Origin of the sequence: Pseudomonas sp. SJZ079, assembly GCF_007993865.1 — a bacterium.
Lineage (GTDB): Bacteria > Pseudomonadota > Gammaproteobacteria > Pseudomonadales > Pseudomonadaceae > Aquipseudomonas.
Genome location: NZ_VIUH01000027.1, coordinates 1 through 57,671, shown reverse-complemented (window position 1 = coordinate 57,671; position 57,671 = coordinate 1). Strand labels below are relative to the sequence as shown.

Genomic DNA, 57,671 nt, shown 5'->3' with positions numbered 1-57,671 from the left:
GCGGCCGCCCCCTGAAGCGCTGGCGCCGCATGGGTCAACCCGCCAATCCGGGGCGGCTCAACGAGCTCAGCCATGTGGTTTACAAGGACGCGGAAACCTCCTGGCGCCGCGCCCGGCCGAACATCGCCGCGCTGCTCAAATCCGACCTGTTCCGTGAGGGCATCGACGGCGAGGCGCTGCTCTGGGCGCGTCAGCGCCTGCTGCAACGCGACGCGCGGCGGCGCATCCTGATCATCGTCTCCGATGGCTGCCCGATGGACAGCGCCACCCACCAGGCCAACCAGCAGGACATCCTCGACCTGCACCTCAAGCAGGTGGCGCGGCAGATCGAGCAGGAAGGCCACATCGAACTCTACGCCCTCGGCGTCGGCCTGGACCTGAGCCCCTATTACCGCCACAGCCTGGAGCTGGATCTGTCGCGCAGCCTGGACAATGCGGTGTTCGACGAAGTGCTGCAGCTGTTGGCGCGGCGCCGCTGAGCGGGCATGGGCAACGCACTGCGCTGGCGTGCCGTCTCGAAATGAAGACTCTGCACAGATCAGGGTGAAACGAGTCAGTCGTTAGTAGGCACTCGCGCAGCCAATGCTGGGTTACGCCGCGCCAGACTCGCTGTTTCATCGGTCAACCACACAGGCGTCTAAACCAGCCTACGGAATTGGCCCGGCAGCGCTGGGTCAGCGCCACCAGGCAATACTCCCGCCATCCTGCAAAGCATGTTTCCAGCCTGCGCACTGGCCCACCGAGGCCTAGCGCTAATGGCCGTGCCAGAGCGCTTCACGTATATTTTTTGACCTCCGCCACGCTGGCCCCAGAAACGCCGCGAATGTGGTCCTAAACAGCGCCGTACCCTGGGAGGACTATTGAACCCGGTCGAAGGGAAACGACGGGGATGTTTTCAGTGAGGCTGACGTCGCGCAGAGTACAGCCTCACTGTCGTCGCCCTGAGACACTCACCCCAAGCGTCCCGCCGAGTTCCTGCAGACCCGGCGGCTCGTCGCAACAGATCCACCCTGCACTTTCGTAGCCAACAACAACTACAACGGAGTACGCAGTTATGACACCCAGCAAGAACTTTACCCGCCCCCTGGCCCTGGCCCTGTGCCTGGTTGCCGCCGCCATCAGCAGCGGTCTTCAGGCCAAGACCTTCCGCGTCGCCGTGGGCGATGGCGCCGGTGGCACTCAGCATGAACTCGGCCTCAAGTTCGCCGAGGAGTTCAAAGCCAGAACCGGCGGTAAACACGATGCCAAGCTGTTCCTCAACGGCCAACTGGGTAGCGAAGAGGACACCGTCAGCAACGCCGCCATGGGCACCCTGGACTTCTCCATCCTGGCGATCAACAACGTCACCCCCTTCTCCCCCTCGGTCGGCGTGCTCACCCTGCCCTACATGATCCAGAGCCTGGATGATGCGGTGGCCCTGACCCAGAGCGAGGTTGGCCAGACCATGATCGACAACACCGTGCGCGACGCCGGTGTGCGCATCATTGGCTGGGCCTACTCGGGCTTTCGCGTGTTGACCAACTCCAAGCGCCCGGTGACCACGGTCGAAGACCTCAAGGGCCTGCAGATCCGTGTACCGAAGAACGAGATCATGATCGACACCTACCGCGCCTGGGGTATCAACCCGACGCCAATGGCCTGGTCGGAAACCTTCACCGGCCTGCAACTGAAAGTGGTCGATGGCCAGGACAACCCCTACATCACCGTGTCGGCGATGAAGTTCGACGAGGTGCAGAAGTACGTCACCAACCTGCGCTACCTGTTTTCCATCGAGCCGTTGATCGTCAGCGAGTCGATGTTCCAGGAGCAGTCGCCTGAAATACAGCAAGCCATCCTCGAAGCCGGCAAAGCCGCTACCCAGCACAGCGCCCAGTGGCTGGTGGAGCAAGAGGGCAAGATCAAGCAGGAGCTGACCGCCAAGGGCATGGTCATCGCCGACCCGGCCGATGGCGAGAAAGAGTGGATCGATCGCGCCGTGTCCCAGGTGTGGCCGAAATACTATGAGCAGCTGGGGGGCAAGGATAAGCTGAACAATGCTCTCAAGGCGCTGGGTCGCGACGCGATCTAAGCCTCTGCGCGAGGGCTTAGTGCCCTACAGTGCAAGCGTCGGTCGGCTGAGCCGCCCGACGCCCTCGACTCAGAACCGCCAGCCCGCCAACCGGCCCAGCCTGGCTATTCGTTCCACGCGGTGAAGCGCTGCGCCCTGGCCCGGGTGCAACGCTTCGGGAGGCGCACCATGAAACCGGCCAGTACCCTGTTCAAGATCATCGACAACCTGGAAAACTACATCTGCCGCACGCTGCTGGCACTGTTTGTGGTCATCCTGTTTGCCCAGATCCTCAGCCGTAACCTGTTCAACCATTCGATCTCCTGGACCGAAGAACTGGTCACTTACATGTTCGTCTGGTTCGCCTTCTTCGGCGCCAGCTACGCCGCCAAGCTGGCAGCCCACAACCGCGTCACCTTCCAGTTCAAGTTCATGCCACGCAAAGTGGCGGTGGGCCTGGAAGCGCTCTCCGACCTGATCTGGGTCGGCTTCAACAGCTACTTCGTCTACCTCAGCGTGATCTTCTTCATGAAGGCCAATGTGTTCTGGAAATCCCAGACCCTGGGCATCCCGATGAAGTACCTGTACCTGATCCTGCCCATCGCCTTCAGCCTGATGACCCTGCGCGTGCTCCAGGTCAATTATTACAAGCTGGTCAAGGGCATCGACATCCGCGACCCGGAAACCGCGGAACTCGACAAGATCATTCACGAGTCCGCACAGCACGACGACAGCCAACTCCGGGAGCGGGTCCATGGTTGATACCAATATTGTCTATATCCTCTTCGGCTCCTTCCTCCTGCTGCTGCTGATCGGCACGCCGATCAGCATCTCCCTGGCGGTCTCGGCCCTGGCCTCGTTCGTCTACCTGGGCGAGAACCCGATCAAGTTCGTGCAGATCGCCTTCACCTCGGTGGGCTCCTTCCCGCTGATGGCGCTGCCGGCCTTTATTCTCGCCGGTGCGCTGATGGAGGCGGCGGGCATCTCGAAACGCCTGGTGACCCTGGCGGAAAGTTTTGCCGGGCCGATCACCGGCGGCATGTCCGCCGCCGCCGTGATGGCCTGTCTGTTCTTCGGCGCCATCTCCGGTTCCGGCCCGGCCACCACCGCCGCGGTCGGCATGCTGATGATCCCGGCCATGGTCAAGCGCGGCTACGGTAAGGGTTATGCCTCGGCGATCACCGCCTCCTCCGGTGGCCTGGGCATCATCATCCCGCCATCGATCCCGATGGTGATCTTCGGCATCTCGGCCATGGGCATGCTGCCGTCTTCCGATGCGATAGCGAAGTACGGCGAATTCGGCTCGGTGTCGATTCCCAAGCTGTTCATCGCCGGGGTCGTGCCCGGGTTGATGCTGGCCGGCGGGCTACTGCTGATGAACTACTTCCGCTGCAAAAAGCTCGGCTACACCGGCAGTGGCGAAGGCTGGTCCACGACGAAGATCCGCAAGGCCTTGCGTGATGGCTTCTGGTCGATTCTCGCGCCCTTCGTGATTCTCGGCGGCATCTACACCGGGCTGTTCACCCCGACCGAATCGGCCATCGTGGCGATCTTCTACACCCTGTTCGTCGGTCTGTTCATCCATAAGGAACTGCACATCAAGGAGCTGTTCAAGTCGCTGGAGACCACCACCTGGATCACCGGGCGGGTGCTGGTGATCCTGTTCACCGCCACGGTGTTCGGCCGCCTGCTGGTGGAGAACCAGATTCCGGCCATAGTCGCCGATTCGATGCTCAGCCTGACCGACAACCTCTACCTGATCTGGATATTGATCATCGGTTTCCTGCTGTTCGTTGGCATGTTCATGGAAACCCTGGCGGCGATCATGATCCTCACCCCGGTGATTCTGCCGATCGCCTACAGCCTGGGCATCGACCCGGTGCACTTTGGCATCGTGCTGATCTGCTGCCTGAGCATCGGCTTCATGACCCCGCCGATGGGCGAGAACCTGTTCATCGCCTCCGGCATCTCCGGTACGGCGATCGAGGACATCTCGCACAAGGCGCTGCCCTTCGTGGCGATCCTGACCATCGCCACCCTGATCATCGCCTACGTGCCGGCGATCAGCCTGACCCTGCCCGCTCTATTGGGTTATTGACGACCCTCACCTAGCAAGTAATCGGGGTCGCCAGCGCAGTGCACGCTGGCGACCCCGACTTGCGTTGCGGAGCATGCGGCGGCCAGCAATCAGCCGTCCGGTTGCTCCAACGCCTGCACCAGCGCCTTGAGAAAACGCGCCGCCTCGCCGCCGGTCACCGCGCGATGATCGAAGGTCAGCGACAACGGCAGGATCGGGTGCACCACGACCTGGCCCGCCACCGCCACCGGCTCGTCGCGAATGCCGCCGGCACCGAGGATGGCCACCTGCGGCGGCACTATGATGGGGTTGGCGTAGCGGCCGAACAGGGTGCCGAAGTTGGACAGGGTAATGGTCGCGCCCATCATTTCCTGCGGTGGGATCGAGCGCGCCTTGACGTCGGCGCGCAGGCGCGCGGCGCCCTCCTTCAAATCCTCGGCGCTGCGCGCACCGACATTACGCAGCACCGGGACGAACAGGCCCTCGGCGCTGTCCACGGCGATGCCCAGGTCGAGTTGCTCATGCTGTTTGATCGACAGCGATTTGCCGTCGAACCAGCTGTTGAGTATCGGCTCGACCGCACAGGCCGCGGCGATGGCCTGGGCGATGCGTATCAGCGGGTCACGCGCCTGGACCCAGCGGTGCAGGTCGGCATCGCCGACGATCATCACCGGCACCACCTCGGCATGCGAGCGCGCCATGTTGATCGCCATGCTGCGCCGCACACCGCGCAGCTTCTCGCCGCCGAACTTGTCGCGCGCACTCTGGGTAGCGGCCTCGACATCGGCCCGGGTGATCAGGCCATCCGTGCCGCTGCCACTCAGGCCACTCAGGTCGACGCCCAACTGGCGCGCCAGCTGACGCACCGCCGGGGTCGCGCGCGGCGCCAAGTGTTCGCGGGTCGAGGGTGCGGCGCCGACGCAGAAACTGTCGTCCTGGGCTTCGCCACCGCCCTCCAGACGCCCGACCACGGTGCCGGCATCGGCCTCGCCCTCGTAGGCCAACAGCGGTTCGCCGACATGCAGGATGTCGCCCTCGGCGCCGAAGGTCTTCAGCACCACGCCGTCATAGGGCGCCGGAATATCGACGATGGCCTTGGCGGTTTCCACCGAGACCAGCAACTGATCGGCCTTGACCTCGTCGCCGGCCTTGACGTGCCACTCGACGATCTCGGCTTCCTGCAAGCCTTCGCCCAGGTCGGGCAACTTGAAATATTTCATGATGGTCTCCCGATTTCACCGCTCTCGGTGGGAGCGGCCTTGGCCGCGAATGGCTGCAGAGGTGATGACCTGATCGCGGACAAGTCCGCTCCCACAAGAAGCCGACTCGCATCTACACCGCTCATGCGTAATTCAGTACCGTCTCGCTGGCCGCGAGGATGTCCTCGACGCTGGGGATATACAGCTGTTCCAGGCGGTACAGCGGCGGCGGAATATCCGGCGCGGTGACCCGCTGGATCGGCGCCTGCAGATCCAGCAGCGCACGCTCGTAGAGGCTGGCGGCGATCTCCGCGCCGACCCCGCAGCTCTTCGGCGCCTCGTGCACGATCACGCAACGCCCGGTCTTGCGCACCGAGGCTTCCAGGGTATCGAGGTCCAGCGGCTTGACACAGGCGACATCGATCACCTCGGCGGACACGCCCTGCTCGCTCAGCCGCGCGGCCGCCTGCAGGGTTTCATGCACACTGGCGCCCCAGCTGATCAGGGTCAGGTCGCTGCCCTCGCGCAGGGTGAAACAGCTGTCCAGCGGCAGGCGCTGGCCGTCGTCGGCCAGCGCCTGGGGGTTCATCCGGTAGAGCCGGGTCGGTTCGAGGAAGATCACCGGATCGGGGTCGTCGATCGCCGCCAGCAACAGGCCGTAGGCGCGCGCCGGCGAAGACGGGATGACCACGCGCAGGCCGGGAATATGGGCGAACAGCGCCTCGGTGCTCTCGCTGTGGTGCTCCGGCGCACGAATTCCGGCGCCCATCGGTGTACGCAGCACCAGCGGGCAACTCAGGCGCCCACGGGTGCGGTTGCGCAGGCGGCTGGCATGCGACACCAACTGGTCCAGGGCCGGGTAGATGAAACCCATGAACTGGATTTCCATCACCGGTTTCAGCCCTTGCGCCGCCATGCCCACCGCCAGGCCGGCGATCATGGTCTCGGCCAGCGGCGTATCGATCACCCGCTTGAAGCCGAAGGCCTCGCGCAGGCCGGCGGTGGCGCGGAACACCCCACCGTTGACGCCGATGTCCTCCCCCAGCACCACCACATTGTCGTCCTCGCGCATGGCCCGGTGCAGGGCCAGGTTGACCGCTTCCAGCAGGCTGATTCTTTCACTGGCCATCTTCATTCCCTCCCTGGCTGCGGGCGGCGCGTTCCAGAAATAACTCGCGCTGCTCGGCCAGCACCGCCGGCCACTGCGCATAGACATAGTCGAAGACAGTCTCCGGCGCCTGGTTGCCGGCCGCCTCGAAGGCGTCGACCGCTTGCTGCACCAGCGCCTGGCACTCGGCGATCAGCGCCTGTTCGCGGCGCTCGTCCCATACACCCTGGGCGGCGAGATAGGCTTGCAGGCGCTTGATCGGTTCCTCCTGCCAGGCCTGCTTGACCTCCTCCGCGCTGCGGTAGCGGGTGGCGTCGTCGGCGGTGGTGTGATCGCCGAGGCGGTAGCTCAGGCACTCCAGCAGCACCGGCCCCTTGCCCTGGCGCGCGCGCTCCAGGGCCCGCTGCATCCGTTCGTAGACCGCCAGCACATCGTTGCCATCGACCTGCTCGCCGTGGAAACCCGCACCTATGGCCTTCTGCGCCAGGGTCGGCGCGCCGCACTGGATGCGCCGCGGCACCGAGATCGCCCATTGGTTGTTGTTGACCACGAAGACCACCGGCAGCTGCCAGGCGCCGGCGACGTTCAGCGCCTCGAGAAAATCGCCCTTGCTGGTCGCGCCATCGCCGCAGGTGGTGACGGTGACCCGGTGCTCGCCGCGAATCTTCATCGCCGTGGCCACGCCGCAGGCATGCAGGGCCTGGGTGGCAATCGGCACACTGAGCGGAAAATCCTGCGCCACCGCCGGGTCGACATAGGCACTGCCGCGTTCGTCGCCGCCCCAGTAGAGAAGAATTTCCTCCATCTTCACCCCGCGCATCAGCTGCACGGCGGTGTCACGGTAGTACGGCACCAGCACATCCTCGGGGCGCATCAGGCTGCCGATGGCTACGCCCATGGCCTCCTGGCCGAGGGTCGGCGCGTAGGTGCCGATGCGCCCGGTGCGCTGCATGGCCACCGCTTTCTGATCGAACAATCGGGTCAGCACCATCTGCCGGTACAGACGACCGAGCAGCTGGAAATCGTCGGCCCAGGCGGGCAGCGTGCCGAGCAGGCGGCCCTCCGGATCGAGGTAGCGGGTATAGGGCAGTTTCAGACTGTCGGGCATGGTTGGGCTCCTCGACACCTTGTGAATGTCTGATCGCGACCCGCGGCTTGTGGCGGCGGGGTTGTCACGTTCTCGCAACGGTTTAGTAGCCATTCCGCGCGGCGCTGCAACGCCGGCTCGGCACTCTCAGCTGGGGTACAGCAAACGCTCGGCCAAGGCATCGGCGACGCGCGCGGGTGAGCGCTTGTCAGCCTGGGCATGGGCGTACACCTCGGTCAGGCGCAGGCTGATCTTCGCCAGGTGCGCGGTGATCGCCGTCAGGCTTTCGCCGCGGTGCTTGAGTGCGACGTAGATCAGGCCGCCGGAATTGATCACGTAATCCGGCGCATAGAGAATCCCGCGGGCTTGCAGCGTGTCGGCGATATCGCCGCTGGCCAGCTGATTGTTGGCCGCCCCGGCCACCGCCGAACAACGCAGTTGACTCACGGTTTCGGCATTCAACACGCCGCCCAGACCACAGGGCGCGAGGATGTCGCAGGGCGTGCCGAGCAAGGCCGCACTCGCCACCGGATGCGCGCCGAGTTGCTCGACCGCCAGCTGCACCCGCCCGGCATCCAGATCGCTGACCAGCAGTTCGGCACCCGCGGCGTGCAACTGTTCGGCCAGGGCGAAACCGACATGCCCGAGGCCCTGAATGCCGACGCGCAAACCTTCCAGGTCGTCGCTGCCCAAGCGCGCCAGGGCGGTCGCGCGAATCCCGGCGAACACGCCCATGGCGGTGTGCGGCGACGGGTCGCCCTCACTGGTGGTACTGGTGACATGGTTGGTGTGCTGGGCGATGCAGTCCATGTCGGCGCTGGAGGTGCCGCTGTCCATCGCGGTGATATAGCGGCCATTGAGGGTTTCGATAAAGCGACCAAAGGCCTCGAACAGCGCGCCGCGATTCGCCACGTGCGCCGGGCGGATGATCACCGCCTTGCCGCCGCCTTGCTCGAGACCGGCCAGTGCAGCCTTGTAACTCATGCCCTGGGCCAGTCGCGCGGCATCGCGAATCGCACTCTGCTCGTCGGGATACGCCAGGTAGCGGCAACCGCCCAGCGCCGGGCCGAGGCGGGTGTTGTGGATCGCGATAATCGCCTTGAGGCCCGTGGCCGGGTCCTGCGCCAAGTGCAGCGCCTCAAGCCGCGCGGTTTCCATGATGGCGAACATGCTACGGCTCCCTTAGTGATGATTACAGCCAGTATAGGCAGCGTCCCTGAAGGTGCCCGCTCGACCACGCATAAGCCTGCCGACGAGCAACGCCAACCTGCATAAGCGGCAGGGCGACTGAGAAACTATCTGCTGAAGCGCCATAGACGCGACGCAGGCAGCCGGTTACAACAGAGCTATCACAGGAGGTGTCCATGAACCCGCGCCAGACTTGCCTTGCTTGCCTCGACCGCGAGCCGCCTGCACTGTTCGAGGCGGCGCTGTGGATAGCCGCCGAACATGATCCGGCGCTACAGCCGGCGCAGGTACTCGGCGACTTCGCCGGTTTGCAGCACCAGGTCGGCGCCGGCCTGCCCCTGTTACCCGCCAAGGAGCTGGCGCAACCCCTGCTGCGGCGCCTCAGCGAACTGGGTTTTCACGAAGACAGCGGCAGCCCGCTGCGCCCTCAAGCGGCCTTGCTGCACCAGGTCCTGCAGCGTCGCCGCGGGCAACCCTTGTCGCTGGCATTGATTGCCCTGGAGCTGGCACGACGCCTGGAGATTCCCCTGCAGGGGGTGAATTTTCCCGGTTATTTTCTGCTGCGCGTGCCCGGCGCCGACCACCTGCTCGACCCCTGCGGCGGTCGCCGCCTGTACCCCCGCGACTGCCGCGAACTGCTCAGCCAGCAGCTCGGCGCCAACACCGAACTAGCGGCCAGCCACCTGCTCGGCTGCACGGCCGCCGACATGCTGCAACGGCTGTCGCGCAACCTGCGCCAGCTGCACCTGTTGGCCGAGGACTATCTGGCGGCCCTGAAAGATGCCGAGCGCGTGCTGCAACTGGGCGCCCCGACGGTCGCCGATCACCTGGCCCGCGCCGAGTTGTACCAGCGCCTGGAGTGCCCGCATGCCGAACGCTTCGACCTGGAACACGCGCTGCTGCTGTGCGATGACCCGGCGCAGCGCATGCTGCTCGGCGAGCGCTTGCGCCAGTTGGGCGCCACACCGGCACTGCACTAGGCGCACATCCTCGCTGGGTTAGCGGCCTGCGCTCTGATCGGGGAAGCACAGCGTTTAACGCCGCCAGTCAGCATCGGTACTCGCTCCGCTGCTAGGTTACGTCGCTCCGGAGAGGTTGTTTGAGCCAAGCACCGCGTAGGCGTCTAACCCAGGCGATGGGACTGATGATGATTGATGCCGCATGCTTGCGCCCAGCGGGCCTTACAACAACCCCAGCGCCTTGGCCCGCGCCACCGCCTGGGTGCGGCGCGCCACGCCGAGCTTACCGTTGATGCGCCGGGCGTGGGTTTTCACTGTGTGCAGGGAGATGAACAGTTGCTCGGCGACCTCCTGATTGGAGCAGCCCTGGGCAATCAGCCCCAGCACCGTCAGTTCGCGGCAGCTCAACAACGTGCCAGGCGCCTCTGCAACGCTGTCGTCCAGCGGCAGATCAGGACTTGTCTGCGCCTCGAACCAGCCACAGTGGTAATTCAGCTGTTGACGCAGGGCCTGCCCCGTCTGCCGCGCATACAGCGCCGCAGCATTGTCCGCATACGCGGTGCAGGCCGCGGCATAACTCAGCCACAGCTCGCTGGCGAGCGCCTGGCGACCCTGGGCCAGAGCCTGATCGAGCAATTCCCGTAGTGCTTGGCGAACGTCGTTGCCCTGTTCCAGGTCGAGGCGTAACAGCAGATGTTGCAAACGCGGTACCAGCTCAGGGAACAACGGTGGAGGCAGCATCGCCTGAAGCCGCTGCCGATGCTTGAGGACCCGGCTCACCGCCTCGCGAGCGCGCTCATGATGCCCCTGCCACACCCATAAATGGCTGCTGGCCAGCAGCAGGACACCGCGGTAGAGGCTGTCCGCCACCCGGTGACGCTGCATCAGGCGCTCGGCTTCGGCCAACAGGGCAAAAGCCGCGGGAATATCCTGCTGGCGAGCCGCCAGCTCCGCCAGCCCAAGGTAGCCGTGGAAAGCGCCAGGATCGCCATAGTGCAAGGCTTCATCGAGACCGGCCTGCAGTCGCTTGGCGGCCTCCTCCAAGTGACCTTGGCGCAGAGCCAGGCGGCCCAAGCGTAGGGAAATACGCCCCCACACCGGGGTCTGTCGCAGCAACGGCGCCTCCAATTGGTCGCGCACCCTGAGCATCAGCGCCTGGGCACGTACGAATTCGCCCCGCGACTCCAACAGCAAGGCGTGATCGAGCTCCAGTAAGGCTTCGAACACCGCACTGCCCTGGCGTCGAGCCTGCTTTAACGCCTCGTAACCGAGATGCTGCGCTTCCTCCAGATGCCCCTCGCCGATGGCCATCTGGGTCAACACCGAACGGCACAACAAGGCCTGCGCCCAGGCACCTTCGGGGAGCACGTCCAGGGCCTCGAGCAGATGAGTGCGAGCCTCGGCCGCACAGCCTCGGCCATAAGCGGCAATACCGCGCAAGGCCTGCCACTGGGCGAACAGCTCGCGCATGCGTTCGGCATCGCCGCGTGGTTGAAAGCGTTCCAGCTGGTCGGCGCAGGCTTCAGCCTCGTCCAGGCGCCCAACCAATAGCAATGCCCAGGTATTCAACAGAATCAGCCGCGGAGTGCTGGCCAGTAGGCTCTCAGGCAGTTCGCCACGCCAGCGCAGGATCAGCGCCAGATCCTGGCCCTGCAGCAGCTGCTCTTCGGTAAAGCGCTCGAGAAAGCTGGCCGCGACCTCCGGCTGTCCGGCCTTGAGCGCGTGTTCCAGCGCCGTGCGCACATCGCCTTGGGCGGCGAACCACTGGCTGGCGTGCAGGTGCAGACTGCAGCAGGGTCCAGCCGGCTGAGCACGCTGCAACAGAACGGCCAGCGGCGGGAACACCTCGAGCCAATCCGCTGCGCCATCCACTTCATTGATGAACAAGCCGCGCGCACGCAATTCCTGCAGCCAGTCGGCGCCCTCGCCCACGCCCAGCAGGTGCTCGCAGAGTTCGGCGTTGAACCGCGGAATCTGCGCCAGTTGACCGAGCGCATGTAGCAAGTCGGCCGACAGGCCATGCAACACTTCGTGCTCGATATAGTCGCGCAACAGCGCGCTGTGCTCCTCGCATAGCGGCGCGCCACCGGCCTCGCGTTCGCCCTGGGCGGCCAACAGCTGCAGGCGCAGCGCCGCCGGCCAGCCACGGGTCAGTGCACCCAGGCTGTCGGCCCAGGCCGTCCGGGATGGATCCACCTGCTGCAACCACGTGCCAATCTCGTCCGCGGTGAACGCCAGGTCCGCAGCGCCCAATTCGAACAACTCACCCTCCAGCAGCAAGCGTGGCAAGTTGCAGGCCGGCCGCCGCCGACTGCCGAGCCACCAGCACAAGCCGGGTGCAGCAACGCTGATCAGCCTATCGAGACAAGCATCGAGGTCGGCATCGGGCTCGCGCGGGTAGTCGTTGAGCATGATCCACAACGCACGCTGCTCTCGCTCCAGGGCTGCAAGCAGTTGCGTCTCGGCAGATGCCTGCGGATAGCCAAGGGCGATGGCCAGGTGTCGACAGAACTCCGCCGCCGACCAGGTATGGCCACCACAGTTGAGCCAGAGCGGGGTGTAGTCAGGCGGACAGGCACGGGCGCAATCGGCGAGTAACACCGACTTGCCGAAGCCCGCCGGCGCAATCAACAGGCGCAAACGGCAATCCTGCTCGAGCAGTCTGCGTTGCAACTGTTCGCGCTGGATATGCCCTGGAGGCAGCCGCTGCGGCACACTCCTGTCACAGGACGGCAAAGCGATGGGCGTAGAGAAGGCGTATGCGGTCATGGTAACTCGTAATTATTCTTATGCTGGGACCGGTGTTCCTGAGGCTAGCCGCCAATGCGGTCATTCGATAGCTGTATCACAACCCCTGATAATGGCCAATAAAAAAGGCGGCCCGAAGGCCGCCCAATTAGGGAGCAACGATGATTCGCCTATGCCTCAACGCACGCCAGAGGAGCGCAGGGCCGCAGGGGTATAGTCGGCGGCGCTGGCCTTGAAGCCGAACACGTAGGAGCTCTTCTCCTCGTTCTTCATGCCCAGGGCCAGGTAGCGACCCGCGACGATGTCGTAGAGGGCTTCCAGGGTATAGCCCGTCATTTCATGGTTGTAGTACTGCTGGGCATGCCCTTCGGCCACGCGCCACAACTGGCCGCGACCGTCGTAGTGGTCGACCAGGGCCAACTGCCAGCTGTCCTCGTCGAAGTACATGTGGCGCTTGGCATAGATGTGCCGCTCACCCGACTTCAGCGTAGCCTCGACTTCCCACACCCGGTGCAACTCGTAACGGGTCAGGTCCTGGTTGATGTGGCCGGCTTTGAGCACATCGTCGTATGCCAACTTAGGCGAGTCCAGCTTGTAGCTGTTGTAGGGGATGTACATCTCCTTCTTGCCCACCAGCTTCCACTCGTAGCGATCCGGTGCGCCGGAGAACAGGTCGAAGTTGTCCGCGGTGCGCATGCCGTCGGAAGCGGTACCCGGGCCGTCGTAGGCCACCTGAGGGGCACGCCGTACGCGGCGCTGACCGGCGTTGTAAATCCACGCCAGGCGCGGCTCCTTGACCTGATCGATGGTCTCGTGGACCAGCAGCACGTTGCCTGCCAGGCGCGAAGGTGCGGTTACCCGTTGCTTGAAGTAGAGCAGGATGTTGCTCGCCTTGGCCGGGTCGACGTCAGGCATGTCGGCGGGGAACGCAATCTCGTCCTCGAACTTGACCAGGCTGTAGGAGCCGTTGGTCTGCGGCGTGGCCTGGGTGATATAGCGCTTGACGTTACCGCCGCGGTAACGGGTGATGTGGTTCCACACCACCTCGACCCCGCTCTTCGGAATCGGGAAGGCGTAGTAGTGACTGTCGCTGAAGTTCTGCAGACCGTTGCCACCGTCGACACTGGTGGTATTCAGGGCGCTGCGTTTCGCTGCGGCATAGATCTCATCGGGCACCGCGGCGCTGCGATGGGTCGGATAGACCGGGATCTTGTAACTGTCGCTGTAACGCTTGAGCATCGCCAACTGGCCCGGAGACAGTTTGTCCTTGTACTGGTCGGCATTCGCCGCGGTGATGGTGAACAGCGGCTGTTCACTGCCGAACGGGTCGGCGAGGAAGCCCTTGTCATCGACCGCACCGGCGTTGGCCGGCAGACCGCCGTCCCAGGCCGGGATGCTGCCGTCGGCGTTGCCGGCCTTCTCCGCACCGAGCGGAGTCAGGGTGGTGCCCAGTTGCGCCGCCTCTTGTTCGGAGACCGCGGCCATCACACTGCTAGCCAACAGCGTCAGCGCCAGCGCACCGGTTTGCAGGATTCTTGTGGTTTTCATCGTGTACGGATCCTTTGCGCGTCGTTGATCAGAAATTCATACCGAAACTAAGGGCGACGAAGTCGCGGTCGGTGTTGGTGGTGTATTCACCGCCGAAGAAGTCGGTGTAGCTGAGGCTGGCGTTATAGGTGTTCTGGTAGTCGGCGTTGAGGCCAACGCTGATCGCCTTGCTGCCTTCGTTGAAGTTTGGTCCATAACCATCGACGTCATGCGACCAGGCGACGCTCGGCGTCAGGTTGATACCGGCGATCACGTTGGGGTATTCGGCACTGGCACGTGCACGGTAGCCCCACGAACTGCTGGTGAAGAAACCCTTGTCGTTACACTCATCCGGTTTGGCGGTGTTGAGCGCCCCCCGACACACTGCGTTATTGGCGACTTCACCGATGCCGAAGACCGGATCGCGACCGAAACGCAACTCGCCAACGTCGTTGTCAATACCGCTGACGTGGTTATAACCAACTTCGCCGACCAGAGTCAGGCGGCTGGCGCCCAGCACCCGATCGAAGAACTGGATCGCGGTAATCTGAGCCTGAGTGACGGGCTTGCGCACATAACCCTTGATTTCCTCACCCGCGACGTTGCGTGCATGGCCGCTGGTAAAGACTGGCGAGAAAGGTACTGCCAGGGAGGCGAAGGTGAGATCGGTGGAGTTGATCGAGATCGGCATGTTCGGCCGATAACTGACCTCACCGGACAGCGCGGTACCGCCGACGTTGGTCTGGAAGCTCAGGCCGTAGAGGCGAATGTCCTCCGGGTATTCGAGGAAATAGCGAGCATTTTGCGGAGCACCATTGGTGCTGCGGAGAAAACTGCCGCTTGGCGTGCGGCTATGGTAGTTGAGCGCGTAGAGGCCGAACTCGGTGTCGTTCAGCGACTCGGCGAACCAGCGCATGGCCACGCCGAACTGACCGCTGTCCCTGGCGTCGCGGTCGCCGGCGCGCGGAATAAAGACGGGATTGCCCGGCGCACCGGTGTTGTTCGACACTCCGGGGGCGACGTCGGCACCGGCCACTACCAGGCGATCGTCGCAACCATCGGCGGCGGTGTCGCCACCGGCGAAGAAGGTGCCACAGTTGTCGATGACGGTCTGATCCCATTCCAGCTGATAGAAGGCCTCCATGCTGACGGTGTCGGTCAAGCTCTGCGACAGGTAGAGCATGTTGACCGGAATCAGGCCTTCCTTGATCTCCGCGCCTGGACGGCGGAAAGCCGCGGCGTCGACCGGGTTGATCGAGTTGATCGAGTTCTGGATGAAGGTACTCTCACCCCAGCTGACCACCTGCTTGCCGACCCGCACGCTGCCCGGCTTATCGGCGACGCTGTAGTTGTGGTAGACAAAGGCGTCGAGAATCTGCGCGCCGGAAGCCTGAGCCGCCTCTTTGCGGTTGTGATCGTCGATGTCATACAACAACCGATGCTCGTCCTTGGTCTCGAAGTCATACCAGTATTTGCCGCGGATAAAGGCACCGGTATCGCCGTACTTCAGTTCGAGGTCATGGATACCCTTGAAAATCTTCGAGAAGGTCTCGCCCTTCTTGAAGTTCAGACGGCCATCGTCTTGAGTCTGCGACGCTGCCTGGCCGCCATTACGTATTCCGACAAAATCTGGATCCGCTCCGCGCACCGACCAGCTGGCCCCAATCGACAACGAAGAGTCGAACTGCCCCTCGAGTTCGCCGACATTGAAAGTAATGGCCTGGACCGGCGCGACACAGCCCAAGGCGACGGCAATGGCCAGCGCGCAAGGCTGGAAGACGGCATGTGTTGTTCTTGTTGTCATGCGGCTCTCCTGGAAAAGCATGGTTTCGTGTTGAGGCCCCCAAGCTAACCAGTCGCCCTCCGGTGGATAAGCGCCCGAAAGAGGTATTTACCCTGTCAGCCTAAAGAGTGAATCCCCTGCTGGGCTGGCGCTTTCCCGCCGCTGTATGAGCCGGCCCAATGACCTACTATTGAGTGGATGAATACTCCGTGACAGATCACCGCGATCCCTTGTCGACGCACTTGCCGCGCCGTCTGCAGGCCCACTACGACGCGGTTTACCTGGGGTAGGCTGACGCGCTCCGAGGCTTGAGGAGTGAACCGATGCCGGCCCGTCCGGCGCTTGGCGTTATAGATGGCTCGACTCGACTAGGCCGCGCCACCACAGGTAGCGCCCACGGCACCGCAGGGCAGCCTGGAGATCAACGTGGCGATCGTTGGCGCCAGTTACACCGGCTCGTGGATCGCCTACCAGCTGAAACGCCAAGCCCCCGAACTGCGCATCGCCATCGGCGAGACCGAGACGCTGGTTTTGACGCCTAAGGCCGCAACACTGGCTGGCTGATGGGCAACCGGCTCGGCGAGGAACAGCTACTCACCAACCTATCCGCCGACAGCGGCGTGCCGCGTCGAGCGGCTACGCGGCAATGCGGCAATGCCGATGCGGTGGCCGAAGTGTTGCGACGCGCAATATAGGGCGAGGCTACCGCTATAGCGGCGTGCTGCAGCGCGCCGCGCGTTACCCGAAGCAACAGTCTCGCTTGCGGCTGTGGTCCGCCACCCTGCATCGGCAAGACTTGAGCGAGGCCGACTAGCGTTGGTTCACCCCCGCCGAGCTGAACCGACAATAGCCATTCAATCGCCCTTCGGTGCCATCCACAGCGCGCTGCGCACAACCCCGCAGCCGACCAAGCCGGTGCGCAGCCAGCCCCAGGCGGTGGGAACACGTGGGTGTGCAGCTGCTCGGGACAGAGCCGCGTGACACCATAGCAACCGCTGACCCTGCCACAGTGCATTCCCACGCAACGGGGGCACCGCGGGCCACCCCCAACGTATCGAAATCGATACGGCGTAACGAAAGCCACACGAAAGCGACACAGAGCAGCCAACCCGCGACACCACGGGCTTTACGAGACACTCAACGGCCACATTTCCCAGCATCGTATCGAATTCAATACAACGATCCTTGCGATGCCTTCCCTGTATTTATATAAGTTATTGATTTTATTGGATAAATAAACAATGGCACCGCCCTTGCTAACGCTTTCCCCCAAAGCGCTCGCTGCCTGGCACGAGCACCTTGATCATCGCCCGCACGAGAATCGGGCGAGTCCCCTACTTGAGGAGTTCACATGAGCGAGTTGCGTTTTACCGTTGATCACGAATGGCTGCGCCAGGACGCAGATGGCTTGGTCACAGTCGGCATCACTGCTTATGCCCAGGAAGCCTTGGGTGATGTGGTGTTCGTGCAACTGCCGGAGCCGCAGACCTATGGCGAGGGCGACGAAGTCGCGGTGCTGGAATCGGTCAAAGCCGCCAGCAACATCGCCATGCCCCTGGCAGGCGAGATCGTCGAAGTGAATGCCGAGCTGGACGGCAGCCCCGAGCTGGTCAACGAAGACCCGCTGGGCAAGGGCTGGTTCTTCCGTTTCCGTCCAACCGACGCGGCTGCCGTGGCCGCCCTGCTCGACCAGGCCGGCTACGACCGCCTGCTGAAAGCCAACGACGACGCCTGAGGTAGCCGGCATGACTGAAGCAATCGATCTGGGCACCGCCAACGAATTCATCCCCCGGCATATCGGCCCGCGTGAGGCCGATACCGCCAGCATGCTCGAACAGCTCGGCTTTGACTCGCTCGACGCGCTGATCGCCAGCGTGATCCCCGAGAGCATCAAGGGCAGCAGCGTGCTCGAGCTGTCGGCGGGTCTCAGCGAAGCCGACGCCCTGGCCAAGATCAAGGCCATCGCGGTGAAGAACCAGCAGTTCAGCACCCATATCGGCCAGGGTTACTACGGCACCCACACGCCGAGCCCGATCCTACGCAACCTGCTGGAAAACCCGGCCTGGTACACCGCCTACACGCCTTACCAGCCGGAAATTTCCCAGGGTCGCCTGGAAGCCCTGCTGAACTTCCAGACCCTGATCAGCGACCTGTCCGGCCTGCCGATCACCAACGCTTCCCTGCTCGACGAGGCCACCGCCGCCGCCGAAGCCATGACCTTCTGCAAGCGCCTGTCGAAGAACAAGGCCAGCAACGCCTTCTTCGCCTCGCAGCATTGCCACCCGCAGACCCTCGACGTGCTGCGCACCCGCGCCGAGCCGCTGGGTATCGAAGTGGTGATCGGCGATGAGCGCGAGATCAGCGATGCCAGCGCCTACTTCGGCGCCCTGCTGCAATACCCGGCGAGCAATGGCGACATCTTCGACTACCGCGAACTGGTCGAGCGCTTCCACGCCGCCAAGGCGCTGGTTGCCGTAGCGGCCGATCTGCTGGCCCTGACCCTGCTCACGCCGCCCGGCGAATTCGGTGCCGACGTGGCCCTGGGCAGCGCCCAGCGCTTCGGTGTGCCGCTGGGTTTCGGCGGCCCGCACGCCGCCTACTTCGCCACCCGCGACGCGTTCAAGCGCGACATGCCGGGCCGCCTGGTCGGCGTCTCGGTCGATCGCTTCGGCAAGCCGGCCCTGCGCCTGGCCATGCAGACCCGCGAGCAACACATCCGCCGCGAGAAGGCCACCAGCAACATCTGCACCGCGCAGGTGCTGCTGGCCAACATCGCTAGCATGTACGCCGTGTACCACGGCCCACAGGGCCTGACCCGCATCGCCAAGCGCGTGCACCAGCTGACCGCGATCCTCGCCCAGGGCCTGGCCAAGCTGGGCCTGGTCGTCGAGCAACAGAGCTTCTTCGACACCCTGAGCCTGGCCACCGGCGTGCGCACCGCGCAACTGCACCAGCAAGCCCGTGCCATGAGCATCAACCTGCGTGAGATCGATGGCGAGCGCCTCGGCCTGTCGCTGGACGAAACCACCAACCAGGCCGCGGTCGAGCGTCTGTGGCAAGTCTTCGCCGAGCCGGGCCAGAGCCTGCCGGACTTCGCCGAGCTGGCCGCCACTGTCGCCAGCCAACTGCCGCAGGCATTGCTGCGCCAGTCGGCGATCCTGACGCACCCGGTATTCAACCGCTATCACTCGGAAACCGAGCTGATGCGCTACCTGCGCAAGCTGGCCGACAAGGACCTGGCGCTGGACCGCAGCATGATTCCGCTCGGTTCCTGCACCATGAAGCTCAACGCCGCCAGCGAGATGATTCCGGTGACCTGGGCCGAGTTCGGCAACCTGCACCCCTTCGCCCCGGCCGAGCAGAGCCAGGGTTACACCCAGCTGACCACTGAGCTGGAGGCCATGCTCTGCGCCGCCACCGGCTACGACGGCATGTCGTTGCAGCCGAACGCCGGCTCCCAGGGCGAGTACGCCGGTCTGCTGGCGATCCGCGCCTATCACCGCAGCCGCGGCGACGATCAGCGCGACATCTGCCTGATTCCGCAATCGGCCCACGGCACCAACCCGGCCACCGCCAGCATGGCTGGCATGCGCGTGGTGGTGACCGCCTGCGACGCACGCGGCAACGTCGACATCGACGACCTGCGCGCCAAGGCCGAGGAACACAAGGAGCGCCTCGCCGCGCTGATGATCACCTACCCCTCGACCCACGGCGTGTTCGAGGAAGGCATCCGCGAAATCTGCCAGATCGTCCACGACAACGGCGGCCAGGTGTACATCGACGGCGCCAACATGAACGCCATGGTCGGCCTCTGCGCACCGGGTCAGTTCGGCGGCGACGTGTCGCACCTGAACCTGCACAAGACCTTCTGCATCCCCCACGGCGGTGGCGGTCCTGGCGTCGGCCCGATCGGCGTCAAGGCGCACCTGATCCCCTTCCTGCCCGGCCACGAGAAGATGGCGCGCAAGGAAGGTGCGGTCAGCGCGGCACCGTTCGGCAGCGCCAGCATCCTGCCGATCACCTGGATGTACATCACCATGATGGGCGGCCAGGGCCTCAAGCGTGCCTCGCAGCTGGCGATCCTCAATGCCAACTACATCGCTCGCCGCCTGGAAGAACACTACCCAGTGCTCTACACCGGCAGCAACAGCCTGGTCGCGCATGAGTGCATCCTCGACCTGCGTCCACTGAAAGAAACCAGTGGCATCAGCGTCGACGACGTGGCCAAGCGCCTGATCGACTTCGGTTTCCACGCCCCGACCATGTCCTTCCCGGTCGCCGGCACCCTGATGATCGAGCCGACCGAAAGCGAATCCAAGGAAGAGCTGGACCGCTTCTGCGACGCCATGATCGCCATCCGCGCGGAAATCCACGCGGTGGAACGCGGTGAACTGGACCCCGAGGACAACCCGCTGAAGCACGCGCCGCACACCGCGGCCGAGCTGGTCGGTGAGTGGAGCCACAGCTACAGCCGCGAACAGGCGGTCTACCCAGTGGCGTCATTGATCGAGGCCAAGTACTGGCCACCGGTCGGCCGGGTCGACAACGTGTTCGGCGACCGCAACCTGGTGTGCGCCTGCCCGTCCATCGAGGCCTACCAGGAGGCGTAACGGCTCCACCCTTAGCCCGGATGCAATCCGGGAGCGTTTAACGGCAATCCCCGGATTACCTCCGGGCTACGGGACAAAGGTCGCTGCGCCTTATCGGCGACCGCCAACGTGTTTGCAGGGGGCGGCAAGTTTCTTGTGTCGGCAAACCCATGGTGCATGCCGCCTCCTTGCAACAACTTCATTGCGCCCATGCGCGAACCCTTAGCGATTTAGAAATCCCATCGCGGCAAAACCGCAGACAGCCCTTATCCGGCACGGGTCACCCCTGTGCACTTACAACAAGAAAGAGGTGCTCTACATGGAATTCATCACCAACCTGACCAATCAACTCAACGGACTGGTATGGGGGCCGCCCATGCTGGCGCTGATCCTCGGCACCGGTCTGTTCCTCATGCTGCGCCTGAAACTCATGCCTTTGTCGAAGATCGGTGCGGGTTTCGCCCTGATGTGGCAAGGGCGCAAGAAAGACGATGAGGCCAGCGGCGAAATCAGCCCGTTTCAGGCGCTGATGACCTGCCTGGCGGCCACCGTGGGTACCGGCAATATCGCCGGTGTGGCCACCGCCATCTTCCTCGGCGGCCCCGGTGCGCTGTTCTGGATGTGGTGCACCGCCTTGGTCGGCATGGCCACCAAGTACTGCGAAGTGGTGCTGGCGGTGCACTACCGCGAGACCGACGACCGCGGCGAGCACGTCGGCGGGCCGATGTACGCGATCAAGAACGGCCTGGGCAAGAAGTGGCTGTGGCTCGGCACCGCGTTCGCCATCTTCGGCGGTTTCGCCGGTTTCGGCATCGGCAACATGGTCCAGGTCAACAGCATGGCGCATGCCCTGGAAACCACCTTCGCCATCCCGCTGTGGCTGACCGGCCTGGTCAGCATGCTGCTGGTCGGTATGGTGATCCTCGGCGGTATCAAGCGTATCGGTAAAGTCGCCGCGACCCTGGTGCCGTTCATGTGCGTGGCCTATATCGTCGCCGCCATAGTAGTGCTGGTGGTACACGCCGACGCCATTCCGGGCGCCTTCGCGCTGATCTTCACCCATGCCTTCTCGCCGGTGGCCGCGGTCGGTGGTTTTGCCGGTGCAGCGGTCATGGCGGCCATCCGTTTCGGTGTGGCGCGTGGCATCTTCTCCAACGAAGCGGGCCTCGGCACCGCGGGTATCGCCCAGGCCGCCGGCACCACCAGCAGCCCGGTGCGTTCGGGGATGATCGGCATGCTCGGGACCTTCATCGACACCATCGTCATCTGCACCATGACCGGCCTGGCGATCATCGCCTCCGGCGTGTGGACCAGCGGCGTCAGCGGCGCGGCCCTCTCGGCGGCGGCCTTCGAATCGGCCATGCCCGGCTACGGCGGCGCGTTGTTGAGTGTCGCCCTGGTGGTCTTCGCCTTCACCACCATCCTCGGCTGGAGCTACTTCGGTGAGAAGTGCTGGGAGTTCATGATGGGCACCAAGGCGATCATGCCGTTCCGCATCATCTGGGTCCTGGCCGTACCCTTCGGCGCCGTCGCCCAACTGGACTTCGCCTGGCTGCTGGCCGACACCCTCAACGGGTTGATGGCCATCCCTAACCTGCTGTCGCTGCTGCTGCTCAGCCCGATCGTGGTCAAGCTGACCCGTGACCACTTCGCCCGTGACGCCGGCGTGCGCGGCATCGAAGTGCTGCAGCGCTAACCCCAAGCCCTTACTTGGCGCGACCGGTCCACGGTCGCGCCCCTCTTAAAGGACACCCTCGATGTTCTCCAAAAGCCTGACCCTGAACGACTACGACCCGGCCCTGGCCCTCGCCATCGCGGCGGAAGAGCGCCGCCAGGAAGACCATATCGAACTGATCGCCTCGGAAAACTACACCAGCCCGGCGGTGATGCAGGCCCAGGGCACTGGCCTGACCAACAAGTACGCCGAAGGCTATCCGGGCAAGCGCTACTACGGTGGCTGCGAGCACGTCGACGTGGTCGAGCAGCTGGCCATCGACCGCGCCAAGCAACTGTTCGGTGCCGACTACGCCAACGTCCAGCCGCACTCCGGCTCCTCGGCCAACAGCGCGGTGTACCTGGCCTTGATCAATGCCGGCGACACCATCCTCGGCATGAGCCTGGCGCATGGCGGTCACCTGACCCACGGCGCCAAGGTCAGCTCCTCCGGCAAGCTGTACAACGCCGTGCAGTACGGCATCGATGGCGATGGCCTGATCGATTACGACGAGGTCGAGCGCCTGGCCGTCGAACACCAGCCGAAGATGATCGTCGCCGGTTTCTCCGCCTATTCGAAAACCCTGGACTTCCCGCGTTTCCGCGCCATCGCCGACCAGGTCGGTGCCTTGCTGTTCGTCGACATGGCCCACGTCGCCGGCCTGGTCGCCGCCGGTCTCTACCCGAATCCGCTGCCCTACGCCGACGTGGTCACCACCACCACCCACAAGACCCTGCGCGGTCCGCGCGGCGGCCTGATCCTGGCCAAGAGCAATCCCGAAATCGAGAAGAAGCTCAATTCCGCGGTGTTCCCCGGTGCCCAGGGCGGCCCGCTGATGCACGTGATCGCCGCCAAGGCAGTGTGCTTCAAGGAAGCCCTGGAGCCGAGCTTCAAGCAGTACCAGGCGCAGGTGATCAAGAACGCCCAGGCCATGGCGCAAGTGTTCATCGGCCGCGGCTACGACGTGGTCTCCGGCGGCACCGACAACCACCTGTTCCTGCTCAGCCTGATCAAGCAGGGCCTGACCGGCAAGGCCGCAGACGCAGCGCTGGGCGCCGCGCACATCACGGTGAACAAGAACGCCGTGCCGAATGACCCGCAGTCGCCCTTCGTCACCTCGGGCCTGCGCATCGGCACCCCGGCAGTCACCAGCCGCGGCTTCAAGGAAGGCGAGTGCCGCGAACTGGCCGGCTGGATCTGCGACATCCTCGCCGAGCTGGACAACCCCAGCGTGATCGAACGGGTTCGTGGTCAGGTCGCCGACCTGTGCGCCACCTTCCCGGTCTACGCTGAATAAATACACAGGCTTCTTATGCTGACAGTCAGGCGTGACTATGCCCCCTGACCGTCAGCTGGACCAGAAGCAGGAGCTCAGCATGTCACTCAGCGTTTTCGACCTGTTCAAAATCGGCATCGGTCCCTCCAGCTCGCACACGGTCGGGCCGATGCTCGCCGCCGCACGCTTCGCCGAAGGCCTGCGCCGCGACGACCTGCTCAACAGCACCGCATCGCTTAAGGTCGAGCTGTATGGCTCGCTCGGTGCCACCGGCAAGGGCCACGGCAGCGATAAGGCCGTGCTGCTCGGCCTCGAGGGCGAGCTGCCGGACAGCGTCGACACCACCACCATCGAGCCGCGCCTGGCAGCGATGCGCAAAGCCGGCGTACTCAATCTGCTCGGCGAGAAAGCCATCCGCTTCGTCGAGAAAGAACACCTGGCGATGATCAGGAAACCCCTGCCGTATCACCCCAACGGCATGATCTTCCGCGCCTTCGACGACGCCGGCCTGCAGATCCGGGCGCGCGAGTACTACTCGGTGGGTGGCGGTTTCGTGGTCGATGAGGAGGCGGCCGGCGCCGACCGTATCGTCGAAGACCGCACCCCGCTGACCTACCCCTTCACCACCGGCAAGCAGCTGCTGGCCCACTGCGCCGAACATGACCTGTCGATCAGCCAGCTGATGCTGGCCAATGAGACGGCCTGGCGCCCGGAAGCGGAAACCCGCGCCGGCCTGCTGAAGATCTGGCAGGTGATGCAGGATTGCGTGGAAGCTGGCTGCCACCACGAGGGCATCATGCCCGGCGGCCTGAAAGTCAAACGCCGCGCCGCCGCGCTTTACCGTCAGCTGTGCAAGAACCCGGAAGCCGCGCTGCGCGACTCGCTCAGCGTGCTCGACTGGGTCAACCTCTACGCCCTGGCGGTCAACGAGGAGAACGCCAGCGGCGGCCGCGTGGTCACCGCACCGACCAACGGCGCGGCCGGCATCGTGCCGGCGGTGTTGCACTACTACATGCGCTTCATCTCCGGGGCCAACGACGACGCGGTGGTGCGCTTCCTGCTCACCGCCGCCGCCATCGGCATCCTCTACAAGGAGAACGCCTCGATTTCCGGCGCCGAAGTCGGCTGCCAGGGTGAGGTCGGCGTGGCCTGTTCGATGGCGGCCGGCGCCCTGTGCGAAGTCCTCGGCGGCACGGTGGCGCAGGTGGAGAACGCCGCCGAGATCGGCATGGAGCACAACCTCGGCCTGACCTGCGACCCGATCGGCGGCCTGGTTCAGGTGCCGTGCATCGAACGCAACGCCATGGGCTCGGTGAAGGCGATCAACGCCGCACGCATGGCCCTGCGCGGTGATGGCCAGCACTTCGTCTCCCTCGACAAGGTGATCCGCACCATGCGCCAGACCGGTGCCGACATGAAGAGCAAATACAAGGAAACCGCCCGCGGCGGCCTGGCGGTCAACATCATCGAATGCTGATGCCCCGACTCGGTACGACACACACAACCCGGTGGGAGCGAGCTTGCTCGCGATGCTCTTCGCAGCGGATCGCGAGCAAGCTCGCTCCTACAACAGCCCTAACCCTTCGCGCATCTCGCGGCACATTAGAACCTGGAGCGACAGCATGACCAGCGAAACCCTGGCGAAAACCCCGTTACACGCCCTGCACCTGGAACTCGGCGCACGCATGGTGCCCTTCGCCGGCTACGACATGCCGGTGCAGTACCCGCTCGGCGTGATGAAAGAACACCTGCACTGCCGCGACCAGGCCGGCCTGTTCGACGTCTCGCACATGGGCCAGCTGACCCTGCGTGGCGCCGATGCCGCCAAGGCCCTGGAAAGCCTGGTGCCGGTGGACATCATCGACCTGCCGGTGGGCATGCAGCGCTACGCCATGTTCACCGATGACAACGGCGGCATCCTCGACGACCTGATGGTCGCCAATCTGGGCAACGACACGCTGTTCCTGGTGGTCAACGCCGCCTGCAAGGAGCAGGACCTGGCCCACCTGCGCAAGCACATCGGTGCGCAGTGCGAGATCGACAGCCTGTTCGAATCGCGCGCCCTGCTCGCCCTGCAAGGGCCGAAGGCGGTGGATGTGCTGGCCCGCCTGGCGCCGCAAGTGGCCGAGATGACCTTCATGCAGTTCGCCAGCGTGCGCCTGCTCGGGGCCGACTGCTTCGTCAGCCGCTCCGGCTACACCGGCGAAGACGGATACGAGATTTCCGTACCCAATGAACAGGCCGAAGCCCTGGCCCGCGCCTTGTTGGCCGAGCCGGAAGTGGCGGCCATCGGCCTCGGCGCGCGCGACTCACTGCGTCTGGAGGCCGGGCTGTGCCTGTACGGCCACGACATGAGCACCGCTACCACGCCGATCGAAGCCAGCCTGCTGTGGGCCATGTCCAAGCCACGCCGCGCCGACGGCGCACGGGCCGGCGGCTTCCCCGGCGCCGAGCAGATCTTCGCACAGCAACAGAATGGCGTGAGCAGCAAGCGCGTCGGCCTGCTGCCGCAGGAGCGCGTACCGGTGCGTGAAGGCGCGGAAATCGTCGACGCCGACGGCAACGTGATCGGCATCGTCAGCAGCGGCGGCTTCGGCCCGACCCTCGGCGCCCCCGTGGCGATGGGCTATGTGCAGAGCAGCCATGTCGCCGTGGACAGCCCGGTCTGGGCAGTGGTGCGCGGCAAGCGTGTGGCGATGAAAGTCGCGAAGACCCCGTTCGTACCGCAGCGCTATTACCGCGGCTAAACGAACCTAGGCTACGGCAGACGCGGTCCACGTAGCCCGGATAAGCCTTGGCGTAATACGGGATTAGGGTGTCCCGGATTACGCTGCGCTTATCCGGCTATCTGGTTACGCGCTCCCTGTAGTCGCGGCCTTGCAAATAAACATAGGATCTACAAAAGCGAGCGGATGACGCCCTACTCCCCCGCGCCAACTCAAAGGCTACCCGCTCGCGCGCTTCGCGCAGCGCCACCGCCCACCAGTTCAACTGCACCGGCATAGGCGCCATGGCGGCACTGTGCCGGCGCAACTCAAGCATCCGCCCTGCTCGTCGAATTGATCCCTAGGGTCTGTTGCCGTTTCATTGCGAGCCGCGTTGCCGCGAGAAATGGCCCCCGTTTAGGCGCAGGACGCAGGTAATGGTCATTCCCTTGCCAAGTCCTGCAACAACAGCGGGGGCCATTTCCCGCGCAACCCGAAGGGCCGGGCCTGTTTTTGCGCGATGCGGCGTTTCTCGTCGCTCATTTGGAACAACCAAACCGCGCTCCTTGTGCCTTGCCTCGCGCAAAAACAAGCTACGGCGCGGCCGCGAATGAAACGGCAACAGACCCTGGGGCTGTCCAGCTCCCGGCAACATTCCCCCGCATCGTTTTCTCCATCTGTGTAACTGCACCTGCGGCCCGCCCTTGCGGTGGGCTTTCTCACTTCGAATTGGCGCAGCGAAGAACGCTCACGGAGCGCCGGCAATTCGCGCCTGGCGATGCAGCAGCTAACCGGTAAGCGCGAAGCTCATGCAGGAGTTGCCATTGCTTTCGCTCGCCATTGCGATGTGCTGCTGAGGATGAGGCTACCCATCGAGCGCTGGGCGTCGGTTGACGATGCCCGCTATAAGCGAGCGAGCGCCAGGGTTTTGCGGAACTCGGTCGGGCTGGTTCCCGACCAACGCGCAAACGCACGAATAAATGCGGCCGGTTCGCTGTAAGACAACTGGTAGCCGATGGCTTTTACGGAGTCGTCGGAATGAGTCAACAGGTAGACGGCACGGTCAAACCTAATCTTGTCGATCAACTCTGAATACTGCACGCCCTCGTCATTCAGATGCCGACGCAAGCTACGCTCGGAACAATTCAACGACTCCGCCATTGCTGCTGCACCTGGATACGCATCCATACACGACAAGGTATTGAGCACTCGCTGCTGACAGGATGTTGCAGCAAATCGCGTAGCGGACTCACAGCAATGTTGCAGGAAAATGTTGTAGGTGAACTCGCTGCGTTTCGGGTTGATCGCCCTCCCGATTTCATGATCAAAGGTGATGTAGGTGAAATCGTGGCCGAAACTGACCGGGCAATTGAATTCGGTTAAATGCCGTTCCGCTTGTTCGGGTGGCGGATAAGCGAAAGCGACTTTGGTAACGAAACCCTTTGCCGCGCCGCCGAATATTTCGCCGAGCAACCGCTGAGTGCCACGCATCGACAGATTGATCAGAAAAGCATAATGCCGCTCCAGATTGACCGTCTGCCGATAGCGCACCACGGCCCTGCCCGGTTCCAGCGAGCCGATAAGCTCAGGCGTGAACCAGCGATTGGACAATGCTTGAAAACGCCGCAACAAATAGCCCGCATGATTCAAATCGACGGCATTGGCCACCAATCCACCGAGCATGCCGAGGCTATTGAGGTTGACTTCCCCAGCGATGGCCAGCCCGAGTTCATCCATATTGTTGCTACCGACCAGCCGTTGAATATTGGCGTAGACGGCGAGTTCGGCTTTGCCGTTGAGCAGGGTCTCTGCCTGCAAATAGGCCCGGCCATCCAGCCCGCTGCCGCGCAACACCTCAGCCAGATCGTAGCCGCGCTGAAGCACTTGCTGAATGCAAAACGCTAGCAATGCGGGCATCGGGTAAGTCGGTTGCAGTGGGTCCATTTTGCTGATGAAACCGATAATTTGGCCGTAATTGTCAACTGTATGGCCGTTCCTAGCCTAGGGGCAAGTCGCTTTGGCTTGTAGGCTTTTTGCATACCTCTATATCGCTCGCAGCCAATGTCGGCACAACGACGCTCAATCCAACAATTAATAAAGAAGAACAACCCATGACAGAGAAGCAAGCCAGCGAAACTATTCGAGCCCCCGGTCTGCGCTTGCTGGCGATGGAGTTGCGTGTACCGCTGGAAATATTTTCCACGCTGGCGTTGTGGCCGCTGCTGACGGCCAGAGCGCGCGGCGATGGACATCCGGTATTGGTCTTTCCGGGCCTTGTCGCCAGTGACCGCTCGACGTATCTGCTGCGGCGTTTTTTGAAAGCACAGGGCTACTCGGTGCACTGCTGGGAAATGGGTCGCAACCTTGGGCCGCAGCCCGGCGTGATGGGCGCCTGCCTGAAACGCATCGATGAGTTGCGCGCGCAGCATGGACGCAAAGTTAGCCTGGTAGGTTGGAGTCTGGGCGGTCTGTTCGCCCGCGAGCTGGCGAAAATGCGCCCCGATGACGTACGCATGGTGGTGTCGCTAGGCAGCCCATTTGCCGGGCCTGAAAGCGCCAGCAATGCGCGCGGCATCTACCGACGCTATAACCCGCCTAAAGGCGAAGCGGCTAGCGAGTTCCCCAACCTGAATCAGGCGCCGTCGATGCCGACGACTTCGATTTACAGTCGCAGCGACGGCATAGTGGCTTGGCCCTGCTGCATCCAGAACGACAACCCGCATACCGAAAATATCGAGGTGCATGCCAGCCATGTCGGCATGGGCATGAACCCTATGGTGCTGCGCATTCTCGCCGACCGCCTCGCGCAGCCCGAGGGTGCGTGGCAACCCTATCGTCGTTCGAACGTGGACTAATGCGCCATTTCTGGAGTGTGGAGATTCGCCAGCCGGCTGCGCAAGTGCACGTATTCGACTAATCCCACCTAAGCAATCGAGAGGCGTTGACATGGCGCGTGGCTTAAAACATTTAACGGCGATGGACGCGATGTTTCTCTATGTGGAAACGCCCGAGATGCCGATGCACGTGAGTTCCTTGATGTGCTGCACGCTGCCCGAGGGCTATCAAGGTGACTATTTCGAGGACGTGAAAGCCCTGCTGCAAGCGCGCCTGCATCTGGCCAGCCTATTCACTAGCAAGCTGGTGCAGATGCCGTTCGACCTCACCACGCCGGTTTGGGTTGAAGACGAAAATCTTGATTTGGATTACCACGTGCGGCGGATGGTGCTATCCAAACCGGGTACGCGCGAACAGCTACACGCGCTGGTTGCGCGGCTGCAATCATCGCTGCTCGACCGCAGTCGTCCGTTGTGGGAGATCTACGTCATCGAAGGGCTGGAAAATGGCGAGGTAGCGGTTTTCAACAAGATTCACCACGCCGCGATGGATGGCCAGGGCGGCGTGGCGGTGGCCAATATGATTTTGGACATCACACCGGAACCGCGTGCGGTGCGACCACCGCGCACGCGGCTGTATCGTAGCAATGATCAACTTGGCGCCGCCGAGATGATGAGCGCTGGCCTTGGCAATACGGCGGGCCAAGTCAAGAAAGTCGCGACGGTGTTCGGCCAATTGTTGGCAATGGGCAGCGACAAAGTAATAAACAGTATTTCGTGGAAAGCTTTACTCAAAAGCAGCAAAGCTGTCGGCGTCGAAGCAGCGGAACAAAGCACCCCGCCACCACGTGAGCGCCAACGCTTCGCACCGACCACGGTGTTCAACGGCAGCATTACCAATCAGCGCTCGGTGACCAGTTTCTCGCTGGATTTGGCCGAGCTGAAAGAGCTAGGCAAATCCGTCGACGCGACCATCAATGACATGGTAATGGCGATTTGTTCCGGCGCGCTGCGTAGCTATCTCAGTGATGCCAACGCTTTGCCGGCCAAGTCGATGATCGGTGCGGTGCCCTACTCGATGCGCGCGCAAGGCAACACTGACATTTCCAATCAGTCGTCAATGGGTTACATGCGCCTGCGTACCGACATCGCCGACCCGATGCGACGGCTGCGCGCGATTCAGGAGTCCTCGCAGGCGTTCAAACAAGACAACGCGGTGTTCAAAGGTTTCGCGCTGACTGATTTTCCATCGGTCGGCTTGCCGTGGCTGTTGCCGATGATGGTCAACTTCGTCACCCGCGCGCGCTTGGCGGAAAAAGCCCCCGCGCTTGCCAACGTCGCCATCTCGAATGTGCCGGGACCCAATATGCCGCTGTATTTTGCTGGCGCGCGCCTTCGCACCTTTGCCCCGGTAAGCATCGTCATGCACGGCGTGGCGCTGAATATCACGGTGCAAAGCTACAACGGCGGACTGCATTTTGGTGTGGTGGCGTGCCGCCGCGCGTTGCCCAACATGGAAGATTTTGCCGAGGATATGTTGGCCGCTTATGAGGACTTGAAGAAAGCCATCGCGCGGCATCATCGCAAGCTGACAAAGGAGGCGAATGAGGCGAATGAGGCGGGCAACGATGCTCTCCACAACGGCGTGTCATCAGCACCCACTGGCGAAAAAACCAAGTCACCTCGTGCGCCGATCAAGCGCAGTAAGCCTGTGCTGGTCAAAGTATTGCCCAAACCCGCGGCGAAGAAATCCACCTGACCTTGCATCGCCGCTGTCTGCCATAAAGCGTGACGGTGTCTTTCTTTTAATGAGTATTTGCCATGAATGAACTGGATCAACGCTTCAAACGCGCGACAGAAATCGCCAACCGTGACATCGGCTTCAAGCCAGAGGCGGCGGTCCTGCTGCGGTCCTATGCACTCTATAAGCAGGCCACTATCGGTGATATTGAGGGCGAGCGCCCCGAGCCCGACGAGGTTGTCGACATCGCGAAGTACGCCGCGTGGGAGCAACTAGAAGGCATGAGCTCAGACGAAGCCAAACAACAATATGTGAACTTGGTCGAGAAAACATTGGCGGAATGATTCGCCGCACCAGGCTTCCCGCCCTGAAGACCGACCACCGATGACACGCTAATCCCCCTGCCGAGCCGATGCCAGCTTACGCACTTCCTGGACCAACAGATTTATATCCAGCGGCGAATACGATCTGACTGCAAACATCGTGCATTTGCCATTGGCGCACATCGGCGGCGCACCTGCTGGCAGCGCAGACATTTCACTTTTTCTAGGCCGCCGGACGTCTCGGCGCGCACAACGCGGTTCCCTCGAACCGAAGATCGGTGCGCATGACAATTCAACTGGCGTGATGAACTTCGTAGCGCCGCCGCAACGCTGTTCGGTGAATAACGTGCAGGTCTACGGGCGATGTTCGTGATTAAGGTGCTGGATAAGTTTTTCGTTTAGACGCACTGATACTTTCACTATCAAACGTTTCAATAAAGGGTTTCATGATGCTGAATATCGCCGCCAATCTCCAACGCACAGCTTGCTATTTCCCTAACAAAATCGCGATCCATTTCATGGACCAGACGATCACTTATGGGCAATTGAACGCGGCGGTCAATCAGATTGCCAATGGCCTGCGCACCAAGGGTGTAGTCAAGGGTGACAAGGTGGTGTTGGCCTGCCCTAACCTGCCGTATTTTCCGATGATCTACTACGCGATCCTCAAGCTCGGCGCAGTGGTGGTACCGATCAATATCCTGCTCAAGGGATCGGAAATTGCGTACCACCTGAAGGATTCAGAAGCCAAGGCCTTCTTCTGCTTCGAGGGCGGCCCCGATCTACCGCTCGGCAGTGAAGGTCTCAGGGGCTTCAAGGAAGCAGGAACCTGCGCCAATTTTTTTGTCATCACGGCAGATCCGACCAAGCCATCGGTCCTGGAAGAAGCCACCACTCTGGCTAGCCTGATGGCTGGCCAATCGCCGATGGGCGATTATGAACTGACCGCCGAAACCGATACTGCCGTCATTCTCTATACCTCGGGTACCACTGGCAAACCAAAGGGTGCGGAACTCAGTCAGTCCAACATTGCGATGAATATGACGGTCGCCAATCAACTGGCCAAGATCGACAGTACCGATGTGCAATTGATTGCGCTCCCGCTGTTCCATTCATTGGGTCAAGTGCTGCAGATGAATTCGACGATACAGGTTGGAGCCAGCATGGTTCTGCTGGCTCGCTTCGACCCCGATGCGGCATTCAAGGCAATGCTGGAACATAACGTCACGCTATTCGCCGGCGTACCGACCATGTTCATTGCACTGCTGAATTTGCCGGGCGCTGCGGAAAAATATGACCTGGCAGTGATCGCCACTCATCTCCGTCTCGGCATATCCGGGGGCGCCGCGATGCCAGTGGAGGTAATGAAAAATTTTGAAGCCAAGTTTGGCATCATAATTCTGGAAGGCTATGGCTTATCAGAAACCAGCCCGTCTGCGACCTTTACCGATCCGAACGGCGCACGCATTGCTGGCAGTGTTGGCAAGGCTTCACTGGGCTGCGAAGTGCGACTGGTGGATGAGTCCGGCGCGGAAGTCGCTAATGGTGAGCGCGGAGAGATTACGATTCGTGGTCACAACGTCATGAAGGGCTATTACAAGCGTCCCGAGGCTACAGCTGATGCGATTCGCAACGGCTGGTTCTACACGGGCGACATCGGAAAACTGGATGCCGATGGCAATATCTACATTGTTGATCGCGTCAAGGACATGATAATTCGAGGCGGCTTCAACGTGTACCCGCGCGAATTGGAAGAAGTGCTAAGTGCACATCCGACGGTGGCACAGGTCGCGGTAATTGGTATTCCTCATGAAATCCATGGTGAAGAAATAAAGGCGCTCCTGATCTTGAAATCGGGGCAAATGACGACCCCCGAGGCAATCATCGAATGGTGTAAGGAGCGCATTGCGGGTTACAAATACCCGCGTATTGTTGAAATTGTCGATGCCCTGCCGATGACTGCCACCGGAAAAATTCTCAAACGCGAATTGCGCGCGCAGCACGATGCCGCCAACGCCAGAAAAAACTGAAATTTGGAAGGAATAACAATGAGCAGTGATATTGCGCACGTAATACGCATCGAAAGAATCATCAGTGGCTTAGTGAACGCCGTAATCAACGGCGGCTTGGCGTGGTATTTGTTCAAGAGCAAACCGGCGCTTTTGCTGTGGGGCAGCGAAGGCTTTGGCGCTGATTTAATGGCCACTGCATTCATTATGCTGTTCATCGTCGCCTTGATCGTTGTGCCGATCTTTCGCCGCAAGGCGCGACTGGGAAACATTTCTGCCACTTGGGATAACGATCGCTGGCTGCACCGCCAACTGCAACGATTCCCGCATTCGCCGCTCGGCATTGCCGTCATATTCGGCCTGGTGGGCATGGTGGTCTTTGTTCCGCCGACCCTATTGGCGCTAAGCGTCAGCAACATTACGGAACTCACCCCTGCGCAATACGCCATCTGCAAAGGGTGTTGGGCCGGTTCGCTGGCAGCAGTCTTGGTCGGGTCGATGATTCGCGTGGCGGTATCGCGGCGCTGATTTACCTTTGCCCAAGAGTCGGCAACTCGCGCGATCTCATCCTGGCGTCGCCATGGCCAGCGTCATGCACCGGCTCAGTGCCCAGTGATCGAGGACATGGGTAAAGCCCTGAGCGACCTAGCCGAAGCCGCAACTGCCGAGTAGCGCGACAGCGCTTTATTCGTGGTCTGAGAATCATCTCGCCGACCCCCGGTGTCAGGGGTCAGCAGACCACTACAACCATTGCTCAGGGTGAACGGTCGCTATGCCTCTATAGGCAGGGGATAGCGACCTATTAGCTCACCAAGCTCAAGCTCCATGGCGCCTTGGGTTTGGCCGCCCTGCGAGAGCATCCATCTCACCCGGTCGACGGTTTCTTGCCCCTGCATGTCGGCGATGAAACGCTGTGACTCATCCACCAGTGCATCCTCATCGGGTCTGCTGACACGCTCTACCAGCGCTTTGACATTGCTGATGCCGCTGGCCGGAAACCCCGCAATACGACGGGCCAGCGCATCGCAAAAGCCGCCGAGCTGCTCGCCCGGCAGTGCTCGATTGACCCAGCCATACAGCGCCGCGGTATCGGCATCAAAATCCTCGCCGCCTAGGCAGACTTCCAATGCCCGGCCTCGACCCAGCAGTTGGGTCAAGCGCACAGTTCCGCCTGCGCCCGGTAACAGTCCTACTCCAATTTCCGGCTGGCCAAGCACTGCGGTTTCGCGAGCGGCAAAACGCATGTCGAGCGCTAGAAGAAACTCGCTTCCGGCGCCTCGAGCGCGTCCTCTCAACTCGCCAATGGTTACCTGCGGCAGACGACTAAAACGACTGAAGAGCCCACTGAGCGGACTCGCCAGGCCGGGCGGCAAGGCGGTGGGCGGGGCCTCAAGTTGACTGCCCATATCATAGTGCGCAAGGAAGAACTCCGGATTGTCGCTGCGAAAGATAACGACTTTGGTCTGGCTGTCAGCCTCAAGTGTTTTAGCCAAATTCAGCAGGTCGATCACCATAGTACGGTCGACCAGATTGATCGGCGGGTGATTAAATCGCACCACCGCAACGCCCTCATGGTCTTCACGAGTAAAGCTCTTGTACGTGTTCATGGCCACCCTCTTTAATTACTTGAATATTGAAGCGATCCCAAAACCGCTCAACCGATTTTTATGTCATTAATTATTGTTCTTCGAACAAATACATGCCCTCAATCAGCTGGCACGCAGGCGCTGACTAAGCTGTACACCCGACAGGAAATAGACGCTCAGTAAATTTTAGGCAGGCGATGCCCGATAATGGCTGCAGAAGAGAGCTCCAGCTATCGGCGTATCAAAGGTCGAGCGATGGTGAGCGACCAGCAACAGCCATTGGAAGCACTTGCAGAATCACACCTGAGCATATCGTTATTCATTGCTGATTAAGCCGTGAGGCCGCCATCGACCGGCATGGCGACGCCAGTCGTAAAACCCGCCGAATCGCTGCACAAGTAAAGAACTGCTGCGGCAATTTCTGCAACGGTTCCTATCCGCCCGAGCGGATGAGCGGCTACGGCCAAGGCCACATGTTCGGGGTTATCCGTGCTGGCACGACGGAACATTTCAGTATCAATAACTGCAGGGCAAACTGCATTCACCCGAATATTCTTTCGCGCGTATTCAACTGCTGCGGTCTTGGTTAAACCGATGACTGCATGTTTGGAGGCTGAATAAATACCCTGCTTGGGCGCAGCGATCAAACCCGCGACCGAGGCGGTATTAACAATTGCCCCGCCGCCCTGCGCCAGCATCGCGGCTATTTGATATTTCATACACAGCCACACCCCCTTCACGTTCACATTCATAATGGCATCGAAAACGCCTTCGTTGCCATCCGCCAATTTGCACCGTTCAATCTCAATCCCCGCATTGTTGAATGCACAATCGAGTCTGCCGTAGGCCGAAACAGTTCCGTCAATCAATAAGCGTACTTCCGCATCACGCGACACATCGCAGCGAATGAAGGATGCGTCACCCTCTGCCGCCTTGATCAAAGCCACTGTCTCTTGACCTGCTTGGTTGTCGATGTCGGATACAACTACGCTGTATCCACTTTTGGCGAAGGCCAGCGCGGTGGCGCGACCAATGCCGTTGGCCGCACCAGTTACCAAAGCGACTCGACCTGAGTTTGTCTTGTTCATTGCATGTCCTCATTAGTATCTAGTCGAGGGGAATCCTCAGGGGCTGTGAAACTATCGAGCGCGGTCGCGAGGGCGTCTGATGACACACTCTGGCGAGGTGACGAGCGCGGCCGTGCTCTGCTTCGTGTCCAAGGCACGTTGGACGACATTGGCTCAGCCGAAATGGACTACCCAGCGCAGCGGCAACACTTGCAGCAACATGCCCATCGATGACCAGGGCCAGGCCGGTACGCAGGCATTGTCCGGTTCACGCTCGATGGCCCGCACCATGGACTTGACCCCGGCGCTCTCGCTGACTTCGATGGGTAGCTTTTTCGCGCCGGCATTTAGCTCGGTACGGATATAGCCGGGAAATAGCGTGGTAATGCGAATCGGCGTGTTCAGCAGGTCGGCACGGATACCTTCGGCGAGATGCGCCAACGCCGCCTTGCTAGCGGCGTAAGCGGTCAGATGCCCAGGCAAGCCACGCTTGGCACTCATCGACGAGATCGCCACCAGGTGCCCGGCATTCTGTCTACGGAAAATCGCCACCGCGGCTTCGCATTGCGCCAGACCGGCGATGAAATTGGTCTCAAGGGTGCGCCGATTTATCTCGAAATGCCCGGTTCCGATCCTTCGTCCCTCGCCAACTCCGGCGTTGACGATGATCCGCTCAAGGCTGCCGAAGCTCTTGGCGAACGCCTCGAACACGGCAAATACTTGTGGGTGATCGTTGACGTCCAGAGCGCGCACTTCAACCCGCACGCCGAATGCCTGTACCAGCTCGACCTGCAGCTCCAGCAGACGCTCAATGCGTCTCGCACATAACCCCAGGTTGTAGCCGCGGGCGGCGAATTCACGGGCCATTCCCGCACCCAGACCGGAACTGGCACCCGTAATCAAAACGGTTTTGCGCTGCTGCATGGTCTTGCTCTCCAGTTGTCGAACACACTCATTGCCAAGTCAGTAGATGGTCGTGGCTGCCGCGAAAATGCCCGTACTCATTGGCCAGAAGCGCGCTGGCCGCGGCGAACTGGAGTGATCCTCGACAGTTCAGCGTCTATGCTGGCGAGTCCGCCGATCACGTCCACGGGGTTTGCTTGCCCATTGCATCGACTGGCTCTTCGATTGATGTCGTCATGCTAGAGCTCGGCATACAATGAGAGAAGTGATGGTTTCTCATTGGAAGACATGAACATAAATAATGACTCATCGCCCTTAACACGCTTGGACTTGAACCTGTTTCGGGTCTTCGCCGTGATTTATCGCGAACGCAATCTCACCCGTGCCGCAGAGCAGCTGTCCGTCAGCCAGTCGGCCGTTAGCCACGCGCTAGCTCGTATGCGCCAACAGCTCGACGACCCGTTATTCATTCGCGAGGCTCAGGGTGTTGTACCCACGCCGCTGGCCACGCGGATCTGGCCGGACGTCCAGGAAGGTTTGGGGTTTCTGCAACGAGCCGTAGCCCACAGCCATAGCTTTGAACCCTCACGCGACATCAGCACGGTGACCCTGGCGATGACCGACGTGATAGAACCCGCTCTGCTACCGGCGCTGGTCAAAGCGCTACGGGGCGCGGTGCCAAGCATCCGCGTCACCAGTGCGCGCATCGAACGTTCAACGCTCAAGGCAGACCTGGCTTCTGGCCGTCTCGATTGCGCCATTGATGTGGCACAGGCCGCCGATGACGAACTGTTCCATTGCGTCCTGACTCGCGAAGAGTTTGTGGTGGTCAGCCGTTCGAGCGCCGCCATCGACAGCGACAGCTACTTTGCCGCGCAGCACGTCACCGTGTCGTCCCGGCGCAAGGGATACAGTGTCGAAGACTTCGAGCTGGCCCGACAGGGCATCAAACGGCAGATCGCCGCGCGCTGCCAACACTACGAGTCGGCCTGTCGCTTGGTGGCCAGCAGCGACCTGCTGTTAACCATGCCCCGCAGCCTGGCGATTTCCAGCTATGCCTACCTGGGCAACCAGATTCATCCACTGCCGATAACCGTGCCGAGCGTGGAGTTGCACCTGTTCTGGCACAAAGAACGCGAGTCGGATCCGGCCAACACCTGGCTGCGGCATACCCTGCTAAGCGCCGTGCAATAGCGCCACCATCGGCCGGCGCGCAAATCCACGGCGTATCCTACCTACACAGCCGTTGAGCTGAGCCTGCGTGAGCCGCCCCGGCTTTCCCGGAGGCTACAACTCCTGAGAGGCTGGAGCCTTGGAGAGCAACAAAGTGTTCTCCAGAGTTCCGCGAGCGCACGGTTCAAGGCGCCGGGACATGAAGTGCGTAAAGTGCGTCAGGCCAATGAGATCTTCAGCGGTTTCAAGCATGAAGGCACTCATCGGCGAACAACCTGTGGTTTAGGGCGCCAAGCCGATCTGCCACGTATTGCCGATTGCTCCATCGACCTGCTGCGCCCTGTTCACCGACGACAACGGCGGCATCCGCGACGACCTGCATGCATTCGGCAAGAGCGGCTTAATCCGCGAATAATTCGACGCAGGCCCGGACAAGGCCGGCCACAATTGAAAGTATTCACCGGGCCTCTCCTGGCACTATGCTTGCCCCATGGACACAAAAACCTACGCGCCCCTGACCAGTTTCATAGACCTGCTGCTCGATGCCATCTGCGTCGTCGATGCTCAGGGTCGCTTTGTGTTTGTCAGCGCCGCCTGTGAGCGTATTTTCGGCTACACCCCGGATGAGATGATCGGCAAGGCGATGATCCAAATGGTGGTCCCCGAAGATCGCGCCAGGACCCTGCACGCGGCCAAGGAGGTCATGTCGGGGCACCTCAAACCTTATTTTGAAAATCGCTATATCCGCAAGGATGGGCAGATTGTCCACATTATGTGGTCCGCCCGCTGGTCGGAGGCCGATCAACTGCGGATTGCCGTGGCGCGCGACATTACCGAGCGCAAGCAGGCCGAGTCGATGCAGACGGCGCTCTATGCCATCTCAGAAGCCGCCCACGCCGCCGAAGACCTGTTTACCCTGTTCCAACAAATTCACCAGATCATCGGCGAATTGCTGCCGGCGCTTAATTTCTCCGTGGCGCTGTACGATGCGGCGAACGACCAACTGAGCTTCCCTTACCATATCGACGAGCACGACCAGGCGCCCGAGCCGCACACGCCGGCTACGGACACTCTCAGTGCGGAAGTCATTCGCAGCGGGCAAGCACTGCTGCTGACACCGGAGACGCGGTCCGTGCATGCCGAGCATTTGCGGACCGTCGTCGGCCAGGATTCGCTGTGCTGGCTGGGCGTACCCCTCAACTCGCCCAATGGCACCATCGGCGCCCTGGCAGTGAAGAGTTATGTGGGCGGTGTGCGCTACACCGAAAAAGATCAGGAACTGCTGCAGTTCGTCTCCACCCAGATCGCCGCCGCCATCGAACGCAAACAGCTGCACGCCCGGCTGCAATACATGGCGCAGTACGACCAACTGACCCACCTGCCCAATCGCGAACTCCTGCATGACCGCCTGCAGACCGCGCTGGCACGCGTACACCGAGAACAAGCACGACTGTCCCTGCTCTACCTCGACCTGGATAAGTTCAAACTGATCAACGACACCCTGGGTCATGCCGCAGGCGACCTGCTGCTGCAGGAGGTTGCCCAGCGCCTCAAGCAGGCCGTGCGCGAAACCGATACGGTCGCCCGCGTCGGCGGCGACGAGTTTGTGGTGCTGCTCGAACACATCCAGTTGCCGGAGCACGTCACTGCGGTGGCCGAAAAAATCCGCCACGCACTCAATCAGCCCTTGGACTTGCTGGGCCACAGCTTGCGCATCCTGCCCAGCATCGGCATCGCGCTGTATCCCGAGCATGGCGTCGAAGGCGAACAGCTGCTCAAGCATGCCGATGACGCCATGTACTGCGCGAAAATGAACGGTGGAAACCGCTTCCAGCTGCACATCGAGCCGAGCCCGGCCGATGGCGACACCCAGCTAAACGAACCGGCATAAGAGGCAGGTCCTAGCTGTGACCATGGCGGCTTAACCGGTCGAACAGTGCCGTCTGACCGCTACTGAACCCACCACGTCTAACACCGGCAATCCCGGCGGCAAGCGCCGAAACCCCGCAGTCATCAGCTCGGGGCTTGTCGCAGTTATCGACTCAGGCGGCAAAACCCCCATCGATAGTCAGACTGGCGCCAGTTACGTAACCCGCTTCAGGGCCGGCCAGGTACGCAACGAACGCGGCGATCTCTTCGGCACGACCGTAGCGCCCGACAGCCATCAGGCCTTTGAGGCTGTCGGCGAACTCGCTGTTCTCCGGGTTCATGTCGGTGTCCACCGGACCGGGCTGCACGTTGTTCACCGTAATCCCGCGCGGACCGAGATCGCGGGCCATACCCCGGGTCAGACCGACGATGGCCGACTTGCTCATGGCATACACGCTGCCACCGGCAAATGGCATGCGCTCGGCATTGGTGCTGCCAATGGTGATGATGCGCCCACCGTTCCCCATATGCCGAGCGGCTTCCTGGCTGGCGACAAACACACTGCGGACGTTGATCGCCAGGGTGCGGTCGAAATCGTCCAAGCTGAACTCCTCAATCGGCGCAATCGCCAGCACACCGGCGTTATTCACCAGCACATCGATACGACCGAAGTGCTCGACGGTCTGCCGTACAGCAGCGCGTATGGCGTCAGCATCCGCGCTGTCGGCACGAATGACCAAGGCTCTACCGCCTGCCGCTTCGATGGCTTGCCCCACTTCTGCGGCCTTGTCCGGCGAGCTGGCGTAGGTGAGGGCGACGACCGCACCTTCGCGGGCCAGGCGCAGGGCGATGGCGGCGCCAATACCGCGCGAGCCGCCCTGGATCAGAGCGACTTTGCCGCTCAGGTTGCTGCTGTTGGACGTGAGAGTAGTCATGGTGATGCTCCGCAAAAAGACCGGCGATTTGCCTGGGGTGAGCTGAGTATCCGCCGGCGATTGCGTACCGATAAGCCGATAATCGCTATATTCAGTCGATCCAATTCGTTTAGAGCGCGGCCATGGAAACCCTGAGCAGTCTCGAGTGTTTTGTCCGTAGCGCCGAAGCTGGCAGCTTTGCCGAAGCCGCACGGCGTCTGGCCTTGACGCCCGCTGCCGTGGGCAAGCAGGTGGCCAAGCTGGAAGCCAGTCTGGGCGTACGCTTGTTCCAGCGCAGCACCCGCAGCCTGACCCTGACCGAGGCAGGCGAACGTTTTCTTGCAGATGTGCGGGGCGGCCTGACCAGCATTCAAAACGCTCTGGCCAACCTGGCCAGCTCAGCCGGGCAGCCGGCGGGCATGCTCAAGGTCAGCATGGGGGTGACCTTCGGCCGTGATTACGTGCTGCCGATGCTCGGGGATTTTTTGCGGCGCTACCCGGCCATCTCACCCGACTGGCACTTCGACAACGGCCCGGTGGACCTGATTGGTCAGGGTTTTGATGCGGCCATCAGCGGTGCCATGGAACTCTCGCCGGGCGTGGTAGCGCGCAAACTAGCGCCAGCCCATCGCATTCTGGTGGCCTCCCCCGCCTACCTGGAGGACCATCCCGGCCCTGCGACACCGGCTGAGTTGGCGCGACATGCCGGGATCCTGATTCGCTCACCACAAACCGGTCGGGTTCGATCCTGGGCACTTCGCAACCGCAGCAACGATGAGGCCGCAATCGAGCTGCCGGTGCGCATAACCATGAGCGACCCGGACGCCGCCTGCCGCGCCGCCGAAATGGGCCTGGGTATCGCGCTGGTCAGCTTGCCGCACAGCTTGCCCTACCTGGACACCGGCAGCCTTATCCGGGTGTTACCGGACTGGTACGTCGATGCAGGGCATATCTCGGTGTATTTCTCCGGGCACAACCTGCTGCCCGCAAAGACCCGCGCCTTCGTCGACAGCCTGGTCGAACACTTCAGCGCTCAACAGTTGGTCGAGCGTTTTTCCGCCCTATGCGCGTAGGACCCAACTAAGCATCGGACTATCGCCAACCTGAAATGGCCGCTATTGCACCTGCCGAAGACACACTCAAGGCCTACTCGACTCTTCTACCTGCGCCTTCAGTTGCGCCAGCCCCTGCTCGAAGTCGCCACCGACCATCTTGTCCATGTCCATCAGCATATGCACGACCTTACCGATGAAGTTGTTGCTGCCCGTCATGTTCCAGGTCACGCGGGTATTTTCACCCTCGGGGACAAAGCGAAACACCACGTCATTGGTGGCTTCGAAGGGTTTCAGAAACACCAGTTTGATGCGGATCAGCTCATCTGAACGGCTCTCCAGAATGGTCATGCTGCCTTGGCCGACCTCGTTGTTGCCAACCCAGCGGCTAATCGCACCCACACCTGCACTCGGTCCCTCGAAGATCGTCTGCATGGCCGGATCGCGCTTCGCCCAAGGCGACCACTGCTGCCAGTTATGCAAGTCATTGACCTGAGCAAACACCTCGCCCACCGGAGCGGCCATGCTGGCCGAGCGTTCGACGCGAAACTCGGCGGGCTGCATGGCCACCATGCCGAGCAACGCGACGACGAAAAGCACAAGCGCGATAAGCAAAAAACGTAGCATGCTGACTGCTCTCCTGTTCAGGGGGAATCACTCAAGGCCACGATGGCCGCCTTGGGGTAATAGACCGGCCCACCACAGCGTTTGTTGCACGGATGTCTGCGAGTTATGCAGCACCTGCCCCGCTGCTGCAGGCTCAACAGTTTAAAACAGCGAATCTAATCCACGTGTGACCATAGTAAAAATCGGCTGCCGTGCTGCACATCCATTACCTGCATTACGCACCGAGACAGCGCGCACCAGTAAGACTGTATGTCACCGTTATCCATCTACACACAATGCTCAATCGACTAGCCACCGAGAAGCCCGGGTTACTCCACTATCCATAGATACAAAACGATACATTGCTGCGCCCGGTTAGTTGCGTTAACTAAAACCGCGCAAGGCCCAGCCCATGTTCTCCAGCGCATATCGTACGGACCTCCAGCCCTTGGAGGCTGACCGGAAAAGACGACGCGCACCCACAGCCAGATTAACTACTGGCTTAACCATCACTAGACATTTAGCGATCATTCGCCATAATTACCAACGTGCGCTGTATGACAACCCCATTAAAAACCGTCAAAAAACGCTATAAAACAATAAGCGACTGTTTTTAATAGAAAATACCGCAATAGCACGACATGCAGAAACATATTTCAATGACGGCTATGAGCGGCTCAGACCGCTGATTAATCGGTGACCGTAGCAGTAAGGCAGACCGCCTTGCGTTGTCGCCATTAAAAGTTTCATGACCATGGGAAATCACGTGACGAAAGACGAACTGCGCGCTGAACTCGAGCGCCAGGCACAACGTTACAAGGAAGTATACGGCGGGGAAGTCATCACCTACGCCGCTCAACCGGACCCCGAGCGCAAGCCTTGGCGCAAGAAAGCCAACCTTCTCGATCAAGCATTTGAGAAGGAACTCGAAAAAATCGAAAAAGACCTGAAAGCCAAAGCCGGCGAGGCGAATGACTGAGTAGCCAATGCCCATCAGCATCGAACACATGCTGATGGGCGTTCAGTCGAGTGTGCTTCTTTTCCAGAGTGGTCCTGTTGCCAACTATTGCATGACAACTTAGCGCCGCTTGCCCCCGACCAACGAACCCAGTAAGCCGCGCACCAACTGCCGACCAATCTGATTGGCCACTTGGCGCACTGCGGTTTTCATCGCCAAACCAGCCAAGCTGCCGAGTAGACCGCCTGCCATGCTGCCAATGCCAGGCTCCGCTTCAACTTTACTTGGGCTAGCAGCTTCTGCCGCCTGGGCACTCGCCTGCGCCGCGCGCGCCGTGAGCAATTCGTAGGCCGACTCGCGGTCAAACGCCTTGTCATAACGCCCAGCCAAGGGTGATTGACGAATCAGTGCCGCTCGCTCGGTTTCGCTCAGCGGGCCGATGCGCGACTGCGGCGGAGCGATAGCCACGCGCTGCACCATGGCTGGCGTGCCCTTGGCCTCCATGGTACCGACCAGCGCCTCACCGATACCCAGTTCGGTCAGCACACTCAAGGCCTCGAAGGCCGGATTAGGGCGAAAGCCATCGGCCACCGCACGCAGCGACTTACGCTCTTTGGTGGTGAAGGCCCGCAGGCCATGCTGAATGCGCAAGCCAAGTTGAGCCAATACCTCATCCGGCAAGTCGCCGGGCGACTGGGTGACGAAGTACACCCCAACCCCCTTGGAGCGAATCAACCGCACCACCTGCTGCAGACGCTCCTGCAAAGCCTTCGGCGTGTCGGCAAATAACAAGTGAGCTTCGTCGAAGAACAGCACCAACAGCGGTTTGTCGGCATCGCCACGCTCCGGCAGTTGCTCGAATAACTCCGCCAGCAGCCACAACAGGAAAGTCGCGTAGACCTTCGGCGCTTCATGCACCAGGCGACTGGCGTCGAGCAGGTGAATACGTCCGCGACCATCACGGTCAGGATGCAGGATGTCTTCAAGTTGCAACGCCGGCTCGCCGAACAAGGCTTCGGCACCCTGCTGCTCCAGGCTCGCCAGGCGGCGCAGCAGCGCTTGCGCTGAGGTCGTGGTGAACAACGCACTGTCGTCGCCCAACACTTCGGGGTGAGACTTCAGGTGGGCCAACAATGCCTTGAGGTCTTTCAAGTCAAGCAGCAGTAAACCTTCACGGTCCGCCACCTTGAACGCGGCATACAGCGCGGCCTGCTGACTGTCGGTCAACTCGAGCAAGGCACCGAGCAACAGTGGCCCCATCTCACTGAGCGTGGTGCGCAGCGGGTGGCCACTCTGGCCATGGATATCCCAGAGCGTCACCGGGTAAGCCGTCGGCTGGTGAGTGAGCCAGGGCATGCTGGCGATCCGCTCGGCCACCTTGCCCTGAGGCGCACCGACAGCGCCCAGGCCACAGAGGTCGCCCTTGACGTCCGCAGCGAACACCGCGACCCCGGCATCGCTGAAGTCCTCGATCAGGCGTTGCAGGGTCACGGTTTTTCCGGTGCCGGTCGCCCCCGCCACCAACCCATGCCGATTGGCCAAGCGCAAGGCCTGAGCGACCGGCTGACCGGAAAGGTCGGCGCCCAAAACAAACTGGTCAGATGCAGGCATCTTACTGTCTCCTGGTTAAAAGCTTTGTGCCCCGGATGCAGACATAATCCGCACCGCTCAGCTCATTGATAGTGCTTCCCTCTGGCACTGCACGGGCCTTACTGCCAGCCAAGGCTGGTAGCAGACCATAACGGACACCGGAACCAAGCGTTCAGCCACAAATTGCCGCCTTCTCGCTATTCACCCTGTACAACGACTACCTGCAACGCAATGCGATCCGCGCAAACTTGGAAAATTACCTGCAGGAAATGGGTAACGTTACCGCCAACAATATCCAAAACTGGCTGTCTGGACGCCTCTTGCTGGTGGAGAGTACCGCCCAATCGATCAGCAATGAGCCCGCACCCGACAGCGTAGCCCGTCTGCTGGAACAGAAGTCGCTGGCATCGACCTTCACCACGACCTACCTGGGCAGCGAAGATGGCAGCTTCACCATACGCCCCAAGGTGCAGATGCCCGCGGAGTTCGACCCACGGGTCAGGCCCTGGTATCAGGGGGCGCTGAGCGCAGGCGGCACGACCCTCACCGAGCCCTATGTGGATGCCGCCACGGGCGGGCTGATCATCACCGTTGCCACCCCGGCACAGTCGGCCGGTGTGGTCGGTGGCGACCTGAGCCTGCAAACCCTGGTCAACATCATCAACTCGCTGGATTTCAACGGCATCGGCTATGCCTTTCTGGTCAGTGCCGATGGCAAGATCCTGGTGCACCCAGAGAAAGAGCTGGTGATGAAGACGCTCAAGGATGTCTATCCGAGCGACACGCCGCGTATCAGCTCCGCCTTCAGCGAGACGGAGTTGAAGGCGGAGCTGATACGCGCATTCTCACCTTCACCCCGGTCAAAGGCTTGCCCTCGGTCTCGTGGTATATCGGCCTGTCCATCGACAAGGACAAGGCCTACGCGATGCTCAGCGAGTTTCGCACTTCTGCCATCGTCGCCACGCTGATTGCCGTGGTATTGATCATCCTGCTGCTGAGCGTGCTGATCCGCGTGCTCATGCAGCCACTGATCGTGATGGGCAAAGCCATGCAGGACATGGCGCAGGGCGAAGGGCGAAGGGGATCTGACCAAGCGCCTGCAGGTCCAGTCCAACGATGAGCTGGGTGAACTGGCCACGGCATTCAACCGCTTCGTCGAGCGCATTCATGGCTCGATCCGCGAAGTGTCCTCGGCCACCGGCCAAGTCAACGAAGTGGCCAAGCTGGTACTCAATGCCTCCAACGCGTCGATGCTCAACTCGGATGAACAAGCCAGCCGCACTAACAGCGTGGCCGCGGCGATCAATGAGTTAGGTGCCGCAGCCCAGGAAATCGCGCGTAACGCCGCGGACGCCTCGGCTCAGGCCACAGACGCCCGCCAGCAGGCAGAGGGCGGACGCCAGGTGCTGGCACAAACCATTCAGGCGATGAACGACCTGTCCGGCAAGATCAGCGCCTCGTGCAGCAACATCGAGACGCTGAACGGCAAGACCGTGAATATCGGGCAGATTCTCGAAGTCATCAAAAGCATCTCGCAGCAGACCAATCTGCTGGCGCTGAATGCGGCCATCGAAGCGGCGCGAGCCGGCGAGGCGGGTCGCGGCTTCGCCGTGGTGGCCGACGAGGTGCGTAACCTGGCGCACCGTACCCAGGAGTCGGCACAAGAAATCGAGGGAATGATCGAGGAACTGCAAGTCGACTCCCGCCAGTCGGTCACCACCATGACCGAGAGCCAACGCTATAGCGAAGAAAGCGTGGTGATTGCCAACCAGGCCGGCGAGCGGCTGGGCAGCGTGACCCTGCGCATCGGCGAAATCGACGGCATGAACCAATCGGTAGCCACTGCCACCGAAGAGCAGACATCGGTGATCGAGTCGCTGAACCTGGACATCAACGAGATCAACACCCTCAACCAGGAAGGCGTGGAAAATCTCCAGTCCACCTTGCGCGCCTGCGGCGACCTGGAGCAACAAGCCTCGCGCCTGAAGCAGCTGGTGGACAGCTTCCGCATCTAATAGCCCGCTCGCATCTGCGCAAAAAAAAATCGGGGCGCTCATGAGCGCCCCGCTTCATCTGAACTAAGACTCTCCCGGCTCGTCTCCGGCATCCTGCTGCAGCCGCTGCCACAACTCGGCAGCGTCGGCAAACTCGGTTCCGTTCTCAGGGCTCAGCGCCTCGGGGTCATAACGTTTGACGCAGCCCTCGCCCAGGATCGGCGGCGGGCTCGAGGTCGCGCGTTCAAATGGATCGCTCATGGCGCGTCCTCAGTTCTCATCGGCTATCGCCCTGCAATGCGCCCATCTTAAACGGCCCAAAGCACACTTGCCTCTTGCTGAGCGCCAAGAGCAAAAGACCCCTGGCTCAATCTTCAGCCGGGTGACCCTTGTCATGCTGGGCGAACTCCTTGACCGCACGCAACACGTCATGCCGACTGATCTGGCCGACCAGGCGTCCATCCTCGATCACCGGTATACGGCCGAGGCGCCCGCGCAGAAAACGCTCGGAGACCTCGATGATGTCGGTTCCAGGTGAGATGGTCTCGACTTCGCTGGTCATATACGCACTGACGTTGCCACCTATGGCTTCGTAATAAGCCCCAGAGAGAATACCGCGCAAGCAGTCACCCTCGGAGAGCAAGCCAATCAAGTGCCCCTGGGAATCAACCACCGGAGCACCGGAAATACGATGCTCGAGCAGACGGTTGATCGCCGTGAACAGGTCAGTATCGGAACGGAAGGTCACCAAATGGCGGGTCATGTAGTCCCGTACTTTGATTGATTTGAGCATATGCAAACTCCTCTGGGGTGTACCGGGCAGGCACACCGCGAAGCGATCAGTCGAAGACCACCCTGTTGTTGTCGCGCACCACTATGCGGTTATCTAAGTGATAGCGTAGCCCACGAAACGAAACCATCTTTCAGCGTGATTACCCGACCGTTACACGTCCTCGATGCTGCCGCCATGCCTGACACGCGGCACATCTTGTTCGATGTTCGGCCCGCCAAGCCATCGAGAACTCACAGCTAACCGGCACCAGCTCAACGCGTACCGCTTGACGCAATTGAGAGCCCGTCACTTTGATTATCCGAAGGGATGACTCGCCTCGCGAATCCAAGCGCTATAGATGACCAGATAGATACTAAGCCTGACCACGGCCTGAACAGGCTAGGTCCCGAGGAAAATATCCATGGGGAACGAAAAAATTTCGCCACCACAAATTTATCCGACCACCGCACAGGACGGCTGCCCGCCCTTCTTGGGCCGGCCCAGCGCAATAAACTCAGAAAAAACCCTATCAACTGCCAGCTTGCTACTCGGCAGCCACTTAAGCGCTCCCAGCCCATACGGTGTTATTAAGCATTAACGACCAGATAATGACTTACAAAAAACAACCCAAAGCCCTCGGCCGGACGAAAACCGGCCTCACGGCCAGCAAACAAGCAACTTATTTGTACAACTGCGGCAAATTCTTACAAAGCGGTTTACTTGTTAAAAGTGCGTGGCTACTATTGCTATTACTTAGTCATCACCTCATCTACAGATCAAGGTAAGCCACATGTCGCTGATCAACGATTACCGCGCCACAGAAGAAGCCATCAAAGAACTGCAAGCGCGTCTGAAAAGCATGTCGCAAGACGACAAGCTGCAAAAAGAATTGGAATTCGAAGGTAAGCTGCGCACCTTGATGGGTGAGTATCAGAAGTCCCTGCGCGACATCATTGCCATGCTCGACCCGGACGCCAAAGCCAGCAAGGCTCCGCGCGCAGTTAAAACCACCGGCACCAAGCGCGCGCGTAAAGTTAAGCAGTACAAAAACCCGCACAACGGTGAAGTGATCGAAACCAAAGGCGGCAACCACAAGACGCTGAAAGAGTGGAAAGCCAAGTGGGGCTCCGACGTCGTGGAAAGCTGGGTGACCCTGCTGGGCTAAGTCCCGCTGCCTCACGGCAGTTTTCGCGCATAAAAAACGCCAGCAATAGCTGGCGTTTTTTATGCGCGGCGTTCTACCTTTCGCACAATCCACTCAGTGCCGACTGCCCGCCACAACGATCACCCGATCGGGACGCGACCAGGCAACTTCCTCGCGCGCAATAGCCCAACTGCTTGGCACTCGCACACATTTTATATGGCATAACGCTGACGTAACTGCTGCGCATAATCGCGCCACTCGGCCAATAGCGCCTGCTGATCGGCCGACGCGCTATCGAACAGCTCCCCCAACGCCAGCTCAAAACTCGCCAAGGTATTCGGCGCGCCAAACTCAGGTTGGGTTAACCGTTGCTGGCAAAAGTTCCTCCAGCGCTGTTGTTCCTCTGTGCTCAAGCTCGGGAAAAAGTTACGGGCGCGATAACGGAATAACAACTCAGGCAAGCGAGCATCGTCGAACGGCCAGGCGTCCTGTGACAGCTGTTGTGGTTCGGCACTGCGTACCTGCTCGCATAAGCGCCGGTCACGATCACCGATAAAACCATCGTATAACTGCTGCTCAGGATCATCGTTAGGGGCGAAACTCTCTTCGCCATACACCTGAGCGAGTTTGTCCTGCCACCGCCCTTGCGACTCCGCGAGTATATTGGCGCGTGCCTGATAATCCGCCATATCCAGCTGCAAGCGTTGAATATCCTCGGGGCGCAATACGCTCAACGGTGCCACCACCGGACACCGGTTGATATGCAGCAACTTCAACGGCACCGGCAACTCACCTTCAGCCAGCTGATCGCGGCGGCTATATAAACGCCGGCGCAAGGTTTGCGCATCTTCGTCGAGTAAGGGCGCCGGATCGGCATGTAAATCACAGACGATCAAGGCATTGCGATTACGCGGGTGCCAGGCCAGTGGCATTACCAGCGCCAGATAATGTCGGGAACCGGCGAAGCGCCCGGAAATATGCACCAGGGGTTGCAACAAGCGAATCTTATCGAGCACCCGCTGTTTGCTGCGCAACTGATAGAGGTAGTCATACAGCTTGGGCTGCTTACTGCGGATCAAACGCGCCAGGGCAATGGTCGCGCGCACATCGGACAAGGCATCGTGGGCCTGGCCGTGGTCGATGCCGTTGGCTGCGGTCAGGCGTTCCAACTTGAGGCTGACACGCCCCTCCTCCTCCGGCCAGACGATCCCTTCCGGGCGCAGGGCATAGGCGGCGCGCACCAGATCGATCAAATCCCAGCGACTATTGCCGCCCTGCCACTCGCGGGCATAGGGATCGAAGAAATTCCGATAGAGGCTGTACCGGGTGACCTCATCGTCGAATCGCAGACTGTTGTAACCCACGCCGCAGGTGCCTGGCTGGACCAACTCGGCGTGAATACGGGTCATGAACTCGGCTTCGCTCAGTCCCTGCTGCGCCAGCTTGCTCGGCGTGATACCGGTGACCAGGCAGGCCGCCGGATGCGGCAGGATATCGTCACTGGGCTGGCAGTAGATATTCAACGGCTCGGCGATTTCGTTGAGGTCTTCGTCGGTGCGAATCCCGGCGACCTGCACGGGGCGATCGCGGCGAGGGTCGATACCGGTGGTCTCGTAGTCGTACCAGAACAGGCTGGAGGTCACGTCGTATTTCCTAAGTCCTAAGGCCGAGGCAGTCTAGCATCCACCTGCCGACAGATTCTTCGCCCTCCCCGCGCATTGCAGACCTTGACCCAGCGCACAGCTCCATCCCCGGCGACTGACGGCGCCTTGCGGGTCAAACGCCAGCACCGCTAGCATGCCCAATCTAACGTGATACCACTCAGTCCATGGACTGACCCCATAGACCAATACGGGTTCGAGGTCTGCGGCCTGTTTGCTGCTCAGGCTGATCACCGTGATCGGCACTATTGCGCTGGGCGTGTTCTATCACACCATCTTCGGCGTGCGGCCACTCGCATAATCGCCTCATGCTGCCAGCCCCAAGCGCAGGCCTGGTTGCTTCTCTGCCTGCTGCTGGCTAGCATCGGGCTTTCTTCGACGCAGCCTGCCGATGCCCTCCTCGATCGCCACTCCATCTGCCGAGCCTCACCCCGTGCTGGACACCCGCTATCGGGTGGAAACCCCGGAAGGCATCGACCTGATTCTGCGTCCAGCGGGCCTGGTGCCACGCGCCCTGGCGTTCGCCATCGACCTGGCGATTCGTGGCCTGTTGCTGCTGGTGCTGTTCATCGTCCTGGGCCTGCTCGGCAAGTTCGGCATGGGCCTGGCGACCATCCTGTTGTTCCTGGTGACCTGGTGGTACATGGTGCTGTTCGAGGTACTCAACCAGGGCCGCACTCCGGGCAAGCAACTGCTGGGCCTGCGGGTGATACACGATGACGGCACCCCTGTCGGCTGGGCCGCCTCGCTGACCCGCAACCTGCTGCGCTTCGTCGACATCCTGCCGTTCGCCTACACCCTGGGTATCCTCAGCTGCCTCAACCACCCGGCCTTCAAGCGCCTCGGCGATCTGGCCGCCGGAACCCTGGTGGTGTATCGCGACCTGCCCATAACACGCCCGGTCTTGGCGCAAGCCGAGAGCCTGCGGGCACCGTTCACCCTCAGTCTCAACGAACAACGTGCGTTTCAGGGCTTCGCCGAGCGCGCCGACAGCCTGTCCAGCGCGCGCCGTGCCGAGCTGGCGGCGATTCTCGCCGAGCCCTTGCACGTGCCTGCCGAGCAGGCCGAACAGCAGATCAACGGCATCGCCCACGGCTTGTTGGGCCCGACATGAAACAGAGCCTGTTCGAGAGCCGTCATCAAGCCGACTGGCAGACCTTCGCTGCGCTGCTCGTTGCGCTCGAGCGCGGCAAAGCCGACAGCCAGCAGTGCAAACGCTTTGCCCATGATTACCGACGCCTGTGCCAGCAGCTAGCCTTGGCGCAGGCACGCGGTTACAGCAGTCACCTGATTGAGCAGCTGCAACAATTGGCGATGCGCGGCCACCAGCAGTTCTATCGCCATCGCAGCCCGCTGGGCGCGCAGTTGATCGGCTTCCTGCTCGGCGGTTTTCCGCGCCTGGTACGGAGCGAGTGGCGCTGCGTACTGGCCGCCAGTCTGCTGTTTTTCGGCAGCCTGCTGGGCATGGGCGCGCTGATCTATGCATTCCCCGAGCTGATCTACAGCCTGGTCGACCCGGAGCAAGTGGCGAGCATGGAACGGATGTACGACCCTGACGCCAGCCGCCTCGGACGCTTCGCCGAGCGCGGCTCCGGCGACGACTGGATGATGTTCGGCTACTACATCATGAACAACATCGGCATTGCCTTTCAGACCTTCGCCAGCGGCCTGTTGCTTGGCCTGGGCAGCCTGTTCTTTCTGCTGTTCAACGGCCTGATGATCGGCGCGGTGGCCGGCCACCTGATGCAGATCGGCTATGGCGCCACCTTCTGGTCCTTCGTCGTCGGCCACGGTGCGTTCGAGTTGACCGCCATCGCCCTGGCCGGTGGCGCCGGCCTCAAACTCGGCTGGGCGCTGCTTGCCCCCGGCCGCCTGTCACGCAGCGAGGCCCTGCGCCTGGCCGCTGTAAGCAGCGTGCGGCTGATCGGAGGGGTGATAGTGTTCCTGCTAGTGGCGGCCTTTATCGAGGCGTACTGGTCGTCGATGACCCTCGCCAGCCCGACCCTTAAATACCTGGTCGGTGGCGGGCTGTGGCTGCTGGTATTGGCTTACTTGCTGCTGGCAGGACGAGGTACGCATGCGCCTGACTGACGCCAGCGTGGCAATCCGCCCGCGCAGCGCCTGGGAGGCGCTGGACCTCGGCGTACTCCTGGCCCGACGGCACGCCGGTCTGTTGATGGCCAGCTGGGCATTGGTCACCCTGCCGATCTTCGCCGTGCTCTGCCTGTTGCTGTGGCAGTCCCCGGGCTGGGCGGTCTTCCTGTTCTGGTGGCTGAAACCGGCTTACGAACGCCTGCCGTTGTACATCCTCTCGCACGCCTTGTTTGGCGATACTCCGACTCTCAAGCAGGCACTGAAGGCCTTGCCCGGTATGCTCAAACCACAGCTGCTGGCCAGCCTGACCTGGCGCCGCTTCAGTCTGACCCGCAGCTTCGATCTGCCGACGCTGCAGCTCGAGGGCCTGTCCGGCCAGGCGCGCAGCCAGCGCCTGATGGTGCTGGGCCAGCGCGATGCGAGTGCCGCGACCTGGTTGACCCTGGTCGGCATGCACCTGGAAATGGCCTTATGGCTGGGCCTGATCAGCCTGTTCTATCTATTACTGCCGCAGCAGATCGAGCTGAATTGGAGTTGGCAGAGCCTGATCGATGCGGCGGCCGGTGACTGGCTATGGTTGGAGCACTTGTCCAACCTGCTCTACGCCCTGCTGCTGATCGTTTGGGAGCCGGTCTACGTGGCCTGCGGCTTTACTCTCTACTTGAATCGACGGACCGCCCTCGAGGCCTGGGACATCGAGCTGGTCTTTCGCCAATTACGCCAACGCCTGACGGGTGTGGCCTACGCCCTGCTGCTGGGCTGTGGCCTGTTACTGCTGCAAGCGCCGAGCCCAGCCTGGGCCGAATCGGCCAGCAGCGGCCCACTGCCCATGGAAGACCCCTTCGGCCCACAAAGCGAACGCCTGCTCAAACAACCGCTGAGCAGCCAGGCTGCGCAACAGAGTATCGAACAACTGCTCGATCAGCCGCCCTTCCAGCACCGTGAGACTGTCACCCGCTGGCGCTTCGGCGAGGAGCAACGGAGCGAAGATACCGATGAAGGCGATAGGAAAAACCTGCTGCAACTGATCGAAGCATTGTTCAAGCTGGGCGAATTCTGGAAGACCCTCGACGGCGTCGCGCTGTTTTTCGAGGCGCTGCTCTGGGCGGCCGTGCTGGGCGCGGTTGGGCTGTTGCTCTGGCGCTATCGCGACTGGCTCAACACCTTTGTCGCACGCCTGGGGCTGGCCCGGCGCCACACCTCGGCGCCCCCCAGCCAGCTGTTCGGCCTGGAAGTGGCCCCGGACAGCTTGCCCGAGGATGTCGCCAGCGAGGTCGAGCGGCTCTGGGCCGAACAGCCGCGTGCGGCGCTCGGCCTGCTCTACCGCGCCCTGCTCAGCCGCCTGCTGCACGACTATCGATTGCCGCTGAACAGCGCGCATACCGAGGGCGAAGTGCTGCGGCTGGTGCAAGGCCTGGAGCAGACCGAGCTGAGCGATTTCAGCCAAGCGCTGACCCAGCATTGGCAGAACCTCGCCTATGGCCACCGGTTACCGCCGGCAGACAGCCAGCACAGCCTGTGTGCCGGCTGGCGGCGGCAGTTCGATGGCGGAGCTCCGGCATGACTCGGCGTAGCCAACTGCTGCTCGGCGTCCTCCTGCTGCTCATCGTCGGCGGGCTCGGCGCCTACCTGCTCAGCCGCGCCGTGCCCTACCAGGAAACCCTCGAACACGGCCCGGCACCGGAGGCACTTGCCAACCCCTACCTGGCCGCCGAGCATTTTCTGCGCAAACAGGGTATCGCGGTGCAGCGCACCGACAGCCTCGCGCTATTGCCGAGCCTGCCCAGCGCCGGCCAGACCTTGCTGCTGCTCGGTGACCGCCGGCAGATGAGCCCGCTGCAAGCCGAGCGCTTGCTGGCCTGGGCGGCCAAGGGTGGGCACTTGTTGTTTGTCGCCGAGCGCCTGTGGGATGAGGACGCTGGCAAAAGTGGCGACTTGCTGCTCGACCGCCTGGGAATTCAGCAGTACGCCAGCGACGACCTCGACGCCGCCGACAGAGAAGCGCCAGCTGCCGATGCGCTAGAGCAACGGGACGCCCCCGTCACGGCTAATCGTCACCCCGAACTGACCCAGCTCTATCTGGAAAATGAACAGGCGCCGGCCTATTTCGGCTTCGACACCGACTTCCACCTCTACGACGCGAAAAACCGCGCCCACGCCTGGGCCAACAGCGGCGCCGCGACCCACCTGCTCGAGCTCTACCATGGCGACGGGCTGATCAGCGTACTCAGCGACGCCTGGCTCTGGCAGAACGACAAGATCGCCAAATACGACAACGCCTGGCTGCTCTGGTACCTCAGTCAGGACAGCGCGGTGACCCTGGTCTACCGCGCCGAACGCGATGACCTCGCCAGCCTGCTGCTGCGTCACTTCCCGCAGGCCCTGATTGCCCTGATGCTGCTCATCCTGCTCGGCCTGTGGCACGTCGGCATGCGCCAGGGCCCCTTGCAGTTACCGGCCAGCTTCAGCCGTAGGCAATTGCAGGAACACCTGCGCGGCAGCGCCGACTTCCTCCTCCGCCACAGCGGCCAACAGAGCCTGCTGCACGGTCTGCAACAGGACATCCAGCGCCGTGCGCGGCGCCGTCATCCCGGTTTCGAACGACTGGCCGTGGCCGAGCAGTGGCAGATTCTCAAGCGCCTGAGCGGCTTGCCCGCCAACGCCATCAGTCAGGCCATGCGGCCACTGCCCAAGCAGCGCCTCGGCGCCACCGATTTCACTCGTCAGGTTGCCCGCCTGCAAACCCTTAGGAATGCCCTATGAGCGAACCAACACCCGAACAATCGAGCAGCGCAACGCTCGCGCCGGAGACCGTGGCCAGTGCCACGGCAACCGCCCCCCCGCAGGCAGCGATCAACCCGAACGTGCAGCGCCAGCGCGCCAGTCAGCTGGCCCAGGCCCTGCGTCTCGAACTGCAGAAGGCGGTGATCGGCCAGACAGCGGTGATCGACGACGTGCTCACCGCCTTGATCGCCGGCGGCCACGTGCTGGTCGAGGGCGTCCCCGGCCTCGGCAAAACCCTGCTGGTGCGCGCCCTGGCCCGCTGCTTCGGCGGCGAATTCGCGCGCATCCAGTTCACCCCGGACCTGATGCCCAGCGATGTCACCGGCCACGCGGTGTACGACCTGCAAAGCGAGCAGTTCAAGTTGCGCAAGGGGCCGGTGTTCACCAACCTGCTGCTGGCCGATGAGATCAACCGCGCGCCGGCCAAGACTCAGGCCGCGCTGCTGGAGGTCATGCAGGAACGCCAGGTGACCCTGGAAGGCCGCGCCCTGACCGTGCCCTTGCCCTTCATGGTGCTGGCCACGCAGAACCCGATCGAGCAGGAGGGCACCTATCCGCTGCCCGAGGCCGAACTCGATCGCTTCATGCTCAAGCTGCGCATGGACTACCCCGCGCAGGATGAAGAGTTGAACATGGTGCGTCAGGTCACCCGCTCGTCGCGGGCCGACATGCTCGACGTCACCCCGCTACGCACCCTGCTGCAAGCCAAGGATGTGCAGGCGCTGCAGAAGATCGCCAGCGACCTGCCGCTCGATGAACAGGTACTCGATTACGCCGTACGCCTGGCCCGCGCCACCCGCAGCTGGCCGGGCCTGGCCATTGGCGCCGGGCCGCGCGCCTCGATCGCCCTGGCCCGCGGCGGCCGAGCCCGGGCCCTGCTGCGCGGCGGCGACTTCGTCCTCCCGGACGACATCAAGGGTTGCGCCCTGGCGGTGCTGCGCCACCGCGTGCGCCTGGCGCCGGAACTGGATATCGAGGGTCTGTCGGTCGACCAGGTACTGCAACAGTTGCTCGATCAGGTGCCGGCGCCGCGTCTATGAGCGTAACGATGCCTGCTCCACTAGAAAGTGCTGTCGTATGAAGCCATCGCGTACGCTGCTGGCCCTGCTCGCCGGCCTGCTCGGCCTGGCTATCGGGCTCGGCACCTTGCACGCCCTGGATGTCCGTGTACCGAGCAGCCTGCAGGCGCTGTGGTGGGGCGGGCTCCTGGCACTGCTCGGCGCGGCACTGCTGGATGCCCTGCGCCTGCGGCAAATGCCCTCGCCGCGCCTCGAACGTCAGCTACCCGGCAATCTGCCGCTGGGGCGCTGGAGCGAGGTGCACCTGACGCTGCACCACGACTACGCCCGCCCAGTGACCCTGGAGGTGTTCGATCACCTCCCCAGCGGCATGGCCTTCGAACACCTGCCACAAGCCGTCGAGCTGCATCCGGGCGAGCAGACCCAGTTCACCTACCGGGTGCGGCCGTTGCAACGCGGGCACTTCCACTTCCCCCAGGCTGAAATCGCCCTGCCCAGCCCGTTGGGTCTCTGGCGTGCGCGGCGTTACCTGCAGCGGCCGGGCGAAACCCGCGTCTACCCGGACTTCGCCCGGCTGTATGGCGCGCAGTTGATGGCGGTGGACGACTGGCTCAGTCAGCTCGGCGTGCGCCAACGGCCGCGCCGTGGCCTGGGCCTGGAGTTTCACCAGCTGCGCGAGTTTCGCGATGGCGACAGCCTGCGCCAGATCGACTGGAAGGCCACCGCACGCCAGCGCACGCCGATCGCCCGCGAATACCAGGACGAGCGTGACCAACAGATCGTCTTCCTGCTCGACTGCGGCCGGCGCATGCGCAGCCAGGACGGCGAGCTGTCGCACTTCGACCACGCCCTGAATGCCTGCCTGCTACTCAGCTATGTGGCGCTGCGCCAGGGCGATGCGGTCGGCCTGAGCACCTTCGCCGGCGAACACAGCCGCTTCCTTGCGCCAGTCAAAGGTCCGGCACAGCTCAAGGTGCTGCTCAACGGTGTCTACGACCTGCAGAGCAGCCAGCAGCCGGCCGACTTCGCCGCTGCCGCGCAGGCCCTGTTGAGCCGCCAGCGTCGACGCGCCCTGGTGGTGCTGGTGACCAACCTGCGTGACGAGGACGACGAGGAATTGCTCGGTGCGGTGCAACGTCTGGGCCGCCAGCACCGCGTCCTGATCGCCAGCCTGCGCGAAGATGTGCTCGATACCCTGCGCACCACTCCCGTGCAGGATTATCAGACGGCCCTGGCCTACTGCGGCACCGTGGACTACTTGAACGCCCGCAACGGCCTGCACGAGCGTTTGCTCGCGCACAACGTGCCGGTGCTCGACGTGCGCCCCGGCGAACTCGGCCCGGAGCTGGTCAGCCGCTACCTGGCCTGGAAGAAAGCCGGGGTCTTATAGGCTGGCTTTCCGTAGGCTGGGTAGAGCGCAGCGAAACCCAGCATTGCTGCGGCGCCAAACCCTGTAACACACCATGGCAAGCGCATAAAAAAGGCTATGTCCCAATAGCGTGTTGCATGGTGCGTCCAACCGCCTCCTGGATACAGTGAGCCGGCCGAATATGCTGCTGATAGCGCTCAAG

Annotated in this window: 47 protein-coding genes (1 of these 47 running past the window's edge); 30 read left to right on the top strand and 17 right to left on the bottom strand. The window is 62.0% G+C overall.

Annotated features, from left to right (window positions below; genetic code table 11):
- The 4 genes from FBY03_RS19495 to FBY03_RS19480 all read left to right on the top strand — a co-directional run.
- Nucleotides 1-479, top strand: partial view of a cobalamin biosynthesis protein CobT gene (locus FBY03_RS19495; protein WP_147174013.1) — the 3' end only. The gene continues 1,249 nt to the left of window position 1, outside the view; 479 of the gene's 1,728 nt are visible here — the last part of the coding sequence; the start codon falls outside the window, past its left edge; its stop codon occupies nt 477-479.
- A 575-nt stretch (nt 480-1,054) separates the two neighbouring features.
- Entirely contained in the window at nt 1,055-2,068 is a 1,014-nt protein-coding gene (locus tag FBY03_RS19490) for a TRAP transporter substrate-binding protein (protein WP_147174012.1), read from the top strand.
- A 168-nt stretch (nt 2,069-2,236) separates the two neighbouring features.
- Nucleotides 2,237-2,809, top strand: coding sequence for a TRAP transporter small permease (locus FBY03_RS19485; protein WP_147174011.1), 573 nt, complete (start codon nt 2,237-2,239; stop codon nt 2,807-2,809).
- Complete coding sequence (locus tag FBY03_RS19480) at nt 2,802-4,145, top strand: TRAP transporter large permease (protein WP_147174010.1); 1,344 nt, start codon at nt 2,802-2,804, stop codon at nt 4,143-4,145. Before FBY03_RS19485 ends, FBY03_RS19480 begins: the two co-directional genes overlap by 8 nt.
- Before the next feature lie 89 nt (nt 4,146-4,234).
- Here the strand turns inward: FBY03_RS19480 and FBY03_RS19475 are convergent, their stop codons facing one another.
- The 4 genes from FBY03_RS19475 to FBY03_RS19460 form a co-directional block, all read right to left on the bottom strand.
- Complete coding sequence (locus FBY03_RS19475; RefSeq protein WP_147174009.1) at nt 4,235-5,344, bottom strand: dihydrolipoamide acetyltransferase family protein; 1,110 nt, start codon at nt 5,342-5,344, stop codon at nt 4,235-4,237.
- 121 nt (nt 5,345-5,465) lie between these two features.
- On the bottom strand, nt 5,466-6,458 hold the full coding sequence (locus FBY03_RS19470; protein WP_371920795.1) for an alpha-ketoacid dehydrogenase subunit beta: 993 nt from the start codon (nt 6,456-6,458) through the stop codon (nt 5,466-5,468).
- A complete protein-coding gene (gene pdhA, locus FBY03_RS19465) occupies nt 6,442-7,539 on the bottom strand; it encodes a pyruvate dehydrogenase (acetyl-transferring) E1 component subunit alpha (protein ID WP_147174007.1) in 1,098 nt (365 codons plus the stop codon). The genes FBY03_RS19470 and pdhA overlap by 17 nt, the downstream gene beginning before the upstream one ends.
- 126 nt (nt 7,540-7,665) lie before the next feature.
- Complete coding sequence (locus FBY03_RS19460; RefSeq protein WP_147174006.1) at nt 7,666-8,688, bottom strand: Glu/Leu/Phe/Val dehydrogenase dimerization domain-containing protein; 1,023 nt, start codon at nt 8,686-8,688, stop codon at nt 7,666-7,668.
- A 194-nt stretch (nt 8,689-8,882) separates the two neighbouring features.
- Here FBY03_RS19460 and FBY03_RS19455 point away from each other — a divergent pair, with 194 nt between their 5' ends.
- Nucleotides 8,883-9,686, top strand: coding sequence for a SirB1 family protein (locus FBY03_RS19455; protein WP_147174005.1), 804 nt, complete (start codon nt 8,883-8,885; stop codon nt 9,684-9,686).
- Nucleotides 9,687-9,887: 201 nt separating this feature from the next.
- On the opposite strand, the gene FBY03_RS19450 is transcribed toward FBY03_RS19455, so the two are convergent.
- From FBY03_RS19450 to FBY03_RS19440, 3 genes are all read right to left on the bottom strand, one after another.
- A complete protein-coding gene (locus FBY03_RS19450) occupies nt 9,888-12,434 on the bottom strand; it encodes a LuxR C-terminal-related transcriptional regulator (protein ID WP_147174004.1) in 2,547 nt (848 codons plus the stop codon).
- 156 nt (nt 12,435-12,590) lie between these two features.
- Nucleotides 12,591-13,961: a DUF1329 domain-containing protein gene (locus FBY03_RS19445; RefSeq protein ID WP_147174003.1), complete on the bottom strand. Its 1,371-nt coding sequence runs from the start codon at nt 13,959-13,961 to the stop codon at nt 12,591-12,593.
- A 28-nt stretch (nt 13,962-13,989) separates the two neighbouring features.
- Nucleotides 13,990-15,744 (bottom strand): DUF1302 domain-containing protein, encoded by a 1,755-nt coding sequence (locus tag FBY03_RS19440; RefSeq protein WP_147174002.1) that lies wholly within the window; start codon nt 15,742-15,744, stop codon nt 13,990-13,992.
- Nucleotides 15,745-16,149: 405 nt separating this feature from the next.
- On the opposite strand from FBY03_RS19440, the gene FBY03_RS22990 reads away from it, so the two are divergent.
- The 7 genes from FBY03_RS22990 to gcvT all read left to right on the top strand — a co-directional run bounded on the left by FBY03_RS22990 (nt 16,150) and on the right by gcvT (nt 26,049).
- Entirely contained in the window at nt 16,150-16,287 is a 138-nt protein-coding gene (locus FBY03_RS22990; RefSeq protein ID WP_156088621.1) for a hypothetical protein, read from the top strand.
- A gap of 787 nt (nt 16,288-17,074) precedes the next feature.
- Complete coding sequence (gene gcvH / locus FBY03_RS19435) at nt 17,075-17,458, top strand: glycine cleavage system protein GcvH (RefSeq protein WP_025164870.1); 384 nt, start codon at nt 17,075-17,077, stop codon at nt 17,456-17,458.
- A gap of 10 nt (nt 17,459-17,468) precedes the next feature.
- Nucleotides 17,469-20,333 (top strand): aminomethyl-transferring glycine dehydrogenase, encoded by a 2,865-nt coding sequence (gene gcvP, locus FBY03_RS19430; protein WP_147174001.1) that lies wholly within the window; start codon nt 17,469-17,471, stop codon nt 20,331-20,333.
- 298 nt (nt 20,334-20,631) lie between these two features.
- Nucleotides 20,632-22,008, top strand: a complete 1,377-nt coding sequence (locus FBY03_RS19425) for a sodium:alanine symporter family protein (protein ID WP_147174000.1) — start codon at nt 20,632-20,634, stop codon at nt 22,006-22,008.
- Nucleotides 22,009-22,069: 61 nt separating this feature from the next.
- Complete coding sequence (gene glyA / locus FBY03_RS19420; protein WP_147173999.1) at nt 22,070-23,323, top strand: serine hydroxymethyltransferase; 1,254 nt, start codon at nt 22,070-22,072, stop codon at nt 23,321-23,323.
- Nucleotides 23,324-23,402: 79 nt separating this feature from the next.
- Entirely contained in the window at nt 23,403-24,779 is a 1,377-nt protein-coding gene (locus tag FBY03_RS19415) for an L-serine ammonia-lyase (RefSeq protein WP_147173998.1), read from the top strand.
- A 145-nt stretch (nt 24,780-24,924) separates the two neighbouring features.
- A complete protein-coding gene (gene gcvT, locus FBY03_RS19410) occupies nt 24,925-26,049 on the top strand; it encodes a glycine cleavage system aminomethyltransferase GcvT (protein ID WP_147173997.1) in 1,125 nt (374 codons plus the stop codon).
- Nucleotides 26,050-26,910: 861 nt separating this feature from the next.
- Here the strand turns inward: gcvT and FBY03_RS19405 are convergent.
- Nucleotides 26,911-27,924, bottom strand: a complete 1,014-nt coding sequence (locus FBY03_RS19405) for an AraC family transcriptional regulator (protein WP_178090716.1) — start codon at nt 27,922-27,924, stop codon at nt 26,911-26,913.
- A gap of 194 nt (nt 27,925-28,118) precedes the next feature.
- Between FBY03_RS19405 and FBY03_RS19400 the strand changes: the two genes are divergently transcribed.
- The 5 genes from FBY03_RS19400 (at nt 28,119) to FBY03_RS19380 (ending at nt 33,442) form a co-directional block, all read left to right on the top strand.
- A complete protein-coding gene (locus FBY03_RS19400) occupies nt 28,119-28,862 on the top strand; it encodes a triacylglycerol lipase (protein WP_147173995.1) in 744 nt (247 codons plus the stop codon).
- A 91-nt stretch (nt 28,863-28,953) separates the two neighbouring features.
- The gene (locus tag FBY03_RS19395) at nt 28,954-30,600 is read left to right on the top strand and encodes a wax ester/triacylglycerol synthase family O-acyltransferase (protein ID WP_147173994.1); all 1,647 of its coding nucleotides are present in this window, start codon (nt 28,954-28,956) and stop codon (nt 30,598-30,600) included.
- Between the two features lie 62 nt (nt 30,601-30,662).
- Entirely contained in the window at nt 30,663-30,926 is a 264-nt protein-coding gene (locus FBY03_RS19390) for an acyl-CoA-binding protein (protein ID WP_147173993.1), read from the top strand.
- Between the two features lie 425 nt (nt 30,927-31,351).
- Nucleotides 31,352-32,935: a long-chain fatty acid--CoA ligase gene (locus FBY03_RS19385; protein WP_218570805.1), complete on the top strand. Its 1,584-nt coding sequence runs from the start codon at nt 31,352-31,354 to the stop codon at nt 32,933-32,935.
- A gap of 18 nt (nt 32,936-32,953) precedes the next feature.
- A complete protein-coding gene (locus FBY03_RS19380; RefSeq protein WP_147173992.1) occupies nt 32,954-33,442 on the top strand; it encodes a hypothetical protein in 489 nt (162 codons plus the stop codon).
- A 242-nt stretch (nt 33,443-33,684) separates the two neighbouring features.
- On the opposite strand, the gene FBY03_RS19375 is transcribed toward FBY03_RS19380, so the two are convergent.
- From FBY03_RS19375 to FBY03_RS19365, 3 genes are all read right to left on the bottom strand, one after another.
- Nucleotides 33,685-34,521 (bottom strand): enoyl-CoA hydratase/isomerase family protein, encoded by an 837-nt coding sequence (locus FBY03_RS19375; RefSeq protein WP_147173991.1) that lies wholly within the window; start codon nt 34,519-34,521, stop codon nt 33,685-33,687.
- A 308-nt stretch (nt 34,522-34,829) separates the two neighbouring features.
- On the bottom strand, nt 34,830-35,588 hold the full coding sequence (locus tag FBY03_RS19370) for an SDR family oxidoreductase (protein ID WP_147173990.1): 759 nt from the start codon (nt 35,586-35,588) through the stop codon (nt 34,830-34,832).
- 153 nt (nt 35,589-35,741) lie between these two features.
- The gene (locus tag FBY03_RS19365; RefSeq protein WP_147173989.1) at nt 35,742-36,491 is read right to left on the bottom strand and encodes an SDR family oxidoreductase; all 750 of its coding nucleotides are present in this window, start codon (nt 36,489-36,491) and stop codon (nt 35,742-35,744) included.
- A 267-nt stretch (nt 36,492-36,758) separates the two neighbouring features.
- On the opposite strand from FBY03_RS19365, the gene FBY03_RS19360 reads away from it, so the two are divergent.
- Nucleotides 36,759-37,664 (top strand): LysR family transcriptional regulator, encoded by a 906-nt coding sequence (locus FBY03_RS19360; protein WP_147173988.1) that lies wholly within the window; start codon nt 36,759-36,761, stop codon nt 37,662-37,664.
- Between the two features lie 469 nt (nt 37,665-38,133).
- Complete coding sequence (locus FBY03_RS19355) at nt 38,134-39,534, top strand: GGDEF domain-containing protein (RefSeq protein ID WP_147173987.1); 1,401 nt, start codon at nt 38,134-38,136, stop codon at nt 39,532-39,534.
- A 151-nt stretch (nt 39,535-39,685) separates the two neighbouring features.
- Here the strand turns inward: FBY03_RS19355 and FBY03_RS19350 are convergent, their stop codons facing one another.
- On the bottom strand, nt 39,686-40,447 hold the full coding sequence (locus FBY03_RS19350) for a 3-oxoacyl-ACP reductase family protein (RefSeq protein WP_147173986.1): 762 nt from the start codon (nt 40,445-40,447) through the stop codon (nt 39,686-39,688).
- A gap of 122 nt (nt 40,448-40,569) precedes the next feature.
- On the opposite strand from FBY03_RS19350, the gene FBY03_RS19345 reads away from it, so the two are divergent.
- Nucleotides 40,570-41,499: a LysR family transcriptional regulator gene (locus tag FBY03_RS19345; RefSeq protein WP_147173985.1), complete on the top strand. Its 930-nt coding sequence runs from the start codon at nt 40,570-40,572 to the stop codon at nt 41,497-41,499.
- 66 nt (nt 41,500-41,565) lie between these two features.
- On the opposite strand, the gene FBY03_RS19340 is transcribed toward FBY03_RS19345, so the two are convergent.
- Nucleotides 41,566-42,105, bottom strand: coding sequence for an SRPBCC family protein (locus FBY03_RS19340; protein WP_147173984.1), 540 nt, complete (start codon nt 42,103-42,105; stop codon nt 41,566-41,568).
- 745 nt (nt 42,106-42,850) lie between these two features.
- Between FBY03_RS19340 and FBY03_RS19335 the strand changes: the two genes are divergently transcribed.
- Nucleotides 42,851-43,063, top strand: coding sequence for a hypothetical protein (locus tag FBY03_RS19335; protein WP_147173983.1), 213 nt, complete (start codon nt 42,851-42,853; stop codon nt 43,061-43,063).
- A 99-nt stretch (nt 43,064-43,162) separates the two neighbouring features.
- Here FBY03_RS19335 and FBY03_RS19330 read toward each other — a convergent pair whose 3' ends face one another.
- The gene (locus FBY03_RS19330; protein WP_147173982.1) at nt 43,163-44,653 is read right to left on the bottom strand and encodes a helicase HerA-like domain-containing protein; all 1,491 of its coding nucleotides are present in this window, start codon (nt 44,651-44,653) and stop codon (nt 43,163-43,165) included.
- Between the two features lie 248 nt (nt 44,654-44,901).
- Here FBY03_RS19330 and FBY03_RS23580 point away from each other — a divergent pair, with 248 nt between their 5' ends.
- Nucleotides 44,902-45,600 carry a cache domain-containing protein gene (locus FBY03_RS23580; protein ID WP_371920793.1) on the top strand — a complete coding sequence of 233 codons (699 nt, stop codon included), beginning with the start codon at nt 44,902-44,904 and terminating at the stop codon, nt 45,598-45,600.
- Nucleotides 45,601-45,882: 282 nt separating this feature from the next.
- Nucleotides 45,883-46,647, top strand: a complete 765-nt coding sequence (locus FBY03_RS23575) for a methyl-accepting chemotaxis protein (RefSeq protein ID WP_371920796.1) — start codon at nt 45,883-45,885, stop codon at nt 46,645-46,647.
- 63 nt (nt 46,648-46,710) lie between these two features.
- Here the strand turns inward: FBY03_RS23575 and FBY03_RS23090 are convergent, their stop codons facing one another.
- Both FBY03_RS23090 and FBY03_RS19320 read right to left on the bottom strand, forming a co-directional pair.
- Complete coding sequence (locus FBY03_RS23090; protein WP_178090714.1) at nt 46,711-46,887, bottom strand: hypothetical protein; 177 nt, start codon at nt 46,885-46,887, stop codon at nt 46,711-46,713.
- 106 nt (nt 46,888-46,993) lie between these two features.
- Complete coding sequence (locus FBY03_RS19320; protein ID WP_147173981.1) at nt 46,994-47,419, bottom strand: CBS domain-containing protein; 426 nt, start codon at nt 47,417-47,419, stop codon at nt 46,994-46,996.
- A 769-nt stretch (nt 47,420-48,188) separates the two neighbouring features.
- Here FBY03_RS19320 and mvaT point away from each other — a divergent pair.
- Complete coding sequence (mvaT, locus tag FBY03_RS19315; RefSeq protein WP_147173980.1) at nt 48,189-48,563, top strand: histone-like nucleoid-structuring protein MvaT; 375 nt, start codon at nt 48,189-48,191, stop codon at nt 48,561-48,563.
- Nucleotides 48,564-48,754: 191 nt separating this feature from the next.
- Here the strand turns inward: mvaT and sbcB are convergent, their stop codons facing one another.
- Nucleotides 48,755-50,185 carry an exodeoxyribonuclease I gene (gene sbcB / locus FBY03_RS19310; protein ID WP_147173979.1) on the bottom strand — a complete coding sequence of 477 codons (1,431 nt, stop codon included), beginning with the start codon at nt 50,183-50,185 and terminating at the stop codon, nt 48,755-48,757.
- A gap of 409 nt (nt 50,186-50,594) precedes the next feature.
- Between sbcB and FBY03_RS19305 the strand changes: the two genes are divergently transcribed.
- From FBY03_RS19305 to FBY03_RS19280, 6 genes are read left to right on the top strand one after another with little or no spacing between them, the layout of a single operon-like run.
- A complete protein-coding gene (locus FBY03_RS19305) occupies nt 50,595-51,317 on the top strand; it encodes an RDD family protein (RefSeq protein WP_147173978.1) in 723 nt (240 codons plus the stop codon).
- Complete coding sequence (locus FBY03_RS19300; protein WP_147173977.1) at nt 51,314-52,294, top strand: stage II sporulation protein M; 981 nt, start codon at nt 51,314-51,316, stop codon at nt 52,292-52,294. Before FBY03_RS19305 ends, FBY03_RS19300 begins: the two co-directional genes overlap by 4 nt.
- Complete coding sequence (locus FBY03_RS19295) at nt 52,281-53,861, top strand: DUF4129 domain-containing protein (RefSeq protein WP_147173976.1); 1,581 nt, start codon at nt 52,281-52,283, stop codon at nt 53,859-53,861. The genes FBY03_RS19300 and FBY03_RS19295 overlap by 14 nt, the downstream gene beginning before the upstream one ends.
- On the top strand, nt 53,858-55,060 hold the full coding sequence (locus FBY03_RS19290; protein WP_147173975.1) for a DUF4350 domain-containing protein: 1,203 nt from the start codon (nt 53,858-53,860) through the stop codon (nt 55,058-55,060). Before FBY03_RS19295 ends, FBY03_RS19290 begins: the two co-directional genes overlap by 4 nt.
- Nucleotides 55,057-56,121 carry a MoxR family ATPase gene (locus FBY03_RS19285; RefSeq protein ID WP_147173974.1) on the top strand — a complete coding sequence of 355 codons (1,065 nt, stop codon included), beginning with the start codon at nt 55,057-55,059 and terminating at the stop codon, nt 56,119-56,121. The genes FBY03_RS19290 and FBY03_RS19285 overlap by 4 nt, the downstream gene beginning before the upstream one ends.
- Before the next feature lie 37 nt (nt 56,122-56,158).
- Complete coding sequence (locus FBY03_RS19280; protein WP_147173973.1) at nt 56,159-57,490, top strand: DUF58 domain-containing protein; 1,332 nt, start codon at nt 56,159-56,161, stop codon at nt 57,488-57,490.
- Nucleotides 57,491-57,671 lie beyond the last annotated feature (181 nt).

Bases quoted from the DNA above. Each gene is read 5' to 3' on its own strand.
- FBY03_RS19450 (WP_147174004.1), bottom strand. From the start codon at position 12,434: ATGACCGCATACGCCTTCTCTACGCCCATCGCTTTGCCGTCCTGTGAC.
- FBY03_RS19380 (WP_147173992.1), top strand. From the start codon at position 32,954: ATGAGCAGTGATATTGCGCACGTAATACGCATCGAAAGAATCATCAGT.
- FBY03_RS19350 (WP_147173986.1), bottom strand. From the start codon at position 40,447: ATGACTACTCTCACGTCCAACAGCAGCAACCTGAGCGGCAAAGTCGCT.
- FBY03_RS19280 (WP_147173973.1), top strand. From the start codon at position 56,159: ATGAAGCCATCGCGTACGCTGCTGGCCCTGCTCGCCGGCCTGCTCGGC.
- FBY03_RS19360 (WP_147173988.1), top strand. From the start codon at position 36,759: ATGAACATAAATAATGACTCATCGCCCTTAACACGCTTGGACTTGAAC.
- FBY03_RS19370 (WP_147173990.1), bottom strand. From the start codon at position 35,588: ATGAACAAGACAAACTCAGGTCGAGTCGCTTTGGTAACTGGTGCGGCC.
- FBY03_RS19305 (WP_147173978.1), top strand. From the start codon at position 50,595: ATGCCCTCCTCGATCGCCACTCCATCTGCCGAGCCTCACCCCGTGCTG.
- FBY03_RS19295 (WP_147173976.1), top strand. From the start codon at position 52,281: ATGCGCCTGACTGACGCCAGCGTGGCAATCCGCCCGCGCAGCGCCTGG.
- FBY03_RS19440 (WP_147174002.1), bottom strand. From the start codon at position 15,744: ATGACAACAAGAACAACACATGCCGTCTTCCAGCCTTGCGCGCTGGCC.
- FBY03_RS19300 (WP_147173977.1), top strand. From the start codon at position 51,314: ATGAAACAGAGCCTGTTCGAGAGCCGTCATCAAGCCGACTGGCAGACC.
- FBY03_RS19445 (WP_147174003.1), bottom strand. From the start codon at position 13,961: ATGAAAACCACAAGAATCCTGCAAACCGGTGCGCTGGCGCTGACGCTG.
- FBY03_RS19490 (WP_147174012.1), top strand. From the start codon at position 1,055: ATGACACCCAGCAAGAACTTTACCCGCCCCCTGGCCCTGGCCCTGTGC.
- FBY03_RS19285 (WP_147173974.1), top strand. From the start codon at position 55,057: ATGAGCGAACCAACACCCGAACAATCGAGCAGCGCAACGCTCGCGCCG.
- FBY03_RS19480 (WP_147174010.1), top strand. From the start codon at position 2,802: ATGGTTGATACCAATATTGTCTATATCCTCTTCGGCTCCTTCCTCCTG.
- FBY03_RS19400 (WP_147173995.1), top strand. From the start codon at position 28,119: ATGACAGAGAAGCAAGCCAGCGAAACTATTCGAGCCCCCGGTCTGCGC.
- FBY03_RS19365 (WP_147173989.1), bottom strand. From the start codon at position 36,491: ATGCAGCAGCGCAAAACCGTTTTGATTACGGGTGCCAGTTCCGGTCTG.
- FBY03_RS23090 (WP_178090714.1), bottom strand. From the start codon at position 46,887: ATGAGCGATCCATTTGAACGCGCGACCTCGAGCCCGCCGCCGATCCTG.
- FBY03_RS19425 (WP_147174000.1), top strand. From the start codon at position 20,632: ATGGAATTCATCACCAACCTGACCAATCAACTCAACGGACTGGTATGG.
- FBY03_RS19320 (WP_147173981.1), bottom strand. From the start codon at position 47,419: ATGCTCAAATCAATCAAAGTACGGGACTACATGACCCGCCATTTGGTG.
- FBY03_RS19290 (WP_147173975.1), top strand. From the start codon at position 53,858: ATGACTCGGCGTAGCCAACTGCTGCTCGGCGTCCTCCTGCTGCTCATC.
- gcvT (WP_147173997.1), top strand. From the start codon at position 24,925: ATGACCAGCGAAACCCTGGCGAAAACCCCGTTACACGCCCTGCACCTG.
- pdhA (WP_147174007.1), bottom strand. From the start codon at position 7,539: ATGCCCGACAGTCTGAAACTGCCCTATACCCGCTACCTCGATCCGGAG.
- gcvH (WP_025164870.1), top strand. From the start codon at position 17,075: ATGAGCGAGTTGCGTTTTACCGTTGATCACGAATGGCTGCGCCAGGAC.
- mvaT (WP_147173980.1), top strand. From the start codon at position 48,189: ATGTCGCTGATCAACGATTACCGCGCCACAGAAGAAGCCATCAAAGAA.
- FBY03_RS19470 (WP_371920795.1), bottom strand. From the start codon at position 6,458: ATGAAGATGGCCAGTGAAAGAATCAGCCTGCTGGAAGCGGTCAACCTG.
- gcvP (WP_147174001.1), top strand. From the start codon at position 17,469: ATGACTGAAGCAATCGATCTGGGCACCGCCAACGAATTCATCCCCCGG.
- FBY03_RS19460 (WP_147174006.1), bottom strand. From the start codon at position 8,688: ATGTTCGCCATCATGGAAACCGCGCGGCTTGAGGCGCTGCACTTGGCG.
- FBY03_RS19330 (WP_147173982.1), bottom strand. From the start codon at position 44,653: ATGCCTGCATCTGACCAGTTTGTTTTGGGCGCCGACCTTTCCGGTCAG.
- FBY03_RS19340 (WP_147173984.1), bottom strand. From the start codon at position 42,105: ATGCTACGTTTTTTGCTTATCGCGCTTGTGCTTTTCGTCGTCGCGTTG.
- FBY03_RS19415 (WP_147173998.1), top strand. From the start codon at position 23,403: ATGTCACTCAGCGTTTTCGACCTGTTCAAAATCGGCATCGGTCCCTCC.
- FBY03_RS19345 (WP_147173985.1), top strand. From the start codon at position 40,570: ATGGAAACCCTGAGCAGTCTCGAGTGTTTTGTCCGTAGCGCCGAAGCT.
- FBY03_RS19395 (WP_147173994.1), top strand. From the start codon at position 28,954: ATGGCGCGTGGCTTAAAACATTTAACGGCGATGGACGCGATGTTTCTC.
- FBY03_RS19485 (WP_147174011.1), top strand. From the start codon at position 2,237: ATGAAACCGGCCAGTACCCTGTTCAAGATCATCGACAACCTGGAAAAC.
- FBY03_RS23575 (WP_371920796.1), top strand. From the start codon at position 45,883: ATGCTCAACTCGGATGAACAAGCCAGCCGCACTAACAGCGTGGCCGCG.
- FBY03_RS19390 (WP_147173993.1), top strand. From the start codon at position 30,663: ATGAATGAACTGGATCAACGCTTCAAACGCGCGACAGAAATCGCCAAC.
- FBY03_RS19405 (WP_178090716.1), bottom strand. From the start codon at position 27,924: ATGCCCGCATTGCTAGCGTTTTGCATTCAGCAAGTGCTTCAGCGCGGC.
- FBY03_RS19375 (WP_147173991.1), bottom strand. From the start codon at position 34,521: ATGAACACGTACAAGAGCTTTACTCGTGAAGACCATGAGGGCGTTGCG.
- FBY03_RS19385 (WP_218570805.1), top strand. From the start codon at position 31,352: ATGATGCTGAATATCGCCGCCAATCTCCAACGCACAGCTTGCTATTTC.
- glyA (WP_147173999.1), top strand. From the start codon at position 22,070: ATGTTCTCCAAAAGCCTGACCCTGAACGACTACGACCCGGCCCTGGCC.
- FBY03_RS19455 (WP_147174005.1), top strand. From the start codon at position 8,883: ATGAACCCGCGCCAGACTTGCCTTGCTTGCCTCGACCGCGAGCCGCCT.
- FBY03_RS19355 (WP_147173987.1), top strand. From the start codon at position 38,134: ATGGACACAAAAACCTACGCGCCCCTGACCAGTTTCATAGACCTGCTG.
- FBY03_RS23580 (WP_371920793.1), top strand. From the start codon at position 44,902: ATGGGTAACGTTACCGCCAACAATATCCAAAACTGGCTGTCTGGACGC.
- FBY03_RS19475 (WP_147174009.1), bottom strand. From the start codon at position 5,344: ATGAAATATTTCAAGTTGCCCGACCTGGGCGAAGGCTTGCAGGAAGCC.